Here is a 56,924-nt window from a genome sequence, read left to right as displayed (position 1 = left end):
CGGCGCCCTGCGTCTGGCGCACACAAAGACCCGCATGCAGGAGTTCGAGCGCGTCGCCTCCATGGCCCGGTATCAGGGTCTTGAGATGCAGATGCTCACCCCCAAGGAGATGCAGGACTACTACCCGTTCATGGAGACCCATGATCTGGCCGGTGGTCTCTGGGATGAGCTTGATGGCGATATCGACCCCGCGCAGCTGACCCAGGCCATGGCCAAGGGCGCGCGCGAGCTCGGCGGTCAGATCCACCGTTTCACCCCCGCAACCGGCGTCAGCCGCGAGGGCAATGAGTGGATTGTCCACACCGAAAAGGGCGATATCCGCTGCGAGTTCGTCGTGAACTGCGGTGGCTACTACGCGCGTCGCATCGGCGAGTGGTTCCGTCCGTTTGGCGGTCGCGACGTGCCGGTGACCGTGATGTCCCACCAGTATTTCCTGACCGAGCCCGTGGCCGAGATCGAAACCTGGAGCAAGGAGAACGGCCGCAAGCTGCCGATGATCCGCGACGTGGACAGCTCGTATTACCTGCGGCAGGACAAGTATGGCCTGAACCTCGGGCCCTATGAGCGCAACTGCAAGGCCCATTGGATCACCGAAGATGACCCGATGCCCGAGGACTTCAGCTTCCAGCTCTATCCGGACGATCTCGACCGTCTCGAGTGGTATATCGAGGACGCGATGGAGCGGGTGCCCCTTCTCGGCGCCTCCGGCGTGGGCCGGGTCATCAACGGCCCCATCCCCTATGCGCCCGATGGCCTGCCCCTGATCGGACCCATGCCCGGCGTGCCCAACGCGTTCGAAGCCCATGCCTTTACCTTCGGGATCGTGCAGGCCGGTGGTGCCGGCAAGGTGCTGGCCGAGTGGATCACCGAGGGCGAGACCGAGTGGGATATGTGGGCCGTCGATCCGCGCCGCTACACCGGCTGCGCCGATGAGAGCTTCAGCCGCGCCAAGGCGCTGGAGACCTATGGCCACGAATACGCCATGCATTTCCCGCATCATGAATGGCCCGCCGGACGCAACAAGATCCTGTCCCCGCTGCATTCCCGTCTCGAAGGGGCGGGCGCGCAGTTCGGCGCCTATAACGGCTGGGAACGGGCCAATTGGTTCGCCAAGGACGGCGACGACACCTCCGAGGCCGCAACCGAAACCTGGGAGCGTGACGGCCCCTGGCAGCAGCGCGTCGAAGAGGAATGCGCGGCCGTGCGGGACAATTGCGGCGTGCTGGCCATCTCCGGCTTCAGCCGCATGCGGGTCACCGGCCCCGGCGCGCGGGACTATGTGGACAGCCTGACGGCCTCCAAGCTGCCGAGCCCGGGCCGCGTCGGACTGGCCTATTTCGCCGATAGCCGTGGTCGGATCGTGACCGAGATGTCCGTGACGGTGGTGTCCGAGACCGAGGTGAACCTGATCACCGCGGCCTTTGCTCAATGGCATGATGCCGAGCTGCTCTGGCGCCAGGCGCCCGAGGGGATCAAAGTCGAAGACGTCACGGCAGAGTCCGAGTGCCTGCTCGTCACCGGTCCCAAGGCGCGCGAGATCCTCGCGCCGCTCACCGAAGGCCATGACCTGAGCGGCAAATGGCTGACCTGCAGCTTCGAAGGCACGGTCGCAGGCAAACCCTGCCGCCTTTTCCGTGTGAGCTTTGCCGGTGAGCTGGGCTGGGAGATCCACTGCCCGATCGAGCACGCCCCGGCGATCTGGGACGCGGTCACGGCGGCGGGCGCACAACCCTTCGGGATGTATGCGCTCAACGCCATGCGGATCGAGAAGGGCTACCGCTCCTGGAAAGGGGATCTCTCCACGGATTACTCCCTGCTTGAGGCTGGCCTGAACCGGTTCGTCGACCTCACCAAGGAGGACTTCCCGGGACGCGCGGCCCTGCTTGCCGAGCAGCAGCGCGGTGTCGCCAAGCAGGCGGTCGGGCTCCGGCTCGAGGATTGCCCCCAGGACGCGCCCTATATGTCGCTCGTCTGGGACGGGGACCGTCTGGTGGGCGAGACCACCAGCAGTGCCTATGGCCACCGTGTGGGCGGTCTGCTGGCGATTGCCATGATCGAAACCGGCGCGGCCAAGACCGGAACCACGCTGGAGGTTGAGATCTTTGGCAAGCGTGTCGCCGCCGTGGTCTCGGACATGCCCTTCTGGGATCCCAAGAACGAGCGCCTGCGCGCCTAAGAGATCCGTCAGGGAGGATCAGGGAGGACGGGGATGCAAGCGGCGTAGAGGAGCGCGCCCTTGCGTCCCCAACCCCGGACAGGCCTCTGGGTCAAAAAAGAAACACCGCTGTGCCGAAGGGCGCAGCGGTGTTTTTCTGTCCGGGCTGCGCGCCCGGGTTGGGCGCGCGGGGCAGGGCGGCCCGCAGGCCGCCCCGCGCCACTATCAGGCTTCCTGATCCTTGCGGCGGAAGGCACCTTGCACGATCCGGTCCATGACCATGGCCACGAAGAGGATGGCAAAGCCCCCCAGCAGGCCCGGACCCTTGGCGGCGAATTGCAGCGCTTCGAGGATCTCCTTGCCGAGACCACCGCCGCCGATCAGCGAGATGATCACAACCATGGACAGACACATCAGGATGGTCTGGTTCACCCCGGTCATGATCGAGGGCAGCGCGAGCGGCACCTCCACATCCTTCAGGAGCTGCCATTTCGAGGCCCCAAAGGCCACGGCGGCTTCCTTGATGCTTTCGGGCACGCCGCGCATCCCCAGGGCGGTCAGGCGGATCACCGGTGGCATTCCGAAGATGATCGTGGCCAGAATGCCCGGCGGGTTGCCCGTGCCGAAGAAGGCGATGATCGGGATCAGGTACACAAAGGCCGGCAGGGTCTGCATCAGGTCGAGCACCGGTTCCGCGATCCGGTAGGCCCGGCGTGACTTGCCGAACCAGATGCCGAGCGGAATGCCGATCACCACGCAGAGGATCACAGCCGCGCCCACCAGCGCCACCGTCTCCATCGCCAAGGCCCAATAGCCGAGCAGGGCGATATAGGCGAGACAGGCCGCCGTGAAGATCGCCACGCGCGGACCGGCAGAGCGCCAAGCCACCACGCAGATCACCACCATGACCACCGGCCAGGGCGTGTCGATCAGCGCCACGGTCAGCGCATCCAGAACCGCGCGCACGGTGGCCACGATACCGTCGAACACATCCGCGCCCCCAAGGGCCGCCGCGTCGATCTTGGCCTCCATCCAGCTCGCCAGAGCCGAGAAGAGCCGTCCGTTTCCTTCGCCGAGGAAAACGGCCGAGGCCTGTTCCTCGGGGAATTCATCGAGGAAGGGCAGGGCCCGGGATGCGGTGAACTTGAAGATGATCAGCGGTGCGATCGCGAGGGTGAGAATGCCACCAAGGGCCGAGTTGCGGTTGCTTTGACCGCTTTCCGTGCTCTCGGGGTCGATCCGCCAGCGCGAATACTGCTTTTCATAGACTTGGTTGGCATAGAAGCCCTGGATCAGCTTGACCACGACCAGCAGGACCAGACCGGTGATCAGGATGCCCGTGGTCTCGGCCTGGGCGGCCTCGGCCTGTGCCAGCGTGTTCTGTGCTGCCCGACCGATATTGTCGGCCAGCCGTTCGAACCGGTCGATATCGGCCTGTTCGGTAGAGGCCGCGGCACGGTCGAGGAATTCCTGCGCCCGGGCCTGCTGTCCGGCGGCCCGCTCAAAGAGTTCCGCCCCCGGGTTCCCCCAGGCGCCGCGCCCGATCTGGACCCAGGCGATGATCTCGAGGATCAGGAAGGCCCAGAACATCCCCCAGATCGCCCGCGAGGCCGACCAGAGCGGACCCAGCAGGGCCGCCCACTTGTTGAACGTGTTGGGCAGCGGGCTCGTGCTGTCGTGGATCTTGTGGAAGGCCTGGCAGTAATAGTCGCCATTGGGGCCTGCGAATTCCTTGATGGAGGCGTCCAGCGCATCGGTATCGACCTGGATATCCGAGGCGGCTGTTACCTTCAGTTCTGTTGCAGGATCACTCATCTTTGCCCCCCTGAATGCCGCGCAGCAGGCGCGGTTTCGTCACCAGCCCCACATCGGTGCCGCCATCGGTGATGACGACCGGTTGTTCTGTCGTGACCGCCAGATCGATCAGCTGGTCGAGATCGGCCCCGTGATCGGCCCGCGGCGCCCCGTCGAGGGAGCCGGAATAGCTCTCGAGCGGCTGCATGATCGAGCTCGCTTTCACCAGCTTGAGTTTCGAGATGCCTTGCACGAATTCGCGGACATAGTCGTCGGCGGGGTTCATGACGATCTCTTCTGGGGTGCCGATCTGCACGATCACACCGTCCTTCATGATGGCGATGCGATGGCCGATCCGGATCGCCTCATCCAGGTCATGGGTGATGAAGAGCGTGGTCTTCTTCAGTTGGGCCACCAGCGCCTTGAACTGGTCCTGCAGCTGAAGGCGGATCAGCGGATCGAGCGCCGAGAACGGCTCGTCCATGAGCAGGATCTCGGGGTCGGAGGCCAGGGCGCGGGCAATGCCCACCCGCTGCTGCATCCCGCCCGACAGCTCCTTGGGCAGCCGGTCCTCATACCCGGTCAGGTTCACCAGACCCAGCGCATGGTCCGAGACGGCCCAGCGTTTGGATTTGGGCACTTTCCGGATTTCCAGCGGATAGGCGACGTTCTCGCGCACAGAGCGGTGCGGCATCAATGCCATGTGCTGGAACACCATCCCGATCTGTTGGGCGCGGATCCGGCGCAATTCGCTTTCTGAAATCGAGGAGACGTCCTGTCCCATGATCTCGATCGTGCCCGAGGTCGGTTCGATCAGCCGGTTGATATGGCGCACGAGCGTGGACTTGCCCGAGCCCGACAGGCCCATGATGCAAAAGATCTCGCCGCGTGAAACTTCGAATGTGGCGTTCTGAACACCGACCACGCAGCTAAAGCGGTCCAGAACCTGTGGTTTTGTGAGCCCCTCGCTCAGCACCGCCTTCATGGCGTCGCTTGCCTGAGCGCCGAATATCTTCCACACGCCGTCCAGTTTAACGACAGTGTCTTCCATGATGTCCCCCGATATGCCCTAAGGCCGTCTTGCAAAACAAAAAGGCCGCCGCGATTGTGTCGCGACGGCCAGGTGATCGGAGGGCTTAGTTGCTCAACCAGTTGAGGACTGTGTCCTCGTTGGCGTCGACCCAGGCTCGGGCGAACTCCGCCGCATCCTGGTTATCGACCGCCAGGGCCTTGCCCATGGCGCTCAGATCGTCGCCGGTTAGCTGGTAGTTGCGGAAGATCGCTGCCACTTCCGGATAGGCTTCCTCGAGCTCCTTGGCGTAATGCAGGTGCAGGGTGGCACCGTTCCACGCGGTGGAGGCCATGGACTTCTCGAGCCAGTCCGGATCATCGGTCGGCTGCACGATGTTCCAGGTCGCCGGATCATGGGCCGGCTCTTCGAGCACGTGCAGATCCTGGGTCACGAAGATGTAGTGCGGGCTGTAGCAGAAGCCGATCCAGGGCTCTTTGGCCTTGGTCGCGTTGGCGAGGTTCGCGTAGGCGATGGTCTCTTCATACTCGGTCAGCTCAAAGAGCTGGTCATAGCCATAGGACTTGGCGCGGATCTTCTCGACCACGGTGGAGGCCCAGCCCGGTGCACCGATCCACACCTCGGGGGTGCCGTCGCCATCAGTGTCAAAGACCGCCATCTTGTCCGGATCGCTCAGATCGTCGATGGACTTGATGCCGTTCTCTTCAGCCATATAGGCCGGAACGCACATGCCCTGCTCGGCCTGAACCGGCTGCTGGTTCATGACAACGGTTGCGTTTTCCTTGACGTATTTGTCGTGCAGGTTCTGTTGGTTCGGCATCCAGACTTCGGGATGCGCATGCATGGAGCCCTTGTCCATCGCCTCGAAGACGATCGGGTTCGTGCCGTTTTGCAGTTCCACGTCGAGGCCGAGGTTTTCCTCGATCACGATCTCAAGAACATGCGCAGTTGCATTGACCGACGCCCAGTTCGGCACACCGATCACAATATCCGCCGCATGGGCGGATCCCGCAGCAACGGCTGCGGCGCAGGTGGCTGACAGAAGCGCTTTGGTTCTGGTCATTCCCATTTTGGTTCTTACTCCCTGTTATGGGGCGCTATTGAGTGCGCCCCTTGATCATCTCGATACTCGAGAATTCCTGTCGGTTGTCAGCCTGTTTCGGTCATGCGGGGTCTGGTCTGACCACCATCACCGAACATGCTGCACGGCGCACCGTTCGTGCGGCGGTGCTGCCTAAAAAATAATCACGAATACCGGGGCGATGGCTACCCACAATAATCAGTGAACAGCCATGATCTTCGGCGAATTGCGGGATTTCTACGCCGGGTTTCCCCGTGCCAACATGGATTGCCACGTCGTCGGCCTCTCCGATAAGCGCTTTGAGTTTGCCTTCCACCTCGGCAGTCAGGTGGTTAGGCGGCTTGTGTGTGACGAATTCTGACACATAGCCGGGGACGCTTTCAAGCACCGTTAGCACCAAGATTTCGCCGCCGGGCGAGAGCATGCCCCGGGCTTGCGCCAGTTTTTGTGGGATCAGGTCTTCATGGTCGAGTTCGACCGGGACGAGGATCTTGCTGTACATGGGGTCTCCTTTGCTGGCGCGGAACGGGACCCGCCGGGATCAGGGTCCCAGCCAGGTCAGGGTGAGCAGGATCAGACCTGCGAGAAAGAGGGTTTCAGCCAGCAGAAGCCAGACGGCGGGCAGGCCGACATTGACGATATCTGCGGGCCGGGTCTTCAGCCCCACGGCGCCGATGGCCGAAAGCAGCATCCAGCGCGAGGCTTCCCCCGAGATCTCGATCACCGGTGCCGGGATCAGCGAGAAGGAGGAGAGGGTGCAGAGCACCACGAAGACAATGAGAAAGCTTGGCAGGATGCTGCTGGCCTTGCCCGGCTCGTCCGGGGACTGGCCCATCCGGCGCAGCACGATGGCCGCGGTCAGGACGACGGGGGCCAGAAGGGCGACGCGCAGGAGCTTGACCATTGTCGCGTTTTCGCCCGCCGTGTCGGAGATCGAGAAGCCTGCGCCCACCACCTGGGCCACGTCATGGATCGTCGCACCAAGGAAGATGCCCGCGGTCTTGTCATCCATGCCCATCATCTGCACGAGGATCGGGTAGAGGATCATCGCCAGCGTCGAGAGGACCGTGACCCCCACGACCGTAAAGACCAGCCGGTCCTCGGAGCGTTCATCCTTGGGCAGCACTGCCGCGATGGCCAGCGCAGCCGAGGCCCCGCAGATCGCCACGGAGCCCGCCGACAGGAAGGCAAAGCGATAGCGGAAGCCGAAAAAGCGCGAGACCAGCATGCCGAAGGCGATGGTGGCCACGACGCTGCCGAGCACCGCCGCCACGATGGGCAGGCCGAGATCGCCCAGCATGGAAAAGCTGATCTGCAGACCCAACAGGGCGACACCCGCGCGCAAGATGGTGCGGGCGGCGAAATTGATGCCCGGCACGGCCCGTCCGGTCTCGGACAGGAAGTTCAGCGCGATCCCGAAGAGCAGCGCCATGAGCATGGCCGGGGCACCGTAATGCTCCGCCACGAAGCGGCTGGCCAGGGCGATCAGAACGGCCAGCATGATGCCCGGCCCGTGAAGATTGGCAAAGGCCATGGCGCGCGCGCCCCAGCCATTGGCGCCGGGTTGTCCGCCTTCGAGGGTCATGCTGCACCTCCGGCGAGGCGACGGGCGCCTTCCACATAGTGCAGCGGGACGGCGATGCCCTCGGCCTCCGCAGCGGCAATCGCCGCCAGACGCCGGGTGCCGGGCAGGCGCGCGCCGTCCATCTCTTCGATATGGCCGAGCAGGGTTTCCAGGCGGGCGGTAAAGGCCTCAGCCCCTTCCGGCGGACGATAGAGGGTGATGAACTGCCCGACGCCGGGGCGCGGACCATCGGCGGTGAAAAAGGAGCCCGCATTGGCGCTGAGCGTTGCGCCGGTCATGACGGCGGAGAGGATCTCGACCATGAGCGCAAGTGCCGTGCCCTTGGCATCGCCGATAGGCACCATGGTGCCCGCAAGGGCGGCCTCGGGATCGGTGGTCGGATTGCCCTCCACATCGAGGGCCCAGCCCTCGGGGATCGGCTTGCCGGCCTTCTTGGCATTCATGACCTTGCCCCGGGCCACGACCGACAAAGACAGGTCGATCACCAGCGGATCCGCCCCGGCGCGGGGGGTGGCAAAGGCGATGGGGTTCGTGCCGTAAAGCGGCGTCTTGGCGCCCCAGGGGGCAATCGCAGCGGGGGCATTGACGACCATCATCGCCACGAGCCCGGCGCGCGCGGCCCGGTCCACCTGCACCGAGAGCGCGCCACAATGGTGCGAGTTCGTGATCGCGAGGGCTGCGGTGCCGAATTCCTGTGCGACCTCAATCCCTTCGCTCAGGGCGCGGGCCATGGCCGGGTAGGCAAACCCGAAGCCCGCATCCACCAGGAGTGTCGTCGGGGCAGGGCGGGTCACGGTGATTTCCGCCTCGGCCTGGATCTTGCCGGTGCGGGCCTGGGCCACATAGTCTTCGAGCCGGGAAAACCCGTGGCCAACCTGGCCCTCGGCCTCAGCGGCGACGAGGGCGTTTGCAGTGCTGCGCGCGGCGATTTCCGGGACACCATTGGCCGCAAAGGCCCGGAACATAAGGTCGCGCGCGGCCTCGAGCGAGAGTGTCTCTGTAGCTGACATCGGAGTCCTTGTCAGGAAGTAGGGACGCCTGTCTGGCAGGCGTCGAGAAAACCAACGGGCGCGCGAAATGAGTCGCGCGCCCGCCTGATCTTTAAGCGCTCCGATACAGCTTTGTCATGGAGAATTCCCGGTGTCCGAGAGCCTCCGCGGCGGTATTGCGACCGTTGGCCGTGCGGCAGATCATTTCGATCAGCGCGTCGCCCGCCTCGTCGATGGTCATCTCCCGGCGCAGGATGCCCGAGACGTCCACATCCACATGCTCGTTCATGGTCCGAACGGTGCGCGGATTGGCGGTGATCTTGATCACCGGGACGATCGGGTTGCCGACCACATTGCCCTGTCCGGTGGGGAAGGTGTGGATCACCGCACCGCCCGCCGCCATCAGCGTGACGCATTCCGCCGCCGCCGAGGAGCTGTCCATGAAGTAGAGGCCATTGCCGGATTTCGGCGCTTCTGCGGGCTCCAGAATGTCGATGAACTGCGAGGTCCGGCCGATCTTCTCGAGATTGCCGAGGGCCTTCTCTTCGATGGTGGTCAGACCGCCTTCGATATTGCCCTTGGTGGGCTGGCTGTCGGAAAGGTCATCGGTCTGATGCGCGAAGATCACGTCATCCTGATACGCCTTCCACATCTTGTACCAGCGCTCGCCGACCTCTTCGTTGATCGCACGCTTCTGGCAGATATGCTCGGCGCCGGTGATCTCGGAGGTCTCGCCGAAAAAGCCGGTGATCCCTTCGGGCAGGAGCTTGTCATACATGTTGCCGACCGTGGGGCAGGAGCCGAGACCGGTGGTCGTGTCGCTCTCGCCGCATTTTGTGGAGACCCAGAGCTCGTTGATCGAGCATTCCTCGCGCTGCATCTCGGTGGCCTTGTGGACGAAATCCTTCGCCGCCCAGGAGGCCGCGCGGATCGTCTCGAAGTCACCCTTCTGCTCGATGGAGAACTCGGCCACTTCCTTGCCGGTTTCGCGGATGCCATCGGCGATGCGCTTGGTCCAGCCGGGCTCGATCCCGATCACCACGACCGAGTGGACGTTCGGGTTGGCGCCGGTGCCGATGATGGTGCGGAAATGCGTCTCGAGGTCTTCGCCGAATTGCAGGCGTCCATAGGCGTGCGGGATCGCCATGGTGCCCTTGACGTTGTTCGCCACAGCCTCGCAGGCCGCGTTCGAGATATCGTCGACCGGCAGGATGATCACGTGGTTGCGCACGCCGACCCGGCCGTTTTCACGCCGGTAACCCTTGATCGTCAGATTGGAGTATTTCGATGCCATTCCAGTGGCTCCTTACCAGCGTTTCGTTTTGCAGTTGTGGGTGTGCAGATGCTCGCCCTGGCCGACATCGGCGATGATCTTGCCGATGTCCTCGCCGTATTTCATGGCCGTGTCGCCGGCCTTGAGGTCGGTGAGCGCGACCTTGTGGCCGATCGGCACATCGTGCTTCGCGGTCAGGCGGAAGGTCGAGTTGTCATGGGTGATGCAGCACAGCATATCCGTGCCTGCGGTCAGCCCCTCGACCACCACGACGCCGACATTGTCGGCTTGCTCGTGGACCAGAAGGTGCGGGATTTCAGACATCTAAGTCTCCTGTCTTTCTTTACGGCTTGAGTATGATCTTGGGTGCGGGCACGCGGCCCGCGCGGATATCGGCAAAGGCCGCAGCCCCCTCGGAAAGGGGGCGGGTCTCTGTCCAGTCGAGCGCGCCCAGACGGCCATCGAACATGGCCGCGCAGGTGTCCCGAAAGTCTTGGGCGGTGTAGGTATAGGTCCCGATGAAGGTGATCTCCTGCAGGGTCATGCGGCGGATATCGAGCCCGCCATCATCCTCACCCAGCCCGATATGCACGATGACCCCGCCCGGCGTCGCGAGGGCGGAGGCGAGCTTGCGCGTGGCCGCATAGCCTACCGCATCCACCACCAGCGGAGCAGGCTCCGCGGCGGCGGCCACGGTTTCCATGTCGCAATGCAGTTCGAGATAGCTGCGCCGGGCCGCATTGGGCTCGGCCACGATCACCTCTTCGCAGCCCATGGCCTTGAGCGCGAGGGCCGCGGCCAGCCCGATGGCACCGCCCCCGATCACCAGCGCCTTGCGCGGATCGGCCTCGTGCAGTGCGGCCATGCCAAGGCGCGCGGAGTGCCAGCTGACGGCCATGGGCTCGGCCAGGGCCGCCTGATCGAAGCTCACATGGTCCGGTACGGTCACCAGATTACGCCCCAGCATGGGCACGTATTGGGCAAAGGCCCCTTCGCGCGGTGGCATGGAGATGATCTGCCGCGAAGGGCAGAGGTTCTCGCGCCCCGAGAGGCTCGCCGCGCTCGTGGGGTCGCTCACCAGCGGGTTGATCGTGACCCGCTCGCCGTCGCGGGGCCCGCCGACGATCTTGCCCGCACCTTCATGGCCGAGGATCAGCGGCGCGGGTCGACGCTCATCATGCCCGAGATAGGCATGCATGTCCGACCCGCAGATCCCGACACTGTCGATGCGGATAAGGTGATGGTCATCGGCGGGCGTCGGATCCGCGACGTCGCGAAACTCGAGCTCTTCAACCCCGGTGTAAACAAGTGCCTTCATTTGGCCGTGAACCCCCCATCCACCATCAACACCTGCCCTGTGACATAGGCCGACGCGTCGGAACACAGGAACAGAAGCGGGCCGTCTATATCCTCAGGCGTTCCATTGCGCCCGATGCAGGTCTTGTCTGCAAGCTCCTGCGCCAGGGCGGGATTGTCAAAGACCGGTGCGGTCAGCTCGGTGCGGAAAAAGCCCGGCCCGATGGCATTGGCGTTGATCCCTTGCGCCGACCAGGCCTCGGCCATGGCGCGGGTGAGCTGGGCGATGCCGCCCTTCGTTGCCCCATAGGCAACGCCGCCCGGAAAGGCCCGGGTCGTTTGGAGCGAGGCGAAATTCACGATCCGGCCCCAGCCCTTTTCGGACATGGCCGGCACCAGCGCCTGGGCCAGAAAGAAGGGCGCCGTGAGGTTCAGCGCGATTGTCTGGTCCCAGCCTGCGGCGGTGACTGCATCGGCCCGCTCGCGATTGTTGATCCCTGCGGCCAGCACGAGGATATCCGGCGCACCGAAGGGCGCGGCGATCGCCTCGACCATGTCAGGCAGCGTCTCGCGGTCCGCCACATCCCAGACCACGCTTGCGGTCTGGCCTTCTGTCTCGGCCTCCCATGCGGCCAGCGCCTCGGCCCGGCGGGCCACACCCACCACCGAGGCGCCCGCAGCCGCGAGAATACTGGCCGCGCGCCGACCGAGCCCGGAGCTCGCGCCGGTCACGCAGGCCACCCGACCGGTTAGGTCGAGCAGGGAGGCGGGGGTCCCGTCAGCCATTGGCCGTCAGATCGAAGGTCTGATCCGGGAAGTATTTCTTGAGGCGGATATCGGCCGTACGCGCATGACCCTCCATCCCTTCAAGACGGGCGATCCGCGCGGTGGCCTCAGCCACGGGCTTGGCGCCTTCGCGGGTCGAGCGCTGCCAGGTGACGATCTTCATGTATTTATGGACCGACAGACCCCCGGTGTAATTCGCGGCCCCCGAGGTCGGCAGCACGTGGTTGGTGCCCGAGGCCTTGTCGCCAAAGGCCACGGTCGTCTCTTCGCCGAGGAAGAGCGAGCCGTAGCAGGACAGACGGTCGAGCCACCAATCCAGATCCTCCGCCTGCACTGTCAGGTGCTCGGGCGCATAATCGTCGGAGGTCGCGGCCATCTCTTCGCGGTCGGCGCAGAGGATGACCTCTGCATAGTCGCGCCAGGCGGCGGTCGCGTTGTCGCGGTTCACCTCCGGCAGATCGGCGATGAGGTCGGGCACAAGGCGCATGACCTCCTCGGCGAGGGGGCGATTGTCGGTGACGAGCCAGACCGGCGAGTTATAGCCATGCTCGGCCTGACCCACGAGATCGGCGGCCACCACCATCGGATCCGCGGAGGCATCGGCGAGGATCAGGCTGTCGGTTGGCCCGGCGATCATGTCGATCCCGACCCGGCCAAAGAGCATCCGCTTGGCCTCGGCCACGAACTGGTTGCCCGGACCGACGAGGATGTTGGCCTTGGGCAGCCCGAAAAGGCCGAAGGTCATCGCCGCAACCCCCTGCACACCGCCCATGGCGAGGATCGTGTCCGCGCCGCAGATATGCGCCGCATAGATGATCGCAGGTGCGATCCCCACACCGGGGCGGGGTGGAGAGCAGGCCACGATGTGGTTGCAGCCCGCCACCTTGGCGGTGGTCACCGTCATGATCGCGCTGGCGATATGGCTGTAGCGCCCGCCGGGCACATAGCAGCCCGCCGCCGCCACCGGGATCGCCTTTTGTCCGGCGATCAGGCCCGGCACCACCTCGATCTCGAAATTCGCCACCGTATCGCGCTGGGCCTCGGCGAATTTCTTGACATTGGCATGGGCGAACTGAATGTCCTGCTTCAGCTTCTCCGGCACCTCGGCGATCGCCGCGTCGATCTCCGCCTGGCTCAGGATGATCGATCCCTCGTAATTGTCGAACTTCTTGGCATAGGCGAGGGCGGCGTCATCCCCTCCGGCCTCGATCTCGTCGAGAATGCCACGCACGATTTCCTGCGTGTCAGAGGCATCGCTCTTGGGGGTGAGGGTTGCTTTTTTGAGATATTCTCTCGGCATGGATCAGTCCTACTTGAAGATATCTGGAAGGAGCGCTGTCGAAATCGCCGGGATATAGGCAATCATCAGCGTCACGATGAGCATAAAGAACACAAACGGGATTGCGCGATAAGCGATTTTCAGGATCGACTCTCCCGTTATGCCCGAGACCACGAAGAGGTTCAGTCCCAGAGGTGGTGTGATGAACCCGACACCCAGCGCGGTGATCATCATGATACAGAACTGGATCTCGTTCATCCCGATCTCTTCGGCGAGGGGCAGAAGGATCGGTGCGAGGATCACGATGTTCGGCGTGGTCTCCATCACGCAGCCCGCGGCCACGAGGATCCCCACCATCAGCAGGATCAGCACCCAGGGCTCTTCGCTCAGGCCCGTGGCCACTGCGACGAAGCCTTGCGGCACCCCGATGATCGCGAGCGCTTCGGCCAGCGGCACGGAGAAGGCGATGATCGGGAGGATGACCCCGTTCACCTTGGCGGAGCTGACCAGCATGGCCGGGAAATCGCTCAGCTTCAGGGTGCCGAGGATGAAGCCCATCAGGATGGTCACCACGACAGCGGTGGCGCCCGCTTCGGTCGGCGTCAGACGCCCCGAGAAGATCCCGTAGAAGATGATGCCGGGCACGATGAAGGCGTACCAGCCGGATTTCAGGGCCTTGCCGAGGCGCGAGAAATACTCGCCGGCGCTGATGTTGCCGCCACCTTCCCAGCCGTTGAGCCGGTTCATGATGATGTTGGTCACGAGGATCGAGACGAGGATCGCCAGACCCGGGATCACGGCTGCGAGGAACAGGGTGGAGGCCGATATCCCCAGCACGAGGCCGATGATGATATAGGCGATCGAAGGCGGGATCAGGATCCCGGTACAGGCGCCCGCGGCCACAAGGGCACAGGCATAGGGGCGGGGGTAGCCGCTCTCGACCAGACGGTCGATGGTCATCCGGCCCACCGCCGCAGCGCCCGCCGCGTCAGAGCCCGAGATCGCCGCGAACATCCCGCAGACCAGCACCGTGGCCGAGCCGAACCCGCCCTTGGCGAATTGCGTCAGCGCCTCCGCCACGTCGAGGAATTTTCGCGACAGACCTGTCCGCACCAGCGCGTCCCCGGTCAGAATGAAGAGCGGGACGGCCGTCAGCGCGAAGGCGTCGATCCCGGAAAAGAGGCGTTCGCCCACAAGGCTGAGGGGCAGGGCGCCCGACCAGACCAGCATGAGGATCGCGGAGGCGCCGATTGCAGCCCAGACCGGAACGGCCAGTGCCACAAGGACGACGAACATGATCACAGGGCCATAGAAATCCCAGCCGAGAACCACGGTTTGTTCCATTTGTTGCCAAAGCATCTATCCGGTCCCCTCAGTCGAACAGCTTGTCGCCTTCGTAGACGGGACGTCCCGCACGAAGGTCGCTTACATCGCGCCGCAAAGACTGCACGAGGCGGAAAATGACGAGGGCAAAGCCGATGGGCACCGCCATCAGGAACCAGACCTGGCTGATCCGAAGGCCCGGGGTCACGGAGCCGAACTTGGCCGAGACGAGCACCGTCTCGAAGGACCAGTAGAGCGCGATGATCGCCACCACGAACATCACCAGGTCGCCGAAGATATAGAGCAGGGTTTTCACCGTGCGGCCCGCATACTGCATGATCACGTCGATGCGGATATGGCCGCGTTCCTTGACCGCTGCCGCGCAGCCGATCCAGGCGAGATAAATAAACGAATAGCGGACAATCTCTTCTCCCCAGATCGAGGAGTAGGACATGATTTCACGCCGCAACACCTCGATGAACATGGTGGCGACGAGCATCACGTAGAACAAAAGCAGGGCCCATCTCTCCCCGTTCTTGTCTATCGCTTTCAAGATGTTTTGCATGAGTCCCTCCCCGACCCCAATAGGGCCTGCCCGCGTTCGGGCTGGTCCGCGCTTTTATTGAAACGGTTGTGAGGGACCGGCGCGCGGCGCGCCGATCCCGTTTGGTCTGGCGTCAGTTATGCGTCGTGGACGTAGTACTTTCCTCGTGTCTCTGCGGCCTCGGCGAGCTTGTTGAAGGTGTCCATGGACCCTGCAAGCTCGACCTTGAACTCGTCCCATTCGGACCGCTGGTAGCCGCCCGCTTCCTGCCATTCGGCCAGCTGGTCGTCGTTCAGTGAGTGGAATTGCACGCCTGCCTTGGTCAGCTCGGACATGGCATAGGCCCGGGCCGAGGGCACCTTGGCGAGGTTCTGATGCGTGGTCATCTCGCCGGCAAACTCGATACCTTCCTGCACATCGGCGGGCAGGGAGTTGAACCATTCGAGGTTCATCGAGAAGACCTGGCTGTCCGGCACCGCTTGGGTGAAGGTCACATGGCTCAGGATATCGGCGAAGCCGAAGACATAGAGCGCGCCCACGGACGGATCGAGCGCATCGGCCACGCCCTGTTTGATCGCCGACGGCGTCTCACCCCAGGCCACCGGGGTCGGGTTGGCGCCCACGAGACGGTAATACTGCTGCAGCATGGCTGAGCCCGGCACGCGGAACTTCACCCCGTCCAGATCGCCCGGCGTCAGGACCGGACCGGATCCACCGGCGCGCATAGCGATGACGCGCGGATCGATCACCACATAGAACAGCGCCTTGAAGCCTGCGGCCTCGATCTTCGGGTGCACTTCGGTCTTCCAGGCGTCCGAGCTCACGAGGTTGGTGAACTTCTGGTTGGAGCCACAGAAATAGGGCATGTTGATCAGGTCCGCCGCGCTCGCATAGGGCGCGAAGTTCGACAGGGAGTGCTGCGCGCACTGGATCGTGCCGCCCTGAACCGCTTGCACCAGGGCACCGCCCGCGCCGAGCTGACCACCGGGGGCAAGCTTGACATAGACCTTGCCATTGGTGGCGTTCTGGATGTTTTCCTTCAGGTCGAGCTGCATGATCGGATAGCTGCGCGACGCGCCGAGCACATAGGCGGTGGCCAGCGTCATGGTGTGATCCGCTGCGGCCTCACGCTCGCGCTCTTCGCGGGCAGTCTGGGCAACCGCCGCGTCGGACCACAAAAGCCCCCCGGCACCGGCCACAACTGCCGCCGTGAATCCACCCGTGCTGGCCAGTTTCAGAAAGTTTCTGCGCTCAACCGAGGCGATCTCTTTCATCTCACGATCCATGGTCTTCCTCCCTTATGGATTTTTGTCTTGTCTGTCTTTGTCGGCAGCTTCGCGCTGCAGGATCGCAGCGGTGAAGGCGATGGCCGCTGCAAAGAGCAGCACCATTTCCTGCACGTCATTGAGGATCGGCGCGCCCGTCGTGGCGCCGAGTACGACGTTGCCCACGTAGAGCCCGAACAAAATGATTGCGACGATTAAAGTCATCGACCCGTCCTCCCAGCGCTTCGATTCGGGTTCAATGTAAGCGCTTACATACGGGCAAGCAAGCGCTTACATTTTGCGTTGGACAAGGATCTTTGCCAAACGGTGCTCTGCCTGTACTGTGGCGGGACGACCGATGCGGCTGCCAGGAGAGGGGGCAGCATCGGCTCGGTTGGGAGGATTATGACGGAAGGCCAAGGGCAGAAGCCCCCGGCGCGCAAGGCCGGCAGCGATGCACCGACGTTGCAGGATGTGGCCCAGGCCGCAGGGGTCTCCACGGCCACCGTGTCGCGCTGCCTGAACATGCCGGAACGGGTGGTCAAGGACACGCGCGAACGGGTGCTGGCCGTGGTCGAAAAGCTGGGCTACGCGCCCAATTTCGGCGCGCGCGCCTTGGCGGCCAAACGCACCAACACCATTGGCGCGATCATCCCGACTATGGAAAACGCGATCTTTGCCCGTGGTTTGCAGGCCTTTCAGGAAGAACTGGCCCGCCATGGCCTGACGCTGCTTGTGGCCAGTTCCTCCTATCAGCCGGAGCTTGAGCGGGAGCAGATCCGCACGCTTCTGGCCCGGGGGGCCGATGCGCTGTTGCTCATCGGGTTCGAGCGGGCGGCGAGCGTGTACGAGCTGCTGGATCAGCGGTCCGTCCCCTATGTCATTGCCTGGGCGTTTGATGAAACTGCGCAGCATCCGGCGATCGGTTTCGACAATCGCGAGGCCATGCGGGCCCTCGCACGGCAGGTGTTCGAGCTTGGCCATCGCGACGTGGCGATCATCACCGCGCCGCTCGCGCCGAATGACCGGGCGCGGGACCGGGTCTCGGGCGTCTGGGACGCGGCGCGGGAGGTCGGGCTCTGTCCCGATGAGATCACCCTGATCGAGACGCCTTATTCCATCGAGAATGGGGCTGCGGCCATGGAAGACCTGTTGGGGCAAAAACCGCGCCCGACAGCAGTGATGTGCGGCAATGACGTTTTGGCCGTCGGTGCGATGGGGCAGGCCCAGAGCATGGGCCTCTCGGTGCCTGGCGATATCTCGATCACCGGGTTCGACGATATTGAGATCGCCGGGATCGTGACCCCGGCGCTCACCACGGTGCATGTGCCGCACCGGCAAATGGGGAAGGAGGCGGCGCAGGTCCTCAGCGATCTGCTCGGCGGGGCCACCGCCGGAGCGCCTGTGCGGCTTCAGACGGAGATCATGAGCCGCGCGTCCCTTGGACCGGTGCCGCGTGAGGATGCTTGATCTCGCGTTTCACGTGAGCTTTACGCCATATCGATATGAATTTAAGAAACTATTCCTTGATTTCTGCCTGCGATAGGGCCGCTCAACCTAAACGGGTGTGATCACAGGGAGCCGGTCTCGACCGGGTCAAAGGCCTCCCGAGGGCGCCTCGAAAAGCGACAACCTGGCTCATTTTCTGCCCAGAAAATAGGCGGTCACCCTGAGCGTGCGGAATTCTCGCGCTCGACAGTTTGCGCATCGATCCGTGCTTCCTAGGCTTTGAGGCGCAGGGGGCTTAGGGTTCCGCTTTGCGCATGGGCGCGAAGGCTGGTCCGAGAAGCACCGCCCAGGCGGCAAATTCCGCAAGGGTACACGGCGGGCCAAAATCCCGGGAGATTACTGCGTCGGTTCGCCCGCGCCTCATCTCTAGTTCTGTCAGCGGACCGATTTTCCATTGGACAGAACACAGAATGGGGAATTTCGATGCTCAAGACAGTCACGCTCAAGACAGCGCTTTTGACCACCGCACTGGGTCTGGCCCTCGCCGCGCCGGCCGCCGCGATGGAGAAATCCGAGTTCCGGGTCGCCTGGTCGATCTATGTGGGCTGGATGCCATGGGGCTATCTTGAGGACTCGGGCATCATGGACAAATGGGCCGAGAAATATGGCATCGATGTCGAGATCGTGCAGATCAACGACTATGTGGAGTCGATCAACCAGTATACGGCAGGCGCCTTTGACGGGGTGTCGGCCACCAATATGGACACGCTGTCCATTCCGTCCGGGGGCGGGGTCGACACCACGGCGCTGATCGTCGGGGATTACTCCAACGGCAATGACGCGGTGATCCTCAAGGGCGAGGGCGGTCTTGCGGATCTGGCGGGCAAGCCGGTGAACCTCGTGGAGCTGTCGGTCAGCCACTACCTGCTGGCGCGGGGGCTGGACTCTGTCGGGCTGAGCGAGGCGGATCTGGACGGCGTGATCAACACCTCGGACGCGGATATGATCGCGGCCTTTGCCACGGATGATGTGGAGGCCGTCGTGACCTGGAACCCGCTCGTCTCGACCATTCTGGAGGAGCCCGGTGCCACCAAGCTCTTTGACAGCTCGGACATCCCCGGCGAGATCATCGACCTGATGGTGGTGAATACAGACACGCTCGAAGCGAACCCGGATTTCGGCAAGGCGCTGGTGGGCGCATGGTACGAGGTGATGGGGCTGATGGCGTCTGGCGATGAGGCCGCGCTGACCGCCATGGCCGAGGCCTCGGGCACGGATCTGGCGGGCTACAAGGCGCAGCTGGCCTCCACCGAGATGTTCTACACCCCCGCCGAGGCGGTGACCTTCACCTCCAGCGCGGAACTGCCCACGACCATGGTCAATGTCGCGGAATTCCTCTTTGACAAGGGCATTCTGGGCGAGGGCGCGCCGAGCGCGGATTTCGTCGGTGTCGCCTATCCCGATGGCTCGACCACCGGGGACGCGGGCAATGTCCAGTTCCGCTTTGACACGACCTATATGCAGATGGCTGCAGACGGCGCGCTCTAAGCAGACCGTCCCCTGACCGGGTGCCGCGCGCGCCCGGTCGGGCCCCGGCGAGGAGGTCCCATGCGGCTGATCAATCGAAAACCCGGGCGGGTGCTGGCGCTGTTTTTGCTGCTGCTGCCGTTTCTGGGCATCCTTCTGGCCTACAAGATGGGCTCGGATGCGCGGCTGGCGGTGAACCCGCAGGACAAGCTTTTGCCGGCGCTCTCGACCTTGAGCGCGACGGCGGAGCGGTTGGTGAGCGAGGGCAGTCGGCGCACGGGCGAGATCCTCTTTTGGAAGGATACCTGGTCGAGCCTGACCCGGCTGGGGCTTGGCGTCGGGATCGCCTCGCTGATCGGTTTGGCAGTGGGGCTGGCCATCGGGCTGCTCCCTTATATGCGGGCGACTTTTGCGGGGTTTGTGGCCGTGATCTCCATGGTGCCGCCGCTCGCGATCCTGCCGATCCTCTTCATTGTCTTTGGCCTCGGCGAGGTCAGCAAGGTCGCACTGATCGTGATCGGAATCACGCCGTTCCTCATTCGGGACATGTCCGCGCGGACGCTGGAGCTGCCGAGCGAGCAGATCATCAAGGCGCAGACGCTGGGGGCCTCGTCCCTGGCCATCGCAATCCGCGTGGCTCTGCCGCAGATCATGCCGCGCCTCATTCAGGCTGTGCGCCTGTCGCTCGGGCCCGCCTGGCTCTTCCTGATCGCGGCGGAGGCGATTGCGTCGGAGGATGGGCTCGGCTACCGGATCTTCCTCGTGCGGCGCTTTCTGGCGATGGATGTGATCCTCGTCTATGTGGTCTGGATCACCTTTCTGGCCTTTGCGATCGATTATGCGCTGAAGGCCCTGTCGCGGCGGCTTTACCCCTGGATGGAGGCGGGCCTTTGAGTTTCGTGCGCGCCGAGAACCTGTTTCAGAGTTATGGCCAGCGGCCCATTCTGGAGCGGATCAATATCTCCGCCGAGGAGGGGGAGTTCATCTCGATTGTCGGAGCGTCGGGGTGCGGAAAATCGACCTTCCTGCGCTTGCTGCTCGATCAGGAGCAGCCGACCCGGGGCGAGATCTATGTGGATGGCGAGCCCCTGGCCGGGGAGCCGACCCAGAGCCGGGGGATCGTGTTTCAACGCTATTCGGTCTTCCCGCATATGACCGTGCGGGAGAACCTGATCGCGGCGGAGGGGCTGGGGGCGAACCTTTTCGGGATCCTGTCGCCCGGGGCAAAGCGGGCCGCCGGGGCGCGCGCGGATGCGGCGCTGGAGCGGATCGGGCTGGCCCATGTGGCGCAGAACTATCCCGCGACCCTGTCGGGTGGGATGCAGCAGCGGCTGGCCATCGGGCAGGCCCTGGCGGCACGGCCCCGGATCCTCTTGCTCGACGAGCCTTTCGGGGCGCTTGATCCGGGCACACGACTGCAGATGCATGCCTTCCTGATGGAGTTGCGCGCCGAGACCAATATGACTGTCTTCATGGTGACCCATGATCTGGAAGAGGGGTTCAAGCTCGGCGATCGGGTCTGGGTTTTTGACAAGCCCCGCTGGGACCCCCACGACCCGGAGGCGTTCGGCGCCACGATCACCTATGATTTCGATGCCCGCGATGGCGGCATCCCGTTTCAGTCCGGGCCCATGTCCGCAGCGCCCGGCCCGGACGTCACGGCCCACCCACCCACCCCCGCGCCGTCCGACCCGGGCGCTGCGGACCTGACGACCTAACCACGACTTCAAGACATCTCGGACACCGAGGACGGAGGATCCCATGTTCATCGCACATGAGGCGCGGACGCGCTCTCACCACCCGGCGGATCAGCGCCATGACGCGCGGCGCTTTCACCACCCGGATCTGAGCAAGCTTCAGGGCTGGAAGGCGATGAAGGCCGAGGCGGATCTGCCCGAGGGGCGTTGGGATGAGGAGCGGCGCTGGGCGCTTAAGATGGGGCTGACCGGGGCCGACAGCATCGAGGACAAGTCGATCCCGACCTTTGCCCGGGGCGAGCTGCCCCATTACGCGGGCATCAACACCTTCCTCAAGGCGCCCTATGCGGAGGATGTCTCGGAGGTGCAGCATTACGATGCCACCGTTCTGGGCATTCCCTTTGACGGTGGCACCACCTATCGCCCCGGCACCCGGTTCGGGCCCCAGGGCGTGCGCAAGATCTCGGCGCTTTACACGCCCTATAACTACGAGCTGGGCGTGGATCTGCGCGAGCAGATGACGCTTTGCGATGCGGGGGATGTGTTCACGATCCCGGCCAATCTCGAGAAGTCCTTCGATCAGATCACCCGGGCGGTAAGCCATGTGGCCTCGTCGGGTTCGCTGCCGATCATGATCGGCGGGGACCACTCCATCGGCTTTCCCTGCGTGCGGGGCATTGCGGATTGCACCTCCAAGAAGATCGGGATCGTCCATTTCGATCGCCACGCGGATATCCAGGAGAAGGATCTTGACGAGCGGATGCACACCACCCCGTGGTTCCACGCGACCAACATGCCCAATGTTCCGGCCAAGAACCTCGTGCAGGTGGGCATTGGCGGCTGGCAGGTGCCACGCGAGGCGGTGAAGGTCGCCCGGGAGCGTGAGACCAACATCATTACCATGTCCGATATGGAGCGGATGGGCGTCGACAAGACCGCCGAGATGGCGCTTGAGATGGCTTGGGACGGGGTGGACATGGTCTATATGTCCTTCGATATCGACAGCATCGATTGCGGTTTCGTGCCCGGCACCGGCTGGCCCGAGCCCGGCGGCTTCCTGCCGCGAGAGGCGCTGGCGCTGGCCTCCAAGGTGGCCGCCGAAGGTATCTGCGGCATGGAGCTCGTGGAGGTCAGCCCGCCCTATGACACCTCCGACATCACGGCCCTGATGGGCACGCGGGTGATCGTCGATGTATTGGGGGCCATGGTCTCGGCGGGCACGCTGGGCAAGCACAAGCGCCATATCGACAAGCCTGTCACCATCCCGGCGGGCGAGTTCGAAGGAAAGCGGTGGTCCAATGCCACATGATCACAGCCACGGGCATAACCACCACCATCACGATCACGACCATGTGCGGGGCGATCACAACGCGCGCCCCGCGCGACACCTGCACAGCCATCCCCATGAGGACCGCCCCGAAGAAGACATTCAGGCGCTCGCGACCGAGTTCATCAGCAGCTTTCAGGCAGCCCAGGACAAGGCGGCCTATCTCACCCTGAACGGCATTCCCCGCGAGATCCCGGATCGCGACGGGGGCGCGCCGCTCAAGCTGGTGGATGTGCAACTGACGACCGAGTGGCAGGTGGGCACGGCCTCGCCCTCCTTCGGGTCGCGCGAGCTCACTTATCTGCCCTTTCCCGGCGATATGATCGAGCCGCGTTCCAATCTCGGCTTCGTCTATGTCTCGATCCACCGCAAGGAGATGATCGACCTGCGCGATGTCCTCTCGGAGCGTTTGGCCAAAGGCGCGCTCTGAACGGCAATTGCACTTGCCCGCAGAGGCAGGCAGTCTAGCCCGGCAGGAGAGAGGCCGCGCCAGCGCGCGGAGCAGGCCACGCCATGGACCGGGCAGAGATCGTAGATGAGAATTTCCGTCGCCGTGTGGCGGCGGAGGATTTGCCCGCCGGCGCGGGCCCGGCGGGGCTGGACGCTGAGACTGCGCGCGCGCTCTTTGAGGCGCAGCTCCTGAGCCGCGCGCTCGACCGCACGAGCCGGGCGATGCAGAAGGCCGGGCAGGGGTTCTATACGATCGGCTCCTCCGGGCATGAAGGGATGGCCGCAGTGGCCCAGGCCCTGCGCTCCGATGACATCGCCTTTCTCCACTATCGTGATGGCGCGTTTCAGACCGCCCGGGGACTGCAGGCGGGCAAGCCGCGGGCTGAGATCGCGCGGGACATGCTCTTGAGCTTTGCCTGTGCGGCAGCCGATCCGATCAGTGGTGGGCGGCACAAGGTGCTGGGCTCCAAGGCGCTGATGATCCCGCCCCAGACCTCGACCATTGCGAGCCACCTGCCCAAGGCCGTGGGGGCGGCCTATGGCATCGGGCTCTCGCGGCGGCGCCCGCCCGCCTGGCCGCTAGTGGCCGACACCGGGATTGCGATGTGTTCCTTCGGGGACGCTTCGGTGAACCATTCCACGGCCCAAGGCGCGCTCAACACCGCCGGATGGGCGGCGATCCAATCGGTGCCGCTGCCTCTCCTTTTTGTGTGCGAAGACAATGGGATCGGGATTTCGACCCCCACGCCCAAGGGCTGGATTGCCGCGAGCCTCGCGGCCCGGCCCGGTCTGAAGTATTTCTCCGCCAATGGGCTGGATCTGTGCGAGACCGCCGCTGTGGCGGCCGAGGCGGCGGACTGGGTCCGGCGCACGCGGAAGCCGGCCGTCCTGCATCTGACTATGGTCCGGCTCTACGGCCATGCAGGGGCGGATTTGCCCACGAGCTACCTGCCGCAAGCTCAGGTCGAGGCCGAGGAGGCGCAGGACCCGCTGCTGCATTCGGTGCGGCTCCTGCGGGACATGGGGGCGCTCAGCCCGGGGGAGGCGTTGGCGCGCTATGACCAGATCAATACGGAGGTCGCGGCACTGAGCCGGGAGGTGGCGCAGGAACCGAGCCTTCAGGACGCGGCGGAGGTCGCGACCACGCTCATCCCGCCGCGCCGGGATACGCCGCCGCGCGCCACCCCGAGCGCGGAGGCGCGCGCGCGCCGCTTCGGAGGCGACCTCAAGACACTAGACGCCCCGCAGCCCATGTCGCGCCTGATCAACTGGGCGCTCACGGATCTGATGCTGGCCCATCCCGAGACCTTGGTGATGGGCGAGGATGTGGGCCGCAAGGGCGGGGTCTATGGCGTCACGCAGAAGCTGCAGGCGCGGTTCGGGCCGGACCGGGTGATCGACACGCTGCTCGATGAGCAATCGATCCTCGGGCTGGCCATCGGGCTGGGTCAGACCGGCTTCACGCCGATCCCCGAGATCCAGTTTCTCGCCTATCTCCACAATGCCGAGGACCAGCTCCGCGGCGAGGCGGCGACCTTGCCCTTCTTCAGCCGTGGTCAGTTCACCAATCCAATGGTGCTGCGCATCGCCGGGCTCGGCTACCAGAAAGGGTTCGGCGGGCATTTCCACAATGACAACTCCCTCGCCGTGCTGCGCGACATCCCGGGCCTCATCATCGCCTGTCCGTCGGCGGGCGATGACGCGGCGCGGATGCTGCGCGAATGCGTGCGTCTCGCGCGGGAGGAGCAGCGCGTTGTGGTCTTCCTCGAGCCCATCGCGCTCTACCCCATGCGGGATCTCCACGCGCCCGGCGATGGCGGCTGGATGCGTCCCTATCCCGACCCGGCCGAGCGGATCCCCCTGGGCGAAATCGGCGTGACCGGGACCGGGCGGGATCTGGCCATCGTGACCTATGGCAATGGGCATTACCTGTCGCAACAGGCCCGCCCGGAGCTTGAGGCCGCCGGGATCAGCCCCCGGATCATCGATCTGCGCTGGCTCGCTCCGCTGCCCGAAGAGGCGCTTCTGGCGGCGACCCAAGGCTGCGCCCATGTCCTGATCGTCGATGAGTGCCGCCGCACCGGCGGGCAGGCCGAGGCGCTCATGACGCTTTTTGCTGAGCGCAGTGATGCACGGATCGCCCGCGAGACCGCCACGGACAGCTTCATTGCCACCGGACGCGCCTATGGCGCGACCCTGCCCAGCCGCGAGAGCATCCTGACCGCGGCAAAAACCCTGTTGGAGCGGAGCGTATGAGCCCCTGGCCGCAGATCCGGCCCGTGGGGGTCACCGGGTTGCTGGTCAGCTTCGGCGACAGCCTGACGGACCGCGCGAACCGCGCGGCGTTGGCCTTTCGTGCGAGCCTTGAGGCGGAGCGCTGGGCCGAGGTTGCCGAGACTTCCAGCACGCTGGCCTCCTGTTTCGTGCGGTTTGACCCCGTCACCACCGATCCCGAAGCGCTGGAGGCGCGGCTCGCGGGGCTGCTCGGGGCGCGGGACTGGTATGGCGCGGCCCCGCCCGAGGGGCGCAAGCTCTGGCGGATCCCTTGCGTCTTTGGCGGCGCGCGGGCGCCCCAGCTGGCCGAGGCGGCGGAGCGGGCAGGCCTTTCGCTGCCGGACGCGATCGCACAACTCAGCACCACCCGCGTCCGCGTCCTGACCCTGGGCTTCGCCCCGGGCCAGCCCTATCTCGGCACGCTGCCCGAGGCGTGGGACCTGCCGCGCCAGACGGGCCTGACGCCAAAGGTCCCCGAAGGCGCGCTGGTCCTTGCGATCCGGCAATTCGTACTCTTTGCGACGTCGGCCCCCACGGGCTGGCGCCATGTGGGCCAGACGGCGTTTCGCGGCTACCGGCCTGAGGCGGAGGCGCCCTTTGCCCTGCGCCCGGGCGATGAGGTGACCTTTCCGGCTGTGGACGAGGCGACATATCTGGACCAATGCGAAGCTGATCCGAGCGGGCTTGGTGGCGCGACAAGCGAGCCGCTCTCATGAGCGCGCGACTTGAGATCCTTGAGGCCGGGCCGGGGCTCAGCGTGCAGGATGCGGGCTGGCGCGGCTATGTGGGGCAGGGCCTCTCCCCCGGTGGGGCTGCGGATCCGCGGGCGCTGATCGAGGGGGCGGTCCTGCTGGGGCAGGCCCCCAGTGGCGCGGCGCTCGAGATGGCCGGGCGCGGCGGGCGGTTTCGTGCGACCCAGGATTGCCGCATCGCTCTGACCGGCGCGCCGATGCAGGCCACGCTCGACGGTGTCCCGCTCCTCTGGCATGCGAGCCACCGGGTGCCTACCGGGGCGGAGCTGCGCATCGGGGCCGCGCAGAGCGGGGTCTATGGCTATCTCCATCTGGGCGGCGGGATCGACAGCCCGCGACGCCTCGGCTCCCGCGCGACCCATCTGGTGGCGGGGCTCGGGCGGCTCTGTGCGGCGGGCGATGCCTTGCCGCTTGGCGTGGACCCGGGTGGCGAGACCGGGCTGAAACTGCCGGATCCGGACCGGTTCGCGGGGGGCAGCTTGCGGATCGTGCGCAGTTTTCAGTCGGATCGCTTTGCGGAGGAAGACCTCGCCCGCCTGTCCCGGACCGCCTTTACCCGGGACATGCGCGGCAACCGCATGGGTGTCCGGCTCGACCACGCGGGCCCGGGCTTTTTCGCCCAGGGTGGGCTCACGGCCCTGTCGGAGATCGTCGTGCCCGGCGACATCCAGGTCACCGGCGAGGGCGCGCCCTATATCCTTGGCGTCGAATCCCAGACCACGGGCGGCTATCCCCGGATCGCCACCGTGATCCCCGCCGATCTGCCTCGCGCGATGCAGGCCCCGCCCGGAGCCCCCCTGCGCCTGAGCCTGATCACCCGGGCCGAAGCCGTCGCCATCGAGCGCGCCGAGGCCGCCCGCCTGCGTGATCTGCCCCGCAGCCTCCGCCCGATCCTGCGGGATCCGGCGCAGATGGCCGATCTTTTATCCTACCAACTCATCAGTGGCGTCACCGCCGGGGAGGTATCATGACCCAGACCGTCGATCTCAACGCGGATATGGGGGAGGGGTTCGGCCCCTGGCCCATGGGCGAGGATGCCGCCCTGCTCGAGACAATCACCTCCGCCAATATCGCCTGCGGCGCCCATGCGGGCGACTGGGATGTGATGGCCGGGACCATGGCGCTGGCCACCGAACGCGGGGTCGGGATCGGCGCCCATCCGGGCTTCCCGGATCTGCAGGGGTTCGGGCGGCGGCGCATGCAGATGCCCCATGACAGCCTGCGCAACCTCGTGGCCTATCAGGTGGGCGCGGCGCGCGGCATGGCCGCGAGCGTGGGCGGCACCGTGCGCCACGTGAAGCTCCACGGCGCGCTTGCCAATATGGCGTCCGAGGATGCGGCCATGGCGCAAGCTTGCTACGAAGGCGCGCTCTCGGTGGATCCAGACGTGATCATCATGGTGCTCGCCGCCACGGCCCAGCAAGAGGCTGCGCAGGCGCTGGGCTGCCGCTGGGCAGCCGAGATCTTTGCTGACCGGGCCTATAACGACGACGCAACGCTGGTGGATCGTCGCCTGCCCGGCGCCGTGATCCACGATCCCGAGGAGGCCGGCGCGCGCATGGTCGAGATGGTTCAGGCCGGCGCGATTATCACCGCCAGCGGCGCGAGGATCCCCACGCCGATCGACACGATATGCCTTCATGGGGACACCGCCGAGGCCGTGGGCATCGCCCGCGCCACCCGCGCAGCGCTCGAGGCGGCGGGGATTGCGCTCGGTGTCTTCCCCGGGCGGCGCTGAGCCCTTTACAGCCCACGCCCTGCCGCGCATGGTCCGCGCGAGAACGCCACGAGCCGCGTGAAGGAGGAGCCCATGAAACGGTCGCGCATCAATGAGATCATGGCAGAGGCCGATGCCTTCATTCGGCGCCACGGCTTTGTCCTGCCGCCCTTTGCCTATTGGACCCCGGAGGCGTTCGCCGCCAACACGCAGGCCGCTGCCCATGTGATCGATGCCCGCTGCGGCTGGGACATCACCGATTACGGCGATGGTCGCTTCGACGAGATGGGGTTGTTCCTCTTCACCCTGCGCAATGGGCGCCTCACGGATCTGCAGGGCGGGGGCGGCATGTGCTATGCCGAGAAGCTCCTGATCTCGCGGCAGGACCAGCTTTCGCCCATGCACACCCATGTGCTCAAGGCCGAGGACATCATCAACCGGGGCGGGGCGACGCTGGTGGTGGAGCTCTTTGGCTCCGATGACACGGGCGGGTTTGCCGAGGATCGCGGCGGACAGGTGGCCTGTGATGGCGTGATGCGCAGCTTTGCGGCGGGCGAGAAACTGAAACTCGCGCCGGGAGAGAGCGTCACCCTGATGCCCGGCGATTGGCACGCCTTCTGGGGCGAGGGGGGCGATGTGCTGATCGGCGAGGTCTCCACCGTCAATGACGACGAGACGGACAACATCTTCCGCGAGCCCATCGGGCGCTTTGCCGAGATCGAGGAGGATGAGGCCCCCACCCATCTGCTGGTGAGCGACTACGCCGCGCGCTTTAGGCAAGGCTGACCCCTCTTGGACGCGGTGGATCCGCTGGCCTTTCTGGCGATCTTCACCGCGCTGGCCATGGGCGGGATCGTCAAGGGGGCCACCGGGGCCGGTGCGCCTTTGGCCGCGATCCCGGTGATTGCCGCCTTCTTCGATGTGCGCCTGGCGGTGATGGTCATGGCCGCGCCGAATTTTCTGTCCAATTGCTGGCAGCTCTGGCAGTTCCGATCCCACGCATTGCCGGGCCGGTTCCCCTGGATCTTTGCCGGGGGCGGAGCGCTGGGCTGCATTGCGGGAACGGTCCTGCTGGCAAGCCTGCCGGAGCGTTGGCTCGTCCTGACCGTGGCGCTCAGCGTGGCGGCCTATATCGGCCTGCGGTTCCTGCGGCCGGAGTTTCGTCTGGCCTTTGCCACGGCGGAGCGGATCGTCTGGCCCGTGGCCCTGGTCTCGGGCGTGCTGCAGGGGGCGGCGGGGATCTCCGCCCCGGTCTCGGTCAGCTACCTCAATGCCATGCGGCTGGCGCGCCCGGTCTTCATCGCGACGATCTCCGCCTGTTTCATCGCCATGGCGGCGGTGCAGGTGCCCATGCTCTTTGCCACGGGCCTTCTGAGCTGGCCGCTTCTGGCCGTCAGCGTTCTGGCCCTGCTGCCGATCCTCGGCTTCATGCCACTCGGGGCGTGGCTGGCCCGTGCGCTCTCGCCCGAGGGGTTCGACCGTTTGGTGCTGTGTATGCTCGGGGCGGTCGCGCTGCGGCTGTTTTACGTGGCCTTCACCGGCTAGCCGAACATCGTATCGGGCAGCAGCAGCGCAAGATCCGGGATCAGGAGCACGAGGATCACCGCCGCCAGCATCGCAAACCAGAAGGGCCAGATCCCCCGGAAAATCGTGCCTAGGGGCACCTCCCGCGCGATGCCTTTGACCACAAACACGTTGATTCCTACCGGCGGCGAGATCAGCGCCATCTCCAGCACAATCACCATCAGCACGCCGAACCAGATCAGGTCGACCCCGAGGCTCTGCAGGATCGGCTGCACGAGCGGAATGGTGAGCACGAGGATTGCGAAGCCTTCGAGGAAGGTGCCGAGCACGATGAAGGCCAGCAGGATCGCGACCACCACCTGCATCGCCGTAAAGCCTTGGGCGCCGACCCATTGGGTCAGGGCATATGTGACGCCCGTGAAGCCCACGAAGGTTTTGAACACAAACGCCCCGAAGAGGATCAGGAACACCGTGCCCGTGGATTTCAGCGTGTTCGTGACCACGTCGCGCAGGTTGGGCCAGGTGAGTTGCCCGCGCAGGATCGTCACCCCGAGTGCCAGCAGGGCGCCGATCCCCGCGGCCTCCACCGCCGAGAAGGCCCCCGTGTAGATCCCGCCAATGGTCAGAAGGATGATCCCGACAATCCAGCTTGCCCGCCCGAGGGCCGCGATGCGCGCCTCCATGGGTTCGGCTTCCGCCGATTGCGGGGCCTTGCCGGGATCGCGCAGGACCACGAGCCAGATCGCGAGGATGAAGAGCCCGGTCAGCATCAGCCCCGGCAGGACCCCCGCCATGAAGAGCCGCCCGATGCTTTCCTCGGTGAGGATTGCATAGACCACGAAGCCAGCGGAGGGCGGGATCAGGATGCCCAGCGTGCCGCCGGCGGCAATCGCACCCGTGGCGAGCCCGTTATCGTAGCGATAGCGCTGCATCTCCGGCAGGCTCACGCGGCCCATGGTGACCGCGGCGGCCAGGGACGAGCCCGAGAGCGCCGAGAACCCCGCGCAGCCCACGATCGTGGCCGAGGCCAGCCCGCCGCGCATATGCCCCAGCCAGCTATGGGCCGCCGTGTAGAGGTCCCGCGACATGCCCGAGACCCCGGCGAGGTTCCCCATGAGGATAAAGAGCGGCAGGATCGTCAGGGGGTAATTCGAGGCCTCGGAAAAGATCTCCCCGGCGACCACGGGCAGGCTCGCCTGGGGGCGGATCGCATAGATCCCGCCTGCGCCCACAAGCATCATCGCCGTGCCCACGGGCATCCGGATGAAGAGCAGGAGGAACAGGGCGGCAAAGCCGAGAATGGCAATGGTGATCGTGTCCATGGGGTGGCCTCAGTCCAGCGTCTCGTTCGGGTCCGCGCCGGACCAGTGCAATAGGCCAATGACCAGATGCAGCGTGAGCAGGGCCGCGTAGAACCCCATCGCCGCCGCGAGCCCGTAGTAGAAGGGAGTGTGGATGATCCCCAGATTGGAAGTCATCGCTCCGCAGGGCAGGCCGCAGCTGCCCTTGGTCACCAGGCCATAGGTGGCAAAGCTGCAGATCGCGATCCCGCCCAGGCGCGCGGCAAGATCGGTGACCCGCGTCAGCTCCCGCCCACCGGCATATTTGATGACATTCACGCTCACATGGGATTGATGCACCGCGCCATAGGCCACGGCCCCGGCCACCACCACGGTCAGGGCCATGGTCGAGACATCTTCAATGCCAAAGATCGGATCGTTCAGGACATAGCGCCAGAACACCGACACGCCCGTGACCGCGCCCAGCACCCCGAGCGCCAGCCCTCCGGCCAGCGCAAAGAGCCCCGCGATCCAGTGCAGACCCCGCTCAACCGTGCCGAGCGGGGCCGGAAGGTCGCTCACCCGTCATCGCCTTTCATGATCGCGGTGATCTGGGCGCCGGTCTTGCCCTGGCCGACCTCGCTGGCGAGCCAGGCATCCATGGCGGGCTGGATCGTGGCATCCCAGCGGGCGCGCTCGTCGTCGCTGAGCTCGATGATCTCGACGCCGTTCTCGCGGGCCACATCAATCCCGCGCTGGGCGATGGCCTTGTACATCTTGCCGCCCTCAAGGCTGAGCCACTTGCCGGAGGCCTGATCGACCCAGCCTTTTTCTTCATCAGAAAGAGCGCCATAGACGGCCTTGTTCATCAAGAGCACGAAGGCCGAGCCCGCCCCGGGGATGTTCGTGGTCATGTAATTGGCAGGCTCATGCATCTTGAAGGACATGGTCGCCGAGGGGTCGATCGAGACCGCATCCACCACGCCATTGGCGAGGTTCTGGTTGATCACGCTGACGGGTTGCGAGACCGCACTCGCCCCCAGCGCCTCGGTAAAGGGAATGTCCTGGGCCGAGGTCACGCGGACCACGAGCCCGTTCATATCCTCCAGCGTGCGGACCGGCGTGTCCTTGGTATAGAGCACCTGCGGGTCATTGGCCCACAGCGCGAGGATCTTGGCGTCGAACTCCTTCTCGATCAGGTCATAGGCCCGCCACATGGCCTCGGTGCATTCCACGGCATCGGCGCACATGCCCGGCGTGGTGACCGAGGTCGCCACCGGGAAAAGCTGCGCCGTGTAGCCCGGCAGATGGAAGGCCACATCCGCCACGCCATCGAGGAGGATCGAATACTGCTTGGGCGGGGCGGAGTTCAGCGCGCCGCCGGGGAACATCGACACGGTCAGCGCGCCGCCGGACACCTCGGCGAGCTTCTCGGCAAAGGGCGTAAAGACCGCCTTGTTCATGGGATGGGTCGGCCCCATGAAATAGGCCAGCGCCAGATCCTTGGCGGACGCGGTTTGCGCGCCCAGTGACAGGGCCGCCACAGCAGCCAGAGCAAATAGTGATTTCACGGTGCATCCTCCCTGATGTCCTGAGCGCGGCCCGGTCGGGATCTTGGGATCCTCTGGTCGGGCGACGCGCTCCCCCTGGGATCAGCTTGCGCAGGATCGCGCGGCTTTTGAACCCCCGATGGGAAAAATTCAGGCCCGGGATCGGTCACCTCTGTGTCAGGCGTGCCGCGCGCCGCGCGCTGCGGGGGCCTGCCGCCTTGCCACCGGTTCGCAACCAGCGCTAGATGCGCCCATGAGCAGCCTGACCGATCCCACCTCCGGCACCGGCCCTGCGGCGCGCAAGGCCAAGCCCGCCGGGCGCGAAGCCCGTCTGATGGGGACGGGGGCGATGGCGCTCGCGCTCTTGTGCCTCTTGCCCATGGTGGCGGTTCTGATCACTTCGCTTTCGGGCGGGGTGGAGACGCTCACCCATCTCTGGGACACGGTGCTGCCGCGCTATGTCGGGACGACGTTTGCCCTGGTGGTGATGGTCGCGACGGGGACTTTCGCCATCGGAACCGGGGCCGCGTGGCTCGTCTCGATGACCGAGTTTCCCGGGCGGCGCTGGCTGGAGGTGGTGCTGGTGCTGCCTCTGGCCTTTCCGGCCTATGTGCTGGCCTATGCCTATACCCATATTCTCGACCATCCCGGCATTGTGCAGACGGTGCTGCGCGATGTGACGGGTTGGGGGCCGCGGGATTACTGGTTCCCCGAGATCCGGTCCCTCGGGGGGGCGGCGGCCATGCTGATCCTTGTGCTGTATCCGTATGTCTACCTGCTGGCCCGGGCGGCGTTTCTGCAGCAGAGTGCCACGACCTTCTTTGCGGCCCGCGCGCTGGGGCGGACGCCCTTCCATGCTTTCCGCGAGGTCTCGCTGCCCATGGCACGCCCAGCCATTGCGGCGGGCGTCTTGCTCGCCACGATGGAGACGATCGCGGATTTCGGGACGGTCTCCTATTTCGGGGTGCAGACCTTCGCCACGGGCATTTACACAAGCTGGTTCAACATGGCCGACCGGGTCGCGGCGGCCCAGCTGGCCATGGGGCTTTTGGCCTTTGCGCTGCTGCTTGCCTTCCTTGAGCGGACCACCCGGGGCGAGGCGAAATACCATGGCGGCAAGCGGCAGGAGGGCATGGCCCGCATGCCTCTGACCGGGGCGGCGAAATGGGGCGCGACGGTGCTCTGTGCGGCGCCGGTGGTGCTGGGCGTGCTCCTGCCCATTATCGCGCTGGTGATCATGGGGGTCGGATCCGAGCAGAACCTGCTCAGCCGTCGCTACCTGCGCTTTCTGAGCAATTCCCTGACCCTGGCCGGGACGGCGGCGGTGTTCACCGTGCTGGCCGCCATCGTGCTAGGCTATTTCCACCGGGTACGCCCTGGCAAGCAGGCGACGGCGGCGCTCTATGTGGCGCGGCTAGGCTATGCGGTGCCGGGCGGGGTGATCGCGGTCGGGCTGCTGGTGCCCTTCGCGCTTTTCGACAATACGCTGGATGCCTGGATGCGGGCGACCTTTGATATCTCCACGGGGCTTCTGCTCACCGGGTCGATCTGGCTGCTGGTGGCGGCCTATATGATCCGCTTTCTCGCCGCAGCCCTTGGCGCTTATGAGGGCGGGCAGGCGACGATCAACTCCAATCTCGATTTCGCCTCCCGCGTGCTGGGGCAAAGCGCCTATGGCACCCTGCGCCGGGTCCACCTGCCGATCCTGACGCCGAGCCTGCTGACGGCGCTGCTGATCGTGTTTGTGGACGTGATGAAGGAGCTGCCCGCGACGCTGATCATGCGTCCGTTCAACTTCGACACGCTGGCGGTGCAGGCGCACCGGCTGGCCGCGGATGAGCGGCTCGACGGGGCGGCGGTGCCCAGCCTCGTGATCGTGGCGGTGGGCTTCTTGCCGGTGCTGCTCCTCTGCCGGAAGGTCAGCCGCCGCTAGGAGCCCGGTGCGATCGTGATCGGGCCTTGCCCTTTGATCTGCGCGCTGCAGGCGGAGACCGGATCGAATCCGGGTCCATCGAGCCGACAGGCCCCGACCACAAACTCATAGCGATCCACGGCCTCGCACGGCGCGTTCGGCGTCTCGAACACGGCCGTGGCGCTGGCCCCGGGCGCGATATTCATGAACCAGGTTCCCTTGCTGCGCCCCACGCGCTCGGCACCCACATAGAGGTAGAAATGCCCGCTCACCTCCATCACCGGATCGGGGCCGGTATTGGTCAGGGTCATCTGGGCGGTGCAGTAATACTCCCGCTTGCCGATCTCGCCGAGGGCGAGGTCGAACTCCGCCCAAGCGGCGGTGGCGGGCAGGGTCAGGGCGAGACCACAGGCCAAGACGTATCGATGCATTCCAACTCCTCCTGATCACAAAAAAAGGGGCGCAAAATGGCGCCCCTTTGTAGGTCGTGAGTGGCCGGGACCTTATTTCCAGCCAGCTTCGTTGAAGATCTTCTGCGCCACAGGCACGTTCTTGGCCACAGCGGAGAGGTCCACATCGTCGGGCTTGAACATGCCGAGGGCTGCGACGGAGGCGCTCAGCCCCACACCCGGAACGGCCGGGTATTCGTCATTGCCTGCAGAGAAATACTGCTGCGCCTGATCGGAGGCGAGGTACTCCATGAACTTCACAGCGTTCTCAAGGTTCGGCGCGTTGGCTGCGATGCCGCCGCCCGAGAGGTTCATATGCGCGCCTTCGGCATCCTGGGACGGGAAGATCCAGCCGATATTGCCCATGTCGTCATCGCCAAGGCCGCTCACGTCTTTGCGCAGGGCACGGGCGAAGTAATAGGTGTTCGAGATCGAGATATCGCACTCGCCGGACACCAGACCGCGCAGCTGGTCGGTGTCACCGCCCTGGGGCTCACGCGCGAAGTTCTCGACAAAACCCGCGGCCCAGTCCTTGGCGGCTTCTTCGCCATGGTTCTCGATGATCGCCGACAGCAGGGTCTGCGAATACACATTGGTCGAGGAGCGGTGGCAGACCTGACCTTTGTATTTCGGATCGGCCAGGGCGACATAGGACATCGGCGGCTCGGCCACGTCGGCCTTGTCATAGAAGATGATCCGCGCGCGCTGGGAGAAGCCGAACCACTGGTTGTCGTCATCCTGCAGATAGCCGGGGATGCGGGCCTCAAGCACGGCGCTGTCCACGGATTGCAGAACGCCAGCTGCCTTCGCACGCTCGAGACGCGAGGTGTCGACCGTCAGCAGGATATCGGCGGGGGAGTTCACACCCTCGGCTTCCATCCGCGCGATCAGCTCGTCGGCCTTGCCTTCGATGCGATTGATGGTGATGCCGGTCATCTCCTCGAAATCGGAGTAGAGGCGCTCGTCGGTGTCGTAATGACGCGAAGAATACAGGTTCAGCTCGCCAGCTGCATAAGCGGCGGAGCCAAGAAGGGTCGCTGCCGCGGTCATCGCGCTCACGGACAGGGTAAATGTCGTCGGCATGGTGTCTCCTGATGGACTATCTATTCCCGATAGATTTGATCAGATACCAGTCTGGGCGTCCGCATCAAGCCTTTTTTGACTCTTTTTGTCGGAAACCGGCGAGATGCCGCAGATAGCCGTTTCTCCAAGGCCACAGGCGCGGTTGACCCCGGTCAAGCCCCTTGCGGCGCGCGGCTGCATCCGAAACAACGGGGCAAGCCTTTCAACAGATCAGGAGCGCGCCATGTCCATCCATACGGTCCAGACGCAGCCCATTGATGGTCAAAAGCCCGGGACCTCTGGCCTGCGCAAGACCACACCCACCTTTCAGGAACCGCATTTTCTGGAGAATTACATCCAGGCCATCTGGAATGGCATTGGCGGGGTTGCGGGCAAGACGCTCGTGCTTGGCGGGGATGGCCGGTATTTCAATGCCGAAGCCGCGCAGGTCGTGTTGCGCATGGCCGCCGCCAGCGGCGCGGCCCGGGTGATCGTCGGGCAGGGGGCGCTCTTGTCGACCCCGGCGGCCTCCAACCTGATCCGCAAGCGCGGCACAGATGGCGGGATCATCCTCTCGGCCAGCCACAATCCCGGCGGTCCCAAGGGCGATTTCGGCGTGAAATATAACGGTCCCAATGGCGGTCCCGCGACCGAAGAGGTGACCGACAAGATCTTTGCCGCCACCAAGACCCTGACCGAATACGCGATCCTCGATGCGCAGGATGTGGACCTCTCCGCGCTGGGCGAGACCGCCATGGGCGAGATGGTGGTTGAGGTGGTCGATCCGGTCGCGGACTACGCCGAACTCATGGCCGAGATTTTCGATTTCGAGGGGCTCCGCGCGCTCTTTGCCAGCGGGTTCCGGATCCATTTCGATGCGATGCACGCGATCACCGGGCCCTATGCGACGGCGATCCTCGAGGACACGCTCGGCGCGCCCAAGGGCAGTGTGGTGAACGGTGTGCCCAGCCCCGATTTCGGCGGCGGCCACCCGGACCCCAACCCGATCTGGGCCAAGGAGTTGGTCGAGACGATGATGGGCGAGGATGCCCCTGATTTCGGTGCGGCTTCCGACGGGGATGGCGACCGCAACATGATCATGGGGCGCGGCATCTATGTGACACCCTCCGACAGTCTGGCCGCGCTGGCGGCCAACGCGACCAAAGTGCCCGCCTATGCGGGCGGGCTCGCCGGGGTGGCCCGCTCCATGCCGACCTCCAAGGCGCTGGACCGGGTGGCCGAGGCTCTGGGCATCGATTGCTACGAGACGCCCACGGGCTGGAAATTCTTTGGCAATCTGCTCGATGCCGGGCGCGCGACGCTCTGCGGCGAGGAAAGCGCCGGGACCGGCTCGGACCATGTGCGCGAGAAAGATGGGCTCTGGGCCGTGCTCTTCTGGCTGAACATCCTGGCCGAGACGCGCAGTTCCGTCGCCGACCTGATGGCGGATCACTGGGCGCGCTATGGCCGGAACTATTATTCCCGCCACGATTACGAGGCCGTGGATGCCGGGGCCGCGAACGGGCTGATGGATGATCTGCGCAGCCGTCTGGCGGACCTGCCGGGGACCGAGGTCGCGGGTCAGACCATCAGCTTTGCCGATGAGTTCAGCTATGACGATCCGGTGGACAACTCCCACAGTGCCGGGCAGGGCCTGCGCATCGGGTTCGAGAGCGGCTCGCGCATCGTGATCCGTCTTTCGGGGACTGGGACGGTCGGCGCCACCCTGCGCGTCTATCTCGAGGCCTATGTGGCCGGTCCCGACGGGCTCGACCGCGATCCGCAGGAGGCGCTGGCCGATATCATCTCAGCCGCCGACACGCTGGCCGGAATCGCCAGCCGCACGGGCCGCGACGCCCCGGACGTGATTACCTGATCGAAACCCGTTTCAGGCGGTTCACAGAAAGGTCTTTCGGGGTTTAGGGTTTCTCAAGGGACGGTGGCGCATGCTGCCGAAATTGGGAGGCCCCGCATGAGCCGTTACGCGATCTTTTTCATAGTGGCCTGGGCGACGGTTGCGTCGCTCATCGCCTTGGCATGGAGTATCTGGTTCCTGATCCCGCTTGGGATTTTCGGGGCCCTGTCGGCGCTGGGGCTCTATGACCTGCTCCAGAAACGGCACTCGATCCTGCGCAATTACCCGGTGATCGGGCATATGCGCTTCCTGTTCGAGGGGATCCGTCCCGAGATCCGGCAATACCTGATCGAGAGCGATCAGGATGAGGAGCCGTTTTCGCGCGACACCCGCTCGATCATCTATCAGCGCGCCAAGGGGGTGGAGGATAAACGCCCCTTCGGCACGCGGATGCGGGTTTACGATTCCGGGTACCAGTGGCTGACGCATTCCGTGCGCCCCGTGCATATCGAGAACCCGGATTTCCGGGTGCGGATTGGCGGGCCGGACTGCGCGCAGCCCTATGACGCGTCGATCTACAATATCTCCGCCATGAGCTTTGGCGCGCTGTCGGGCAATGCGATCCGGGCGCTGAATACCGGCGCGAAAGAGGGGGGCTTTGCCCATGACACGGGCGAAGGCGGCGTCAGCGTGCATCACCGCAATGGTGGCGGCGATCTGATCTATCAGGTGGGCTCGGGCTATTTCGGCTGCCGCACCCATGATGGCGTGTTCGACCCTGAGAAGTTCAAGGAGACAGCCAAGAACCCGCAGATCAAGATGATCGAAGTGAAGCTGTCACAAGGGGCGAAGCCGGGTCATGGCGGGGTGCTGCCGGCCTCCAAGATCACGCCGGAGATTGCCGAGGCGCGCGGCGTGCCCATGGGGCGCGATTGCGTCTCACCGGCCGCCCATGGGGCCTTCTCCACGCCGCTGGAAATGATGAACTTCCTTGGTCAGTTGCGAGAGCTTTCGGGCGGCAAGCCTGTTGGGTTCAAGATGTGCATCGGCCACCGGCGCGAATTCATGTGTATCGTCAAAGCCATGCTGGAAACCGGGATCGTCCCGGATTTCATCGTAATCGACGGCAAGGAAGGCGGGACCGGCGCGGCACCGCTGGAATTTGCCGACCATATGGGGATGCCGCTGGTGGAGGGGCTGACCTTTGCCCACAACACCCTGCGGGGCGCCGGTCTGCGCGACCAGATCAAGATTGGCGCCTCGGGCAAGATCGTCACCGCCTTCGATCTGGCCAAGGTCTTGGCGCTCGGGGCCGATTGGGCGAACTCCGCCCGGGGCTTCATGTTCGCCATCGGCTGTATTCAGGCGCAGGCCTGCCATACGAACCAATGCCCGGTGGGCGTGGCGACCCAGGACCCCCTAAGGGCCCATGCGCTCAATGTGGATAGCAAATCCGTGCGGGTGGCGACCTTCCATCGCAACACGCTGAAGTCCCTGGCCGAGATGACCGGGGCCGCGGGGCTCGAACATCCGCGGGACTTCCTGCCTTATCACCTGATTGTCCGCGAAACCGACCGGGGCATGATGACCGGCGATGAGGTCTATCCCTACCTGCCCGAAGGGTTCCTCGTGGAGGAAGAGGCCGACGAGTTTGGCTATCTGCGCCGCTGGCGCCGCGCGGATGCGAGCAGTTTTGCACCGAAGGATATGCGCAAAGGCACCTGACGCCGCGCGCCCCGCGGGCAAACCGGCGGCTGGCAATCTCGTCAGCCCGCCGGGTTTGTTTCCGGAATCCGATTGCAGACAGGCGGGTTTTTGGCGATTTGCCCCCTTCCGTGTTAACCTTTTTCCAGTTCGTCACGATTTGGACAAAGGTGCTTTATGCTGAAATACTCGATTTTCGCCGCGTCTCTGGCGTTAGCCACGGGCGCGCAGGCCAGTTCGATCGGCTCGCTTGCGATTGCCGATCTGACCTTCGACATTCAGACCGAAACCGCGATCGCTGCCGATGTCGCGACCTATACGGGCGAGTCCGGCTTTGCGCCGGGAGACACGGTGGGCTGGACGGTCAATGCGTTCTCGCCTCTGAGCGATGTGACCGGGACGCAGAGCTTTTCCGGCTTTGGCATGGTGACTGCACAAAACTATGAGCATGTGCATGTGCACGGGTTCTCGATCACCTTCGATACGGCGATCAGCGAGATCCTCTTCGTCGTCGAGAATGACAACGGCAATGTGTTGAACGGGGTCCGTCTCGATCTGGGCTTTGCGGCCGAGGATGCGCAGGGTGTCCTGCTCCCCATTGGCACGGGCTACTCGATCACGACCGCGAACGCCGCGACATGGGTGCTCTACGAATTCGCGAGCCCGGTGACGCAGGTCGTCAACCTGCCAGGCCCGGTGGGTGACGGGTTTGACATGGCGTTTTTCGCCCAGCCTGTGGCGCCCATTCCCCTGCCTGCCTCCATCCCGCTTCTTGGGGCCGGGCTCGGTGCTCTGCTGATGGTGTCACGCCGCCGCCGGCGCTGACGCACGACCTGCCGCGCTGCAATGCGCGGCAGCCATTCGGTGACTTGGTCACAGATCCATTCCGGTTCTTGAATGTATTTCTGATCCGATCGGGCTAACCTGCCCGAAGGATCGGTTGCAGGAGGATCGGATGGAAACCGCTTTCACCCCCGGGATGTCGCTCTTGGGCGGCAGCCTGATCGGCTTGGCCGCCGTGGCGCTCATGGCGCTTCATGGTCGCATCTTTGGCGCCACAGGCATTCTTGCCGGAGCACTCTTGCCCGCGTCGCCCGGGGATCGGACCTGGCGCCTGGCCCTGCTCGCAGGCATGGTGTCAGGCCCCATCCTCGTCTGGCTGATCAGCGGCGCCCTGCCTGAGGTCCAGGTTCCGGTGAGCCTGCCTGCGTTACTCGTCGGCGGTGTTCTCGTTGGCATCGGGGTCACTCTGGGTTCGGGCTGCACCTCCGGCCATGGCGTCTGCGGGATGGCGCGCCTTTCGCGCCGTTCGATCGTCGCAACGCTGGTCTTCATGGCCACCTGCGGCGCCACGGTGTTTGTGATCCGTCACGGGATTGGAGGATAGGCCATGCGGATGTTCAGTTTTTACCTCATTGGTCTCGTCTTCGGAGTTGGCATCGCGCTTTCGGGCATGGCGAACCCGGCCAAGGTCCTGAACTTCTTCGACATTGCCGGCAGCTGGGACCCGAGCCTCGCCTTCGTCATGGGCGGCGCGCTGACACTGACGGCCCTGGGCTATCGTCTGGCCTGGCGGCGCGCGGCCCCGGCGCTGGCGCCCAGTTTTCAGGTGCCGACCAACACTGCGCTGGATGCAAGACTGCTCGGCGGCGCTGCGATCTTCGGGATCGGCTGGGGCATCGCCGGGTTCTGCCCGGGCGGGGCCCTCCCGGCACTGGGAACCGGGCGGATCGAAGTGATCTGGTTTGTCGCGGCGTTGATCCTCGGGATCCTCATCACCCGCACACTGCTTGATCGCGGCAGCCGCGCTGCACCGCTTGAGCCCCAGGCGCGCTAGGCAGCCCGGCAGGAGGAGGAGCGACGATGCCCGATATCGAAGTCAATCTTGAGGCCAAGCCCGAGGTCACCGCCTTTTTCGATCCGGCGACCCACACGATCAGCTATGTGGTTGCGGATCCTGCGACGCGGGTCTGTGCGGTAATCGACAGCGTGCTCGATCTCGACTACGCCGCCGGGCGGATCACTCATGGCCATGCAGACATGATGATCGCCTTTATCGAGAAGGCCGGTCTCACCCTCGACTGGATCATTGAGACCCATGTGCACGCGGATCACCTGTCCGCCGCGCCCTATCTCCAGCAGCGTCTGGGCGGACGTATCGGAATCGGGGCGGAGATCCTGACCGTGCAGGAGACTTTCGGCAAAGTCTTCAACGAGGGCACGGAGTTCCAGCGCGATGGCAGCCAGTTCGACCGGCTCTTTCAGGATGGCGACACCTACCAGATCGGAGAGATCACCGGGCACGCGCTCTCGACGCCGGGGCATACGCCTGCCTGCATGACCCATGTGATCGGCAACGCGACCTTTGTGGGCGACACGCTCTTCATGCCTGATGGCGGATCCGCGCGCGCCGATTTCCCGGGGGGGGATGCCGGGCAACTCTACGATTCTATCTGGCGGGTGTTGTCCCTCCCGGAAGAGATGCGGCTCTTCATGTGTCACGACTACGGTCCCGAGGGGCGGGAGATCCGCTGGGAAACCACGGTGGCCGAGGAGAAACGGCGCAATATTCATGTGGGGCTGGGCCAGTCGCGCGACGAGTTCGTCGCCTTGCGCACCGCGCGGGATGCGACCCTGGCCGTGCCGACGCTGCTCTTGCCCTCGCTGCAGGTGAATATGCGGGCGGGCGAGATCCCACGGGATCCCTCCGGGCGCCCGATGCTCAAGGTCCCGGTGTCCGGGCTTTGAGATCCGGGGCCGACCACGGCTCAGTGGGAAAGCCGTGGTCGCGGGCTCCGTCCAGAGCCAGAGGCGCAACGCGCCTTAACGCAGGCCGACCAAACCGCCAGCCGTGGTGCCCGAAGACCGCACGCGCTTGACGCGCAGCGGATAGATCGTGCCGGGGACGACATTGGTCAGTTTCACAATGCTGCCCGAGATCAGTTCAACCGAGAGGTCGCCAGCCTGCCCGACATAGATCGCGCGCGTGGCGAAGGGCAGGTTGGAGGAGTTGTCAGGCGTGATGGCTTCCCCGGCGGTTGCCGGGCCGGTCAGGGTGCTCTGATGGCCTTTGTAGTCGTCGATCATGTGTCTGCTCCAAGGAAAACTTCTGCCTATAGACACAGAGAAATCTGAAGAACTCGCGAGCCCTGCGTGCGCCGGATCGCAGGCGGCGCAACACCCGGCTTGCCAAAGGATCCACCAAGACAGGCGACGCCCCCTTGTCCTTGGCGGGGGCGCGCGGCAGTGTTAGCGCAACCGGAACGGGAGGACACGGGTTGAAGCACATGCTGATCACAGGGCTCGCGCTGCTTGCGGGGCTCGGCATCGGAGTGGTCGGGGCGGTTGATCTGCCCCGCCCGGTGGTGGACGCGGATTTTGCCCCGGTCAATCTGGACGAGGCGCGTCTGGGACAGCTGCTGTTTTACGATCCTGTTCTGTCCGGCAATCGTGAGGTGTCCTGCGCCACCTGTCATCATCCGGCCCATGGGACCTCCGATGGTCTGTCCCTGGGCATTGGCGATGGCGGGATCGGTCTGGGCCCCAAGCGACGGGCCGACCCGGAAAACCTGCCCGAGCAGCGGATCCCACGCAACGCTCCGGCGCTTTTCAATCTCGGCGCCAATGAGTTCACGGTGCTCTTCCATGATGGTCGGATCGAGGTTGATCCTGACCGGCCCGGCGGGCTGCGCACTCCGCTTGATGAGGACATGGTGGCGGGATTTGCCTCCCTGCTCTCGGCACAGACCATGTTCCCGGTGCTCAGCCCGGATGAGATGGCGGGGCACTATGGCGAGAACGAGATCAGCAAGGCGGTGCGTCAGGGGCGGCTGACCGGGCCGGGGGGCGCGTGGGATCTGATCTCGCGTCGGGTTGCCGGGATCCCCGCCTATGCCCAGGCTTTTACCGAGGTCTACCCCGAGATTGAAACGCCGGCGCAGATTGGCTTCACTGATATCTCCAATGCGGTCGCGGCGTTCATGGCGTTTGAATGGCGCTCGGATACCAGCCCGTTCGACACCTACCTGCGGGAGGGGCGCGGGCTCAGCCCGGAACAGGTCGATGGCATGACCCTGTTCTATGGCGCGGCGGGCTGCGCGACCTGCCATGCGGGGCCGTTCCAGACGGATCACGGGTTTCACGCCATGGCCGCGCCCCAAATCGGGCCAGGTAAGGCCGCGCGGTTCGAGAGCCATGCCCGGGATGAGGGGCGGATGCGCGTGACAGGGCGGTCCGAAGATGCCTATGCTTTCCGCACACCTTCTTTGCGGAATGTCACGCTGACAGGGCCTTACGGCCATGCGGGCGGGCACAAGGATCTCGGCGCCTTCCTGCGTGATCACGTGGCGCTCGAAGGCGGCCTTGCCGCCTATGACCAGGCGGGTGTGACCCTGCCCGAACTCGCGGTCGAGGATTTCCGAGCCTTTGGGCCCGGGGGCGACATCGCCGAGATCCGCGCTGCGCGGCACGTGCCGGGCCAGGCTCTGACGGAGGCGGAGATCGACGCGCTCCTCGCCTTCCTCTCAGCTCTCGAGGATCCGGCGGCCGTGGATGGGCGGCTTGGCGTGCCCGAAACCGTGCCCAGCGGGCTCCCTGTGGCGCAGCCCTGAGCCCCGCCGCTATTGCGACGGGCTGAGGTCGATCCGCAAGGTCTGGTTTGCAGCCACCTTGCGCGAGACGCGCAGAACGCCTGAGGCATCCCGGATTTCGATTTTCGCATCGCGCGCTTCGCCCAGACCGAAATGGAGGGGCAGGGCGCCGCCCCCCGCATGGCCGCCGCCCACTACGCGCTGCTGAACCTGCCTTGCGCCGTCGGTGATCACCGTCACTTCGGCGCCCACGGCAAAGACGCTCGCCCGATCCCTCGGGTCGATGGCCAGCCAGTTGCCTGTCTCTGGCGTCACATTGCGATAGAGCTCCATTGGCGCGCGCCGGTTCACCACCACCAGATCGAGCCGACCGTCTCCGTCGAGATCGGCCATCGCCGCCCCGCGGGAGCGCGCGGTCGTGGCCACACCAGCCGCGATCGAGACTTCGGTGAACCTTCCATCGGATTGCTGCATCAACAGGTTATTGGGATCCTTCATCGCGTTGCCAGGCATCTGATCCACATTGCCCTTGGCGAGAAAGAGATCCGCGCGCCCGTCATTATCCACATCGCCGAATTCCGCATGCCAGCCGGTGGAGGGGCGGCCATCATCGCCCAGATGCGGGCGTTGGGCATAGGTGCCCTGGGCAAAGGGCGCGGCAGCATAGGTCCCGTCCTCCTGCGCGATCTGCAACAGCTGGTCGCCCATGGAGGTCAGCATCACCTCGTCGCGCCCATCCCCGTTCAGGTCCCGGCTCGCGATCCCCATCCCCCAGAGAGAGACTTGCGGCCAGCCATCCTCGGCCCCGAGAAACCGGTTCTCGGTCAAGTCAAACATCTGCTCATACCCGCCGCGCACATAGTAGTGCCGATCATTGGAGAGCCGCAGGGTCATCCGCCCGCGCGCATCCCGCGCGGCCAGCGCAGAGAGCGTGCAATAGCCCGGGCCAAACGGCGCGCTGTCATAGCCGTCCTCCGCGCGTGGTATCAGGATCTGGTGCGTGTCGCAGGCCTCGAACGGGCCCTCGGGATCGCTGCGATCCACGTAGTTTCCGACAAACAGGGTGGGGCGCGCGTCCCCCTCGGACCACCAGGCGGTGAAGGCGGTGCTCCACGCATTGCCCGGGTCGATCCCGAAGTCTTCGGTGGCTTCGGTAAACGCGCAATCCGGCCCGCCACGCAGCACCCGGTTCGGCCCGACCCGCAGCACGAAGAGATCGCGCCAGCCATCCGCGTCAATGTCGAGCGCATAGGCCCCGGTCACTCCGGTCATCTCCGGCAGGTCACCAGGTTCGAAAGCCATACCCCCGCGGTTCAGGAAAAGCTGCGCAGGGGCGGTCCCACCCGCGGCAAAGATCTCGGGCAGGCCATCGCGGTTGCAATCGAAGACCGCCACGCCGCCGCCCACGAAATGCTCCCAGCCGCCGGAATAGACATGTGGGGGCAGGGCTGTGCTGTGATCCTCGAACGCGACCTGCGCGGTCACGGCAGAGGGGAGCAGAAACGCGCAGGCCAGAAACCCCAGTCTCATTTGTCCCCCAAAAGCGCATCCGTCACCGCCCCGAGCGCAAGTGCTGTGGCCCCGCGCGCCCAGACCTGATCGCCCCAGGCGTGGATCTCGACCCGGGTGCGGCTGGCGTCGGGGTTCAGCGTCATATTCTGCATCTCGGCGAGCACCTCCTCGGCATAAAGGTAGTCATAGCGCATGCGCGCGCCGCTCAGGATAATCAGCGCCGGATCAAAGAGTTGCACCACATTCGCGAGCCCCACAGACAGGAAACGCCCCGCCCGTTGAAAGATCGCGCGCGCAGCGCCGTTGCCCGCCTTGGCCTGATCGAACAGGCTTTCCAGCATAGCTGCGTTGGTCTGAGCGCTGCGTGGATTGCGGTCGAGTGCGGTGGAGGCCTCGCGCACCAGCGCGTAGTCGGCGAGATAGGCCTCGAGACAACCGCGCTGTCCGCAGCGGCAGAGCGCCCCATCGAGCTGTACTTTCATATGGCCAAGCTCCAACCCCAGCCCCTGCGCGCCGCGAAACAGGCGGTTGTTGAGCACAAGCCCCATGCCCACCCCCTGTTCGATCGTGACCACGGCAAAGTCCTGCCGCGTGCGCCCGGACCCGAACCAGAGCTCCGCCAGGGTCAGCACATTCGCGTCGTTTTCGAGATAGGTGGGCACGCCGAACCGCGTCTCGACCTGGGTCTGCAGGGCGTGATCCTCCCCGGTGAGGAGGGGGCTCCAGCTGACGATCCCGGTCTCGTGGTGGACCGCGCCGGGCAGCCCGATGCCCAAGGCCGAGATATCGTCGCGCTCCAGCGGGCTGTCCTCCAGCACCATGTCGATCAGGGCGCCGATCTCGGTCAAAAGCCCCTCGGGGTCATAGCGGGTCGGCTGGCTCGGGCGGCTGGCGGTGGCGAGCTCCTTGCCGGCGAAGTCTGACAGGCTGATCGTATGGAGCTCGTCCGAGAGGCGCAGGCCCAGAACATGGCGTGCCTCGGGCACCACGGCGAGGGAGACGGGGGGGCGTCCGCGCCCGCTCTCCCGGGCAGGGGCGGCAATTTCGGTCAGAAATCCCCCCTCAATCAGGTCTGATGTGAGGGTTGTGACTGATCCGGGACTGATTCCCAGGGTCCGCGCCACATCCACGCGCGAGGCGTGACCCGCCGCGCGCACATGCTCAAAAACCTGTTGTCGCAAGGGTTTAGCGTGCTGCCCGGTATCGGGAAAGCTCGGTCCGCATCCCGAAGAATCGGCAGGCCCAGCATCATCGCGCATTATTTCTCTCCCTGAATTTTATATTCGACCAAACTACCTCAATTTCTACGATCGCGTGTATTTTTGGCGGTGATTATGGGTGTATGACGCATTTTTTTTGGACGGAAGTCAAATTTATTTTGACAACCGAAATAAATTGGGCTTGGTTGTAGATGTGAGGGGCAAAGGACCCCGCTGCCTGGTTTCAGGCATGATCAACTTGGGAGGATTGAATGCGCAAAGCATTTCTCGCGGCTGCCGTGCTGGCAGCTGGTTTCACAACTACTGTCTATGCAGGTAGCCACAGCATCACCGTCGGTGTGAGCTGGTCCAATTTCCAGGAAGAGCGCTGGAAAACCGACGAAGCGGCCATCAAGGGCGCGCTGGACGCGGCCGGGGCATCTTATGTCTCTTCGGATGCCCAGTCGTCTTCGGCCAAGCAGCTGTCCGACGTGGAAAGCCTGATCGCGCAAGGGGTTGATGCCCTGATCATCCTCGCTCAGGACAGCCAGGCCATTGGTCCGGCCGTGCAGGCCGCCGCCGACGAAGGTATCCCGGTCGTGGGCTATGACCGCCTGATCGAGGATCCGCGGGCCTTCTACCTGACCTTCGACAATGTGGAAGTGGGCCGGATGCAGGCGCGCGCCGTGCTCGAAGCGCAGCCCATGGGCAATTACGTGATGATCAAGGGCTCCCCCACGGACCCGAATGCGGACTTCCTGCGTGGCGGTCAGCAAGAGATCATTCAGGAAGCCGTGGATGCAGGCAAAATCACCATCGTGGGTGAGGCCTATACCGATGGCTGGCTGCCCGCGAACGCGCAGCGCAACATGGAGCAGATCCTGACCGCGCAAGACAACAATGTGGACGCGGTGATCGCCTCCAATGACGGCACCGCGGGTGGTGTGGTCGCGGCCCTGACGGCACAGGGCATGGAAGGTATTCCGGTCTCCGGTCAGGATGGCGATCATGCCGCGCTGAACCGTGTGGCCCTGGGCACCCAGACCGTCTCCGTGTGGAAAGACGCCCGGGATCTGGGGCGGGCCGCCGGTGAGATCGCCGTTGCGCTGGCCGGCGGTGCATCCATGGCGGATGTCGAGGGCGCACAGTCCTGGACCTCCCCCGGTGGCACCGAGCTGACCGCGCGCTTCCTTGCGCCGGTGCCGGTGACGGCGGCCAACCTGTCCGCAGTCGTGGACGCGGGCTGGATTGCCCAAGACAAGCTTTGCCAAGGCGTGACCAACGGTCCTGCGCCCTGCAACTGATCGCATCGCGATCCGGCCCCGATGCACCAGACGCATCGGGGCCACCCTAAACCAACCCAGTTTTCAATTACGACGTCATCCAGCCCCGTGTTCCACGGGAGAGAGGGATCTTGAGCCATGTCTGACGCAACCTCGTCCAAGACCGACGGACTCCCCACCCAAGAAAAACGTAACTTTATCCAGACCCTAGAGGTCGATACCCGTCTGCTCGGGATGATCGGCGCCTTCATCGTGGTCTGCCTTGTTTTCAACGTATTGACCGACGGGCGCTTTCTGACGGCCCGGAACATTTTCAACCTGTCGATCCAGACGGTGAGCGTGGCGATCATGGCCACGGGCATGGTCTTCATCATCGTCACCCGCCATATCGATCTCGCGGTGGGTGCGCTTCTGGCCACCTGTTCGGCGGCCATGGCCATGACCCAGACGGCGATCCTGCCCGAGGTCTTCGGGCTTGAGCTCGGCCATCCGCTGATCCCGTGGATCGCCATGCTGGTCGGCGTGGCCGTGGGCACCGCCATCGGGGCGTTTCAGGGCTACCTTGTGGGGTACCTGATGATCCCGGCCTTCATCGTGACCCTCGGCGGTCTGCTGATTTGGCGCAACGTGGCCTGGTACATGACTTCTGGTCAGACGATCGGTCCGCTCGATCCGACCTTCATGACGCTCGGCGGCATCAACGGCACGCTCGGTGCAACCATGAGCTGGATCGTCGGCCTGCTCGCCGTTGCCGCGGCCTGCTGGGGCCTGTGGTCCGCGCGGCGCAACAAGATCTCGCACAACGCGCCGGTCAAACCCGTCTGGGCGGAGTACACGGTCATGGGCGTGGTCTCGGTCGCGATCCTCGGCTTCGTGGCGATCCTGAACAGCTATCAGATCCCCGCCGCCCGCCTGCGCCGCCAGTTTGCCGCTGCCGGCGAGGAGATGCCCGAAGGCTTCACCGCCGTCTATGGCATCCCGTTCTCGGTGCTTCTGCTGATCGCGGTCGCCGTGGCCATGACCATCATTGCCAAGAAGACCCGCTTCGGGCGCTATATCTTCGCCACGGGCGGCAACCCGGATGCGGCAGAGCTATCGGGCGTGAACACCCGGATGCTGACCGTGAAGGTCTTTGCCCTGATGGGCGCGCTCTGCGCGATCTCGGCCATCGTGGCTTCGGCCCGCCTGACCAACCACTCCAACGATATCGGCACGCTCGACGAGCTGCGGGTGATCGCGGCGGCGGTGATCGGCGGCACGGCCCTCGCGGGTGGGATCGGCACCATCTATGGCGCGATCCTCGGGGCGCTGATCATGCAATCCCTGCAATCGGGGATGGCCATGGTGGGCGTGGATGCGCCTTTGCAAAACATGGTGGTGGGCACGGTTCTCGTGGCCGCAGTCCTCATCGACATCATCTATCGCAAGCGGATCGGAGCCAAGTGATGACAACTCCTCTGGTAGAACTGGACAATATCTCCATCGCCTTTGGCGGCATCCGGGCCGTGGACGGGGTCTCGCTGGACCTGCATCCGGGCGAAGTGGTGGGACTTCTGGGCCATAACGGCGCGGGCAAATCGACCCTGATCAAGATCCTTGCGGGTGCTTACAAGAAGAGCGGCGGCGAGATCCGGATCAATGGCGAAGTGGCCGAGATCAACTCCCCCCGGGATGCGCGGCGCTACAATATCGAGACGATTTACCAGACGCTGGCGCTGGCGGATAACCTCGATGCGGCCTCGAACCTGTTTCTCGGACGCGAGCTGACAACGCCGCTGGGCTTTGTGGATGACACGAAGATGGAGGCCGAGACGCGCAAGATCATGAAGCGTCTCACTCCCAACTTCCAGAAGCATAACGAGCCTGTCTCGGCGCTTTCTGGGGGGCAGCGGCAATCGGTGGCCATCGCCCGGGCGGTCTATTTCAACGCCAAGATCCTGATCATGGACGAGCCGACCGCCGCACTCGGGGTGCATGAGACGCAGATGGTTGCGGACCTGATCAAGGAGCTCAAGGCCCAGGGCCTCGGCATCTTCCTGATCTCCCATGACACGCGCGAGATGCTCGAGCTTTGCGACCGGGTCTCGGTTATGAAGAACGGCAAGCTGGTCGGCACCGAACGGGTCGAGGACGTGACCGAGGATGACATCCTGTCTATGATCATCCTGGGCAAGAACCCGAGGGAGGCGGCGGCCTGATGTATCTCGGCCTTGATCTCGGAACCTCCGGTCTCAAGGCGCTGCTGATCGACGACACTCAGGCGGTGGTGGCAGAAGCCACTGCCGCTCTGAGCGTCTCGCGGCCCCATTCGGGCTGGTCCGAGCAGCTGCCCTGCGACTGGTTGAAAGCCACCGAAGAGGCGATGGCGGCGCTTGCGGCACAGACGGATCTGTCTGCCGTGAAGGCCATCGGGCTCTCTGGACAGATGCATGGGGCGACCCTGCTCGATGCGGCTCATGAGGTGCTCCGCCCGTGCATCCTCTGGAACGATACGCGTGCGGCGGCGGAGGCCGCTGCGATGGATGCGGACCCCGCGTTTCGTAACCTGACCGGCAACATCGTCTTTCCCGGCTTTACCGCGCCGAAACTGGCCTGGGTGAAGGCCCATGAGCCGGAGGTCTTTGCCAAGACGGCGCTGGTGCTGCTGCCCAAGGACTACCTGCGTCTCTGGCTGACGGGGCAGGCGGTGGCGGAGATGTCCGATGCCGCGGGCACCTCCTGGCTCGACTCGGGCGCGCGGGATTGGTCGGACAGCCTGCTGGCCGCGACCGATCTCAGCCGGGATCACATGCCCCGGCTGGTCGAGGGCTCGCAGGTCTCCGGGACCCTGCGCGACAGCCTCGCGGAGGCCTGGGGCCTGCCCAAGGGCATCCCCGTGGCAGGCGGGGGCGGCGACAATGCCGCTTCTGGCATCGGTATGGGCGTGGTGCAGGCAGGGGACGGTTTTGTCTCGCTGGGCACCTCGGGCGTGCTGTTCGCGGCCTGCGATGCCTATGCGCCGGATCCCGCGACAGCGGTGCACACCTTCTGTCATGCGCTGCCCGAGACATGGCACCAGATGGGCGTGATCCTGTCGGCGACGGATTCCCTGAACTGGTTCGCTCAGGCCTGCGGGACCGATGCGGCGACGCTTACGAGTGGTCTGGGCCCGGTGCAGGCGCCCGGGCGCACGGTCTTTCTGCCCTATCTGGGTGGTGAGCGGACGCCCCACAACGATGCGGCCATCCGGGGCGCCTTTGCCCGGATCGACCATTCCGCCGATCGCGATGCGATGACCCGCGCCGTCCTCGAAGGGGTGGCCTTCGCGGTGCGCGACTGTTTCGACGCGCTCACCGCCACGGGCACCAAGCTCGAACGGCTCACCGCCGTGGGCGGCGGCGCGCGCTCGGAGTATTGGGTGCAGACCATCGCGACCCTGCTGGGCCTGCCCATCGACCTGCCGGTTGCCGGCGACTTTGGCGGGGCCTTTGGCGCCGCGCGCCTCGGCATGATGGCCGAGACCGGGCAGGGGGCTTCCCTTGCCACGCGCCCACCCATCGCCCGCAGCATCGACCCACTTCCGGATCTCGCCGACGCGTTCGACGAGGCCCATGGCACCTATCGTGCGACCTATACGGCTCTGAAAGGATTGGACACATGAGCGATTTCTTCGCGGGCATTCCCGCCGTCACCTATGAAGGGCCCGACAGCACCAGCGACTTCGCCTTTCGCCACTACAACCCGGATGAGGTGGTCATGGGCAAGCGGATGGAGGATCACCTCCGCTTCGCCGTCGCCTGGTGGCACAGCTTCGCCTGGGAGGGGGGCGACCCGTTTGGCGGGCAAACCTTCGAGCGTCCCTGGTTCGGCCCGAGCCTTGATCACGCCAAGGCCAAGGCCGATGCGGCCTTCGAGATGTTCCGCATCCTGAACGCACCCTTCTATTGCTTCCACGACGCGGATATCCGCCCCGAGGGCGCGAGCTTCGCCGAGACCACCGCCAATCTCGAGGCGATGGTCGATTACCTCGGCGCCAAGATGGAAGGCTCGAACACCAAGCTCCTCTGGGGGACGGCGAACCTCTTTTCCCACCGGCGCTATATGGCCGGGGCGGCGACCAACCCGGACCCGGAGGTCTTTGCCTATGCGGCGGCCACGATCAAAACCTGCATGGATGCGACCCACAAGCTTGGGGGCGCGAACTATGTGCTCTGGGGCGGGCGCGAAGGCTATGAGACCCTGCTGAACACCGATCTCGGGCGTGAGCGGGAGCAGGCGGGCCGCATGCTCCAGATGGTGGTGGACTACAAGCACAAGATCGGCTTCGAGGGCGCGATCCTGCTGGAGCCCAAGCCGCAGGAGCCCACCAAGCACCAGTATGATTACGACGTGGCGACGGTCTATGGCTTCCTCAGCGAGTTCGGCCTCCTGGACGAGGTGAAGATGAATATCGAGCAGGGTCACGCGATCCTAGCCGGGCATTCCTTCGAGCATGAGCTGGCGCTGGCGCGGGAGTTCGAGATCCTCGGCTCCATCGATATGAACCGCAACGACTACCAGTCGGGCTGGGATACGGATCAGTTCCCCAACAGCGTGCCCGAGGTGGCGCTGGCCTATTACGAGGTGCTGCGCGCGGGAGGGTTCTCCACCGGTGGGACCAACTTCGACGCCAAGCTGCGGCGCCAGTCCCTCGATGCAGAGGATCTGATCGCGGGCCATGTGGCCGCGATGGATGTCTGCGCTGCGGGTCTGAAAGTGGCCGCCAAGATGCTGGAAGACGGCGAGCTCGAACGACGCCGGGACGAGCGCTACATGGGCTGGTCCGGCCCGATGGGCGATGATCTGCTGTTCCGCAGCTCGCTGGAGGCCTGCCATGACTACGTGGTCTCGAACGGGTTGAACCCCGAGCCACGCTCTGGCCGGCAAGAACGGTTGGAGGCCTTGGTCGCCCGCTACCTCTGAGCCGGAAACCTTTGCAAAAAGAGCGCCCTCAGGCGCTCTTTTTCCGTTTTACGCCGCGCGTTGAGCGGGGCGCTATACGGCTGCCCGACGACAGGCGCCGGTCCCTCTCACCTTTTTCTGATTGAAACGTGATTGGCGGGCTTTGCGTTTTGCACCGAACATGAAGGCCATTCGGGCGCGCCGCGCCCCTGGCTCGATGCAAGGCAAGGACAGATCCCATGGCAGTTTTTCAGGTTTCCCGCATCCGCAGTTGGACCGTGGCGGGGATGGCCGCGCTGTCTCTGCTCTGGCCCGGGGCGTTGGCCGCCCAGCAGGCGGAGCCGCTGCCCGATTATGTGCTGGAGGCCTTTGGCGCCCCGCCAGAGATCCCCGAAGGACCGCTCTCCGAGGACCTCAAGCGCGCGGTCAAGATGGCCTTCGTGGACAGTGTGACCGAGGCCACCTGGGGCCGCGATCAGAACACCGCGCTGGCCGAGATCGTCGATGCGGGCGACCCGCGGCTCGTCTGGCTGATCAGCGATCTCATGCGCTTTGCCTCGGGCCCGCAGCTCTCGGTTGCCTTGACCGAGGCCTCCTCGGTGCTGCTCGGTAAACGCCTGCCGCGCGAGAACGGCTGGGGCAACGTCACCGATCACCTGATCGCCTGGGACATCCCGGCACCGCCCGACTACCTCGCAACAAAGCGTGCGATTTTCACCACGGTCGTGCCGGGCTGGGACAAGATCTTTGTCGAGGGGGATATCGACTGGCGCCATGTCTCCTGGGGCGGGGTGTTGATCGATGACCGGGCCTTTGACACGACCGATGCGCCCTGCAACTGCATCCCCGCCGCCGATAAACCCGAGGTCAGCACCGCGGAGGAGGCCACATGGCTCAGCGATGACGCCATCGTCTTTGGGGTCGAAGTGAATGGTGAGTACCGCGCCTATCCGCGCCGCATCATGGAAGTGCGCGAGATGGTCAATGACACGCTGGGCGGGCGCGATCTGGGCATTCCCTATTGCACGCTCTGCGGGGCGGCCCAGGCCTATTTCACCGACCAACTCCCCGCAGGGGTCGAGCGGCCTGTGCTGCGCACGTCGGGACTGCTGATCCGGTCGAACAAGGTCATGTTTGATGTGAACAGCTATTCGGTCTTCGACACATTCCTCGGCACGGCCGTGACCGGCCCCCTGGCCGAGAAGGGGATCGTGCTGCCCCAGGCCTCGGTCGTGACCACGGATTGGGGCACCTGGAAGGCCGAGCACCCGGAAACCACAGTGCTGATCGAGGATCTGGCTCTGGGCCGCGATTTCGACTTCCGAAACGGGCGCGACGCCAATGGGCCGATCTTCCCGGTCGGGGATGTGGACCCGCGCCTGCCGGTTCATGAGGATGTGGTGGGCGTGGTCGCGGCCTCCGGTACGCCCGTTGCTTTCCAGCGCAGCCAGGCCGTCGCCGCCCTGACGCGGGGAGAGGAGGTCGCCTTCGAAGAGGTGCGGCTGACGCTCGATGCGGGCGGGCTGCGGGCGGTTGATGCTTCAGGCGCCGATCTCGGCAGTCACCAGGCCTTCTGGTTCGCCTGGTCCCAGTTCCATCCGGAGACCGTGCTCTGGGCGCAATAGGCCCCGACCCCTTTTCCTGAACTGCTGATCCTGCACCCCGGCGCCGCCCGCGCCGGGGTGTTTTGCTGTTCTGCTGGGCAAATCGCCTGTCTCCCATGCCGAAACGGCCTCTTTCTGCGCCAGATCTGCTCAATCCCGTGGCATCTCCGCGCCTGATTGGTCGGGCGCGCGGGCCGTTCTCAGGGGAAGGCAGCTGCGGTCTGAACCAAAGTGTTGACTCCGTATTTCAGTATCTGCATTCTATATGGCAATACAAATGTGCCAATATACAGCACAACAGATGGAGGTCACATGTTCCAGAACCTAACAGCCGCGGCCCTTGCTGCCGCCGCGATTTCGGTCTTGCCCGCGACCGGCGCAATGGCCCAGAGCGCCACGGTCCAGCAGATCGTCGAGCGGGGCACGCTGCTCTGCTCGGGCCATAACGGCAGCTATTTCGGCTTCGTTGAGGTCAATGATCAGAACGAATGGCGCGGGCTCGATATCGATCTCTGCCGGGCGCTCACCACGGCGATCCTCGGCGATCCGAATGCGGTCCAGATCGTACCGCTCTCCTGGGCGCAGCGGTTCCCGGCCCTGCAATCGGGCGATGTGGATGTGATCATCAAGGCCACCGGCTGGACCATGGGACGCGACACCGAGCTTGGCCTGCAATTCAGCCTGCCGTATTTCTTTGGCGGTACGCAGTTCATGGCCCATGGCGACCTGGGCATCGAAGATGCGACGGGGCTTGATGGTGGCACAATCTGTGTCGAGGCGGGTACCACGATCGAGCGGATCTCGGCCAACTACCTGTCGACCATCGGGGTCGAGCACACGATGGTGTCCTATGAAAGCGCCGCCGAGCTGCGCGCGGCCTATCTCGCCAATCGCTGCGACGCCTTTGCGGGCTGGGGGCCGAACCTCGCCGTGCTGCGCGCGACCGAGATCGACAACCCGGACGCCCATATCATCCTGAGCGACCAGCTTTCCTCCGAACCGATTTCGGCAGCCATGCGCCAGGGAGATGAGGATTTCGTGGATGTGGTGAACTGGATGCTCGCCGCCCTGCTGATCGCCGAGGAAGAGGGGATCACCAAGGCCAATGTGGCCGAGATGGCGGCGAGCCCGGCCAATCCGCGGATCTCCCGCCTGCTCGGGGCTGAGCCCGGCATGGGCGAGCGGCTGGGTCTGCGCGACACCTGGGCGCGCGAAATGATCGCCGAAGTGGGCAACTTTGCCGAGATCTATGACCGCAATCTCGGGTCCGAGAGCCCCTATAATCTGGATCGCGGGCTCAACAACCTGTGGAGCCACGGGGGCGTGCTCTACGCGCCGATCCTCGACTGATCCCAACAACGCCTCCCACAAGGCCGCGCGACACCGAGCGCGCGGCCTGATTTCTCCAGCCCGGGGCTTTCCATGACCGCTGCTACCGCCACCGCCGCCAGCGCCGAAGAGCTGCGCGCCCGCGCCAAGACGCGCCGTATCATCATTCAAACGCTGTTGCTGGGGATCGCCTTGTTGGTGATCTGGGGCGCGGTGCGCAGCGCGCAGGTCAATCTGACCGCTCTGGGCATCACCAGCGGCTTCGGGTTTCTCGACCGCTCCACCGGCTGGGACTACTCTTTCTCCCTGATCGAGCGCTCGATCAACGACCCCTATAGTCGGACCCTGCTGATCGGGTTGATGAACACGATGTTCGTGGGCTTCATCTGTATCTTTCTCTCGACCATCTTTGGCTTTCTGATCGGCACCGCGCGGGATGCGTCGAACATCGCGGTCAAGACGGCGGCCACGGTCTATGTTCAGATCTTTCGGAATATCCCGCTGATCCTGCAGGCGATTTTCCTCTACGCGATCCTGATCCATCTGCCGGGACCCCGGCAGGCCTTTTCCATCGGGGATGCAATCTTTCTGTCGAACCGGGGCATGAAATTGCCCGGGCTGAACGTCGCGCCCAGCGTCGCCATCGGCATTCTGCTCGTCTCTCTCGCCTTGCTGATCGCGCTGGTTCTGTGGAAACGGTTCAGCCTGATCAAAGGCGCAGCGATCTGGTTCGGCGGTACCCTTGTGGTGGCGTTGCTCGCGGCGCTGGTCTTCCGGCCCGAGGGGGAGAGCCTCTTCTCGATCCCCGCGCTGCAAGGGCTGCGGTTCCGCGGTGGGATCACGGTTTCGGTCGAGCTTTGGGCGATGATCGTCGCCATCACCGTCTATGGCAGCGCCTATATCGCCGAGGTCGTCCGTGGCGGGCTCAACGAAGTGCCGCGCGGCTTGATCGAAGCGGGCCAGGCGCTCGGCCTCGCGCCCGGTGCGATCTGGAGCCGGATCAAGGTGCCCATGGCGCTCCGCTCCATCGTGCCACCGCTCGGTAATCAGTGGATTTTCATCATGAAGGCCACCACCATCGGCATCGCCATCGGGTTCGCGGATCTCTTCTACATCGTCTCCAACTCGATCACCCAGTCGGGCCAGACGCTGGAGCTGATCGCGATCCTCATGGGGGCTTTCCTGCTCGTGAATTTCTCAATCGCGTTCTTCACCAATTGGCTGAACGCGCGGCTCCAGCTGAAGGCGCATTGATATGGCAACGCTCTCTGATATCCCAGTTCGGCCCTCGCGCATGGATGCCACCGTGCAGATGCTCAAGCGCCGCGCGTTTCACACGCCCAAGGACGGGGTGATCTCGATCCTCGTCTTCGCGGCCCTGGCCTATCTCGCCTGGCTCGTGATGGATTGGGGTCTGCTGCGCGCGGTCTGGAGCGAGGACAACGTCGCCGCCTGTCAGGATGCCGGGGCAGGGGCCTGTTGGGCTGTGATCGATGCGCGCCACCGGCTGATCCTCTTCGGGCTCTACCCGTTCGATCAGCATTGGCGCTCGACCCTGG

The 56,924-nt window shown here is 64.9% G+C and carries 53 protein-coding genes and 1 riboswitch (2 of these 54 running past the window's edge); of the genes, 30 read left to right on the top strand and 23 right to left on the bottom strand.

The genetic code is table 11. The annotated features are described in order from the left end of the window. Positions 1-2,176 carry the 3' portion of a GcvT family protein gene (locus ACP153_RS09575; protein ID WP_424970747.1) on the top strand. Its footprint begins 269 nt before the window's first position, so the window shows 2,176 of its 2,445 coding nt (coding positions 270-2,445); its start codon lies off the left edge, out of view; it ends in the stop codon at positions 2,174-2,176. A gap of 204 nt (positions 2,177-2,380) precedes the next feature. Here the strand turns inward: ACP153_RS09575 and ACP153_RS09570 are convergent, their stop codons facing one another. From ACP153_RS09570 to ACP153_RS09500, 15 genes are all read right to left on the bottom strand, one after another. Next, positions 2,381-3,970, bottom strand: coding sequence for an ABC transporter permease (locus ACP153_RS09570; protein WP_424970746.1), 1,590 nt, complete (start codon positions 3,968-3,970; stop codon positions 2,381-2,383). Continuing rightward, positions 3,963-5,000 (bottom strand): quaternary amine ABC transporter ATP-binding protein, encoded by a 1,038-nt coding sequence (locus tag ACP153_RS09565; RefSeq protein WP_424970745.1) that lies wholly within the window; start codon positions 4,998-5,000, stop codon positions 3,963-3,965. The genes ACP153_RS09570 and ACP153_RS09565 overlap by 8 nt, the downstream gene beginning before the upstream one ends. An 85-nt stretch (positions 5,001-5,085) precedes the next feature. Further along, on the bottom strand, positions 5,086-6,042 hold the full coding sequence (locus tag ACP153_RS09560) for a glycine betaine ABC transporter substrate-binding protein (protein ID WP_424970744.1): 957 nt from the start codon (positions 6,040-6,042) through the stop codon (positions 5,086-5,088). 100 nt (positions 6,043-6,142) lie between these two features. Then, positions 6,143-6,562 (bottom strand): universal stress protein, encoded by a 420-nt coding sequence (locus tag ACP153_RS09555; protein WP_424970743.1) that lies wholly within the window; start codon positions 6,560-6,562, stop codon positions 6,143-6,145. Between the two features lie 39 nt (positions 6,563-6,601). Beyond that, entirely contained in the window at positions 6,602-7,645 is a 1,044-nt protein-coding gene (locus tag ACP153_RS09550; protein ID WP_424970742.1) for a YeiH family protein, read from the bottom strand. After that, positions 7,642-8,655 (bottom strand): Ldh family oxidoreductase, encoded by a 1,014-nt coding sequence (locus ACP153_RS09545; protein WP_424970741.1) that lies wholly within the window; start codon positions 8,653-8,655, stop codon positions 7,642-7,644. The genes ACP153_RS09550 and ACP153_RS09545 overlap by 4 nt, the downstream gene beginning before the upstream one ends. 91 nt (positions 8,656-8,746) lie before the next feature. Beyond that, the gene (locus ACP153_RS09540; protein WP_424970740.1) at positions 8,747-9,928 is read right to left on the bottom strand and encodes a UxaA family hydrolase; all 1,182 of its coding nucleotides are present in this window, start codon (positions 9,926-9,928) and stop codon (positions 8,747-8,749) included. Positions 9,929-9,940: 12 nt separating this feature from the next. After that, complete coding sequence (locus tag ACP153_RS09535) at positions 9,941-10,231, bottom strand: UxaA family hydrolase (protein ID WP_424970739.1); 291 nt, start codon at positions 10,229-10,231, stop codon at positions 9,941-9,943. 19 nt (positions 10,232-10,250) lie between these two features. Beyond that, positions 10,251-11,225 carry an alcohol dehydrogenase catalytic domain-containing protein gene (locus ACP153_RS09530; protein ID WP_424970738.1) on the bottom strand — a complete coding sequence of 325 codons (975 nt, stop codon included), beginning with the start codon at positions 11,223-11,225 and terminating at the stop codon, positions 10,251-10,253. Continuing rightward, entirely contained in the window at positions 11,222-11,989 is a 768-nt protein-coding gene (locus ACP153_RS09525; protein ID WP_424970737.1) for an SDR family NAD(P)-dependent oxidoreductase, read from the bottom strand. Before ACP153_RS09525 ends, ACP153_RS09530 begins: the two co-directional genes overlap by 4 nt. Continuing rightward, entirely contained in the window at positions 11,982-13,289 is a 1,308-nt protein-coding gene (gene hisD / locus ACP153_RS09520) for a histidinol dehydrogenase (protein WP_424970736.1), read from the bottom strand. The genes ACP153_RS09525 and hisD overlap by 8 nt, the downstream gene beginning before the upstream one ends. Positions 13,290-13,298: 9 nt before the next feature. Then, the gene (locus ACP153_RS09515) at positions 13,299-14,627 is read right to left on the bottom strand and encodes a TRAP transporter large permease (RefSeq protein ID WP_424970735.1); all 1,329 of its coding nucleotides are present in this window, start codon (positions 14,625-14,627) and stop codon (positions 13,299-13,301) included. Between the two features lie 13 nt (positions 14,628-14,640). Next, on the bottom strand, positions 14,641-15,156 hold the full coding sequence (locus ACP153_RS09510) for a TRAP transporter small permease (RefSeq protein WP_424970734.1): 516 nt from the start codon (positions 15,154-15,156) through the stop codon (positions 14,641-14,643). Between the two features lie 116 nt (positions 15,157-15,272). Then, complete coding sequence (locus ACP153_RS09505; RefSeq protein WP_424970733.1) at positions 15,273-16,421, bottom strand: TRAP transporter substrate-binding protein; 1,149 nt, start codon at positions 16,419-16,421, stop codon at positions 15,273-15,275. Between the two features lie 12 nt (positions 16,422-16,433). Then, a complete protein-coding gene (locus tag ACP153_RS09500; RefSeq protein ID WP_424970732.1) occupies positions 16,434-16,625 on the bottom strand; it encodes a hypothetical protein in 192 nt (63 codons plus the stop codon). 180 nt (positions 16,626-16,805) lie between these two features. On the opposite strand from ACP153_RS09500, the gene ACP153_RS09495 reads away from it, so the two are divergent. The 12 genes from ACP153_RS09495 to ACP153_RS09440 all read left to right on the top strand — a co-directional run bounded on the left by ACP153_RS09495 (position 16,806) and on the right by ACP153_RS09440 (position 29,138). Further along, positions 16,806-17,870: a LacI family DNA-binding transcriptional regulator gene (locus tag ACP153_RS09495; protein ID WP_424970731.1), complete on the top strand. Its 1,065-nt coding sequence runs from the start codon at positions 16,806-16,808 to the stop codon at positions 17,868-17,870. Positions 17,871-18,133: 263 nt separating this feature from the next. Beyond that, a riboswitch (guanidine-I (ykkC/yxkD leader) is annotated at positions 18,134-18,246 on the top strand. 86 nt (positions 18,247-18,332) lie between these two features. Beyond that, positions 18,333-19,397, top strand: coding sequence for a putative urea ABC transporter substrate-binding protein (locus tag ACP153_RS09490; RefSeq protein WP_424970730.1), 1,065 nt, complete (start codon positions 18,333-18,335; stop codon positions 19,395-19,397). Positions 19,398-19,457: 60 nt separating this feature from the next. Further along, positions 19,458-20,270, top strand: a complete 813-nt coding sequence (locus tag ACP153_RS09485; protein WP_424970729.1) for an ABC transporter permease — start codon at positions 19,458-19,460, stop codon at positions 20,268-20,270. A 5-nt stretch (positions 20,271-20,275) separates the two neighbouring features. Beyond that, a complete protein-coding gene (locus ACP153_RS09480; protein WP_424970778.1) occupies positions 20,276-21,094 on the top strand; it encodes an ATP-binding cassette domain-containing protein in 819 nt (272 codons plus the stop codon). A 43-nt stretch (positions 21,095-21,137) separates the two neighbouring features. Continuing rightward, a complete protein-coding gene (locus ACP153_RS09475) occupies positions 21,138-22,382 on the top strand; it encodes an agmatinase family protein (RefSeq protein ID WP_424970728.1) in 1,245 nt (414 codons plus the stop codon). Next, the gene (locus ACP153_RS09470) at positions 22,372-22,830 is read left to right on the top strand and encodes a hypothetical protein (protein WP_424970727.1); all 459 of its coding nucleotides are present in this window, start codon (positions 22,372-22,374) and stop codon (positions 22,828-22,830) included. Before ACP153_RS09475 ends, ACP153_RS09470 begins: the two co-directional genes overlap by 11 nt. Positions 22,831-22,913: 83 nt before the next feature. Next, on the top strand, positions 22,914-25,106 hold the full coding sequence (locus ACP153_RS09465; protein ID WP_424970726.1) for a thiamine pyrophosphate-dependent enzyme: 2,193 nt from the start codon (positions 22,914-22,916) through the stop codon (positions 25,104-25,106). Beyond that, positions 25,103-25,840, top strand: a complete 738-nt coding sequence (locus ACP153_RS09460; RefSeq protein ID WP_424970725.1) for a 5-oxoprolinase subunit B family protein — start codon at positions 25,103-25,105, stop codon at positions 25,838-25,840. The genes ACP153_RS09465 and ACP153_RS09460 overlap by 4 nt, the downstream gene beginning before the upstream one ends. After that, positions 25,837-26,847, top strand: coding sequence for a biotin-dependent carboxyltransferase family protein (locus ACP153_RS09455; RefSeq protein ID WP_424970724.1), 1,011 nt, complete (start codon positions 25,837-25,839; stop codon positions 26,845-26,847). The genes ACP153_RS09460 and ACP153_RS09455 overlap by 4 nt, the downstream gene beginning before the upstream one ends. Continuing rightward, positions 26,844-27,614 (top strand): LamB/YcsF family protein, encoded by a 771-nt coding sequence (locus ACP153_RS09450; protein WP_424970723.1) that lies wholly within the window; start codon positions 26,844-26,846, stop codon positions 27,612-27,614. Before ACP153_RS09455 ends, ACP153_RS09450 begins: the two co-directional genes overlap by 4 nt. Before the next feature lie 72 nt (positions 27,615-27,686). Further along, positions 27,687-28,379, top strand: coding sequence for a D-lyxose/D-mannose family sugar isomerase (locus ACP153_RS09445; protein WP_424970722.1), 693 nt, complete (start codon positions 27,687-27,689; stop codon positions 28,377-28,379). Between the two features lie 15 nt (positions 28,380-28,394). Continuing rightward, a complete protein-coding gene (locus ACP153_RS09440; RefSeq protein WP_424970777.1) occupies positions 28,395-29,138 on the top strand; it encodes a sulfite exporter TauE/SafE family protein in 744 nt (247 codons plus the stop codon). Here the strand turns inward: ACP153_RS09440 and ACP153_RS09435 are convergent. From ACP153_RS09435 to ACP153_RS09425, 3 genes are read right to left on the bottom strand one after another with little or no spacing between them, the layout of a single operon-like run. Then, positions 29,135-30,439 carry a TRAP transporter large permease gene (locus ACP153_RS09435; RefSeq protein ID WP_424970721.1) on the bottom strand — a complete coding sequence of 435 codons (1,305 nt, stop codon included), beginning with the start codon at positions 30,437-30,439 and terminating at the stop codon, positions 29,135-29,137. The two genes, ACP153_RS09440 and ACP153_RS09435, sit on opposite strands and share 4 nt — an antisense overlap. 9 nt (positions 30,440-30,448) lie before the next feature. Further along, entirely contained in the window at positions 30,449-30,979 is a 531-nt protein-coding gene (locus ACP153_RS09430) for a TRAP transporter small permease (RefSeq protein ID WP_424970720.1), read from the bottom strand. Continuing rightward, on the bottom strand, positions 30,976-31,968 hold the full coding sequence (locus ACP153_RS09425) for a TRAP transporter substrate-binding protein (protein WP_424970719.1): 993 nt from the start codon (positions 31,966-31,968) through the stop codon (positions 30,976-30,978). Before ACP153_RS09425 ends, ACP153_RS09430 begins: the two co-directional genes overlap by 4 nt. Positions 31,969-32,200: 232 nt before the next feature. Between ACP153_RS09425 and ACP153_RS09420 the strand changes: the two genes are divergently transcribed. Further along, on the top strand, positions 32,201-33,880 hold the full coding sequence (locus ACP153_RS09420; protein WP_424970718.1) for an ABC transporter permease: 1,680 nt from the start codon (positions 32,201-32,203) through the stop codon (positions 33,878-33,880). On the opposite strand, the gene ACP153_RS09415 is transcribed toward ACP153_RS09420, so the two are convergent. Further along, on the bottom strand, positions 33,877-34,290 hold the full coding sequence (locus tag ACP153_RS09415; protein ID WP_424970717.1) for a hypothetical protein: 414 nt from the start codon (positions 34,288-34,290) through the stop codon (positions 33,877-33,879). The genes ACP153_RS09420 and ACP153_RS09415 overlap by 4 nt on opposite strands. 72 nt (positions 34,291-34,362) lie before the next feature. Then, positions 34,363-35,358: an extracellular solute-binding protein gene (locus ACP153_RS09410; protein WP_424970776.1), complete on the bottom strand. Its 996-nt coding sequence runs from the start codon at positions 35,356-35,358 to the stop codon at positions 34,363-34,365. Between the two features lie 256 nt (positions 35,359-35,614). On the opposite strand from ACP153_RS09410, the gene ACP153_RS09405 reads away from it, so the two are divergent. The 6 genes from ACP153_RS09405 to ACP153_RS09380 all read left to right on the top strand — a co-directional run bounded on the left by ACP153_RS09405 (position 35,615) and on the right by ACP153_RS09380 (position 41,677). Continuing rightward, positions 35,615-37,246 carry an alpha-D-glucose phosphate-specific phosphoglucomutase gene (locus ACP153_RS09405; RefSeq protein WP_424970716.1) on the top strand — a complete coding sequence of 544 codons (1,632 nt, stop codon included), beginning with the start codon at positions 35,615-35,617 and terminating at the stop codon, positions 37,244-37,246. A gap of 96 nt (positions 37,247-37,342) precedes the next feature. Continuing rightward, positions 37,343-38,950: an FMN-binding glutamate synthase family protein gene (locus ACP153_RS09400; RefSeq protein WP_424970715.1), complete on the top strand. Its 1,608-nt coding sequence runs from the start codon at positions 37,343-37,345 to the stop codon at positions 38,948-38,950. Positions 38,951-39,106: 156 nt separating this feature from the next. After that, positions 39,107-39,754 (top strand): hypothetical protein, encoded by a 648-nt coding sequence (locus ACP153_RS09395; protein ID WP_424970714.1) that lies wholly within the window; start codon positions 39,107-39,109, stop codon positions 39,752-39,754. 130 nt (positions 39,755-39,884) lie between these two features. Further along, positions 39,885-40,316, top strand: a complete 432-nt coding sequence (locus ACP153_RS09390; RefSeq protein WP_424970713.1) for a YeeE/YedE family protein — start codon at positions 39,885-39,887, stop codon at positions 40,314-40,316. Between the two features lie 3 nt (positions 40,317-40,319). After that, positions 40,320-40,766, top strand: coding sequence for a DUF6691 family protein (locus tag ACP153_RS09385; RefSeq protein WP_424970712.1), 447 nt, complete (start codon positions 40,320-40,322; stop codon positions 40,764-40,766). A 26-nt stretch (positions 40,767-40,792) separates the two neighbouring features. After that, positions 40,793-41,677 (top strand): MBL fold metallo-hydrolase, encoded by an 885-nt coding sequence (locus ACP153_RS09380; protein ID WP_424970711.1) that lies wholly within the window; start codon positions 40,793-40,795, stop codon positions 41,675-41,677. Positions 41,678-41,752: 75 nt separating this feature from the next. Here ACP153_RS09380 and ACP153_RS09375 read toward each other — a convergent pair whose 3' ends face one another. After that, positions 41,753-42,016 carry a spike base protein, RCAP_Rcc01079 family gene (locus ACP153_RS09375; RefSeq protein ID WP_424970710.1) on the bottom strand — a complete coding sequence of 88 codons (264 nt, stop codon included), beginning with the start codon at positions 42,014-42,016 and terminating at the stop codon, positions 41,753-41,755. Positions 42,017-42,216: 200 nt separating this feature from the next. Here ACP153_RS09375 and ACP153_RS09370 point away from each other — a divergent pair, with 200 nt between their 5' ends. Next, a complete protein-coding gene (locus ACP153_RS09370; RefSeq protein ID WP_424970709.1) occupies positions 42,217-43,539 on the top strand; it encodes a cytochrome-c peroxidase in 1,323 nt (440 codons plus the stop codon). Between the two features lie 9 nt (positions 43,540-43,548). Here the strand turns inward: ACP153_RS09370 and ACP153_RS09365 are convergent, their stop codons facing one another. Both ACP153_RS09365 and ACP153_RS09360 read right to left on the bottom strand, forming a co-directional pair. Further along, positions 43,549-45,048: a CRTAC1 family protein gene (locus ACP153_RS09365; RefSeq protein ID WP_424970708.1), complete on the bottom strand. Its 1,500-nt coding sequence runs from the start codon at positions 45,046-45,048 to the stop codon at positions 43,549-43,551. After that, a complete protein-coding gene (locus ACP153_RS09360; RefSeq protein WP_424970707.1) occupies positions 45,045-46,289 on the bottom strand; it encodes an ROK family protein in 1,245 nt (414 codons plus the stop codon). The genes ACP153_RS09365 and ACP153_RS09360 overlap by 4 nt, the downstream gene beginning before the upstream one ends. A 212-nt stretch (positions 46,290-46,501) precedes the next feature. Between ACP153_RS09360 and xylF the strand changes: the two genes are divergently transcribed. The 9 genes from xylF to ACP153_RS09315 all read left to right on the top strand — a co-directional run. After that, on the top strand, positions 46,502-47,533 hold the full coding sequence (gene xylF, locus ACP153_RS09355) for a D-xylose ABC transporter substrate-binding protein (protein ID WP_424970706.1): 1,032 nt from the start codon (positions 46,502-46,504) through the stop codon (positions 47,531-47,533). A gap of 117 nt (positions 47,534-47,650) precedes the next feature. Further along, on the top strand, positions 47,651-48,958 hold the full coding sequence (locus ACP153_RS09350; RefSeq protein WP_424970705.1) for a sugar ABC transporter permease: 1,308 nt from the start codon (positions 47,651-47,653) through the stop codon (positions 48,956-48,958). Further along, positions 48,958-49,710 (top strand): ATP-binding cassette domain-containing protein, encoded by a 753-nt coding sequence (locus ACP153_RS09345; RefSeq protein ID WP_424970704.1) that lies wholly within the window; start codon positions 48,958-48,960, stop codon positions 49,708-49,710. Before ACP153_RS09350 ends, ACP153_RS09345 begins: the two co-directional genes overlap by 1 nt. Next, the gene (gene xylB / locus ACP153_RS09340) at positions 49,710-51,152 is read left to right on the top strand and encodes a xylulokinase (protein WP_424970703.1); all 1,443 of its coding nucleotides are present in this window, start codon (positions 49,710-49,712) and stop codon (positions 51,150-51,152) included. The genes ACP153_RS09345 and xylB overlap by 1 nt, the downstream gene beginning before the upstream one ends. Beyond that, positions 51,149-52,453, top strand: a complete 1,305-nt coding sequence (gene xylA / locus ACP153_RS09335; protein WP_424970702.1) for a xylose isomerase — start codon at positions 51,149-51,151, stop codon at positions 52,451-52,453. The genes xylB and xylA overlap by 4 nt, the downstream gene beginning before the upstream one ends. A gap of 218 nt (positions 52,454-52,671) precedes the next feature. Continuing rightward, positions 52,672-54,057 carry a DUF3179 domain-containing (seleno)protein gene (locus ACP153_RS09330; protein WP_424970701.1) on the top strand — a complete coding sequence of 462 codons (1,386 nt, stop codon included), beginning with the start codon at positions 52,672-52,674 and terminating at the stop codon, positions 54,055-54,057. Between the two features lie 291 nt (positions 54,058-54,348). Next, positions 54,349-55,386 (top strand): amino acid ABC transporter substrate-binding protein, encoded by a 1,038-nt coding sequence (locus ACP153_RS09325; protein ID WP_424970700.1) that lies wholly within the window; start codon positions 54,349-54,351, stop codon positions 55,384-55,386. A 72-nt stretch (positions 55,387-55,458) separates the two neighbouring features. After that, positions 55,459-56,619 carry an ABC transporter permease subunit gene (locus ACP153_RS09320; RefSeq protein ID WP_424970699.1) on the top strand — a complete coding sequence of 387 codons (1,161 nt, stop codon included), beginning with the start codon at positions 55,459-55,461 and terminating at the stop codon, positions 56,617-56,619. Between the two features lies 1 nt (position 56,620). Beyond that, positions 56,621-56,924, top strand: partial view of an amino acid ABC transporter permease gene (locus tag ACP153_RS09315; RefSeq protein ID WP_424970698.1) — the start only. It continues 788 nt past the right edge of the window; only the first 304 of its 1,092 coding nucleotides appear in the window; its start codon is at positions 56,621-56,623; its stop codon lies beyond the right edge, outside the window.

Origin of the sequence: Dinoroseobacter sp. S76, from assembly GCF_049801095.1 — a bacterium.
Taxonomy (GTDB): domain Bacteria; phylum Pseudomonadota; class Alphaproteobacteria; order Rhodobacterales; family Rhodobacteraceae; genus Dinoroseobacter.
Note: the sequence above shows the minus strand (reverse complement) of the source record. Positions and strands in the feature narration are given on the sequence as shown.

Bases quoted from the DNA above. Each gene is read 5' to 3' on its own strand.
- ACP153_RS09570 (WP_424970746.1), bottom strand. From the start codon at position 3,970: ATGAGTGATCCTGCAACAGAACTGAAGGTAACAGCCGCCTCGGATATC.
- ACP153_RS09565 (WP_424970745.1), bottom strand. From the start codon at position 5,000: ATGGAAGACACTGTCGTTAAACTGGACGGCGTGTGGAAGATATTCGGC.
- ACP153_RS09560 (WP_424970744.1), bottom strand. From the start codon at position 6,042: ATGACCAGAACCAAAGCGCTTCTGTCAGCCACCTGCGCCGCAGCCGTT.
- ACP153_RS09555 (WP_424970743.1), bottom strand. From the start codon at position 6,562: ATGTACAGCAAGATCCTCGTCCCGGTCGAACTCGACCATGAAGACCTG.
- ACP153_RS09550 (WP_424970742.1), bottom strand. From the start codon at position 7,645: ATGACCCTCGAAGGCGGACAACCCGGCGCCAATGGCTGGGGCGCGCGC.
- ACP153_RS09545 (WP_424970741.1), bottom strand. From the start codon at position 8,655: ATGTCAGCTACAGAGACACTCTCGCTCGAGGCCGCGCGCGACCTTATG.
- ACP153_RS09540 (WP_424970740.1), bottom strand. From the start codon at position 9,928: ATGGCATCGAAATACTCCAATCTGACGATCAAGGGTTACCGGCGTGAA.
- ACP153_RS09535 (WP_424970739.1), bottom strand. From the start codon at position 10,231: ATGTCTGAAATCCCGCACCTTCTGGTCCACGAGCAAGCCGACAATGTC.
- ACP153_RS09530 (WP_424970738.1), bottom strand. From the start codon at position 11,225: ATGAAGGCACTTGTTTACACCGGGGTTGAAGAGCTCGAGTTTCGCGAC.
- ACP153_RS09525 (WP_424970737.1), bottom strand. From the start codon at position 11,989: ATGGCTGACGGGACCCCCGCCTCCCTGCTCGACCTAACCGGTCGGGTG.
- hisD (WP_424970736.1), bottom strand. From the start codon at position 13,289: ATGCCGAGAGAATATCTCAAAAAAGCAACCCTCACCCCCAAGAGCGAT.
- ACP153_RS09515 (WP_424970735.1), bottom strand. From the start codon at position 14,627: ATGCTTTGGCAACAAATGGAACAAACCGTGGTTCTCGGCTGGGATTTC.
- ACP153_RS09510 (WP_424970734.1), bottom strand. From the start codon at position 15,156: ATGCAAAACATCTTGAAAGCGATAGACAAGAACGGGGAGAGATGGGCC.
- ACP153_RS09505 (WP_424970733.1), bottom strand. From the start codon at position 16,421: ATGGATCGTGAGATGAAAGAGATCGCCTCGGTTGAGCGCAGAAACTTT.
- ACP153_RS09500 (WP_424970732.1), bottom strand. From the start codon at position 16,625: ATGACTTTAATCGTCGCAATCATTTTGTTCGGGCTCTACGTGGGCAAC.
- ACP153_RS09495 (WP_424970731.1), top strand. From the start codon at position 16,806: ATGACGGAAGGCCAAGGGCAGAAGCCCCCGGCGCGCAAGGCCGGCAGC.
- ACP153_RS09490 (WP_424970730.1), top strand. From the start codon at position 18,333: ATGCTCAAGACAGTCACGCTCAAGACAGCGCTTTTGACCACCGCACTG.
- ACP153_RS09485 (WP_424970729.1), top strand. From the start codon at position 19,458: ATGCGGCTGATCAATCGAAAACCCGGGCGGGTGCTGGCGCTGTTTTTG.
- ACP153_RS09475 (WP_424970728.1), top strand. From the start codon at position 21,138: ATGTTCATCGCACATGAGGCGCGGACGCGCTCTCACCACCCGGCGGAT.
- ACP153_RS09470 (WP_424970727.1), top strand. From the start codon at position 22,372: ATGCCACATGATCACAGCCACGGGCATAACCACCACCATCACGATCAC.
- ACP153_RS09465 (WP_424970726.1), top strand. From the start codon at position 22,914: ATGGACCGGGCAGAGATCGTAGATGAGAATTTCCGTCGCCGTGTGGCG.
- ACP153_RS09460 (WP_424970725.1), top strand. From the start codon at position 25,103: ATGAGCCCCTGGCCGCAGATCCGGCCCGTGGGGGTCACCGGGTTGCTG.
- ACP153_RS09455 (WP_424970724.1), top strand. From the start codon at position 25,837: ATGAGCGCGCGACTTGAGATCCTTGAGGCCGGGCCGGGGCTCAGCGTG.
- ACP153_RS09450 (WP_424970723.1), top strand. From the start codon at position 26,844: ATGACCCAGACCGTCGATCTCAACGCGGATATGGGGGAGGGGTTCGGC.
- ACP153_RS09445 (WP_424970722.1), top strand. From the start codon at position 27,687: ATGAAACGGTCGCGCATCAATGAGATCATGGCAGAGGCCGATGCCTTC.
- ACP153_RS09435 (WP_424970721.1), bottom strand. From the start codon at position 30,439: ATGGACACGATCACCATTGCCATTCTCGGCTTTGCCGCCCTGTTCCTC.
- ACP153_RS09420 (WP_424970718.1), top strand. From the start codon at position 32,201: ATGAGCAGCCTGACCGATCCCACCTCCGGCACCGGCCCTGCGGCGCGC.
- ACP153_RS09415 (WP_424970717.1), bottom strand. From the start codon at position 34,290: ATGCATCGATACGTCTTGGCCTGTGGTCTCGCCCTGACCCTGCCCGCC.
- ACP153_RS09410 (WP_424970776.1), bottom strand. From the start codon at position 35,358: ATGACCGCGGCAGCGACCCTTCTTGGCTCCGCCGCTTATGCAGCTGGC.
- ACP153_RS09405 (WP_424970716.1), top strand. From the start codon at position 35,615: ATGTCCATCCATACGGTCCAGACGCAGCCCATTGATGGTCAAAAGCCC.
- ACP153_RS09400 (WP_424970715.1), top strand. From the start codon at position 37,343: ATGAGCCGTTACGCGATCTTTTTCATAGTGGCCTGGGCGACGGTTGCG.
- ACP153_RS09395 (WP_424970714.1), top strand. From the start codon at position 39,107: ATGCTGAAATACTCGATTTTCGCCGCGTCTCTGGCGTTAGCCACGGGC.
- ACP153_RS09390 (WP_424970713.1), top strand. From the start codon at position 39,885: ATGGAAACCGCTTTCACCCCCGGGATGTCGCTCTTGGGCGGCAGCCTG.
- ACP153_RS09385 (WP_424970712.1), top strand. From the start codon at position 40,320: ATGCGGATGTTCAGTTTTTACCTCATTGGTCTCGTCTTCGGAGTTGGC.
- ACP153_RS09380 (WP_424970711.1), top strand. From the start codon at position 40,793: ATGCCCGATATCGAAGTCAATCTTGAGGCCAAGCCCGAGGTCACCGCC.
- ACP153_RS09375 (WP_424970710.1), bottom strand. From the start codon at position 42,016: ATGATCGACGACTACAAAGGCCATCAGAGCACCCTGACCGGCCCGGCA.
- ACP153_RS09370 (WP_424970709.1), top strand. From the start codon at position 42,217: ATGCTGATCACAGGGCTCGCGCTGCTTGCGGGGCTCGGCATCGGAGTG.
- ACP153_RS09365 (WP_424970708.1), bottom strand. From the start codon at position 45,048: ATGAGACTGGGGTTTCTGGCCTGCGCGTTTCTGCTCCCCTCTGCCGTG.
- ACP153_RS09360 (WP_424970707.1), bottom strand. From the start codon at position 46,289: ATGCGCGATGATGCTGGGCCTGCCGATTCTTCGGGATGCGGACCGAGC.
- xylF (WP_424970706.1), top strand. From the start codon at position 46,502: ATGCGCAAAGCATTTCTCGCGGCTGCCGTGCTGGCAGCTGGTTTCACA.
- ACP153_RS09350 (WP_424970705.1), top strand. From the start codon at position 47,651: ATGTCTGACGCAACCTCGTCCAAGACCGACGGACTCCCCACCCAAGAA.
- ACP153_RS09345 (WP_424970704.1), top strand. From the start codon at position 48,958: ATGACAACTCCTCTGGTAGAACTGGACAATATCTCCATCGCCTTTGGC.
- xylB (WP_424970703.1), top strand. From the start codon at position 49,710: ATGTATCTCGGCCTTGATCTCGGAACCTCCGGTCTCAAGGCGCTGCTG.
- xylA (WP_424970702.1), top strand. From the start codon at position 51,149: ATGAGCGATTTCTTCGCGGGCATTCCCGCCGTCACCTATGAAGGGCCC.
- ACP153_RS09330 (WP_424970701.1), top strand. From the start codon at position 52,672: ATGGCAGTTTTTCAGGTTTCCCGCATCCGCAGTTGGACCGTGGCGGGG.
- ACP153_RS09325 (WP_424970700.1), top strand. From the start codon at position 54,349: ATGTTCCAGAACCTAACAGCCGCGGCCCTTGCTGCCGCCGCGATTTCG.
- ACP153_RS09320 (WP_424970699.1), top strand. From the start codon at position 55,459: ATGACCGCTGCTACCGCCACCGCCGCCAGCGCCGAAGAGCTGCGCGCC.